Source organism: Streptomyces sp. NPDC052020, assembly GCF_040680575.1.
Classification (GTDB): domain Bacteria; phylum Actinomycetota; class Actinomycetes; order Streptomycetales; family Streptomycetaceae; genus Streptomyces.
In genome coordinates this window covers 164,412-219,220 of the sequence record NZ_JBFAWY010000006.1, presented here as the reverse complement: position 1 = coordinate 219,220, position 54,809 = coordinate 164,412, and the positions used below count along the sequence as shown (strand labels likewise).

Here is a 54,809-nt window from a genome sequence, read left to right as displayed (position 1 = left end):
CTGTTCGCCTTCTGGCTGGTGAACTACCCGATCCACTGGAACGTCGAGGGCGGGGTGCCGCTCCAGTACCAGGTCTCGATCCCGCTGGCGGTCTCGCTGGTGCTGTACGTCGTGATCGGCTTCGTCAAGCCGGAGGACACCCCGGAGCGGCTCGCGATCATCGAGCGGGTGAACACGGACGGGGGCGACTCCACCGGCGCCGCGGCGGCGGTCCCGGCCCCGGCGGGCGGCGCGGACGACGCGCTGGGCACCACGCGGCCGCGGCACTAGCCCGCGCCCGGCGCCCCACGGACGACCGCCGGGGGCGGTGGACGGCCCTTCGCCGTCCACCGCCCCCGGCCGTTCTTCCCGGGCCGCCGCGTGGCCCCGGGTGGGGCCGGCGGCGGGCGTCAGGCCCGCGGGGCGCCGGGGGCCGCGGCCTCCAGGTCGGCGATGCTGCCCGCCATGATGGTCCGCACGTGCTCGGTTATGTGCTCGGCGGGCCAGTCCCACCAGGCCACCGCCAGCAGCCGGTCGATCTCGTCCGCGCTGTACCGGGTGCGGATCAGGCGGGCCGGGTTGCCGCCGACGATGCCGTAGTCGGGCACGTCGGAGGTGACCACGGACCCGGAGCCGATGATCGCGCCGTGGCCGATCCGCACACCGGGCATCACCGTCGCGCCGTGGCCGAGCCAGACGTCGTTGCCGACGACGGTGTCCCCGCGGTTGGGCAGATTCGTGGCCAGGTCCATGTGTTCGGCCCACGAGCCGCCCATGGCGGGGAAGGGGAAGGTCGAGGGGCCGTCCATCCGGTGGTTGGCGCCGTTCATGAGGAAGCGCACCCCGGTGGCCAGCGCGCAGAACTTGCCGATGACCAGCCGCTCGGGCCCGAAGTGGAACAGCACGTTGCGCGTCTCGAAGGCGGTCGGGTCGTCCGGGTCGTCGTAGTAGGAGTACTCCCCGACCTCGATCAGCGGGGACTTCACCAAGGGCTTCGGGAGCACCACCCTCGGCTGCCCGGGCATCGGGTGGAGGACCGTCGGGTCGGCGGGTACGGGCATGGCGTGACTCCTTGGCGGTGGCGGGCCCTTGAGCGACCCGTGTTCGCGGCGGCGCGCCGCCCCCGGACACCCGTTTTTTCCCGCCCCGCCCCTCCCCGCCCGGGCAGCCGGGTTCAGGCGCGGGGATACCGGGCCAGCCACCCCGGGGCCGCCCCCGCCGGGCCGTGCAGGGCCGGGCCCTGGGTCAGCTCCATGGCGAAGTCGTCGGCCAGTTCCAGCAGGGTGGGGCGGCCCTCCAGCTCGGCCACCCAGGCCGGCGGGAGGGCCGTCTCGCCGTGCAGGGCGCCGAGCAGCCCGCCCGTCAGGGCGCCCGCCGCGGCGGAGGGCCCGCCGTGGTTGACGGCGAGGGTCAGCCCGTGCCGGGCGTCCTCGCTCACCGAGGCGCAGTAGACGGCGGTGGCCACCAGCTCCTCCGCCGTGCCGTCGCCGACCAGCCCGGCCACCCGTTCGGGCGTCGGCAGCCCCTGCCGTACCGCGCCCAGCGCCCGCTGGAGGGCCTCGGAGACCGGCTCGTGCCCCGGCCGGGCGGCGACCAGCGCGAGCGCGTGCCGGACCGCCGCCTCCAGGGCGGCCCCGCGCGCCAGCCCCTGCACGGTCACGGCGTACGCGGCGGCCGCGAGGCGGGCGGCGGGGTGCCCGTGGGTCTGGGCCGCGCACTCCACGGCGAGCTGGGCGACGAGCTGCGGGTCCCATCCGATGAGCAGCCCGAACGGGGCGGAGCGCCCGGCCGCCTCCGGCCCCCGCTCCTCGGGGTTCTTCGGCGCCTCGGGCGTGCCCATCACCGTGTCCCCCAGGCCCAGCAGCAGGGCCCGCGTGGGATTCCGCCGGGTGTACAGCCACTCCTCGCGGGCCAGCCAGCCGTCCTCCTCGCGGCGCTCGTCGGGGCCCCAGTCGCGCTGGGTGGCGGCCCAGCGCAGATACGCCCGGTGCACATCGGTCGGCGGATGCCAGGCGCCGGTGTCCCGCCGCACCTGGGCGCGGATCAGTCCGTCCACGGAGAACAGGGTGAGCTGCGTGAGATGGGTGACGGCGCCGCGCCGCCCGTAGGCGGGGGCCAGGTCCGCCAGCCCCTGCGCGCCGTACGCCTCGCGGATCGCGGCGAGGTCCGACCGGTCGACCGGCGCTCCCAGCGCGTCGCCGACGGCCGCCCCGAGCAGCGTGCCGCGCACCCGGCTGCGGAAGTCCTGCTGCTCGGCCCGCCCCCAGACGACCCCGGTTGTCGCGTCCACCCAGACCTCCCGGGGCACCGTGCGTCCCTGTCGACGCGAGCACTGTAATCGAACGGGGAGGTGGTGCAGGCCCGGTCCGCTCACCCTGTCCCGGGGAGTGCGCCGGCCGTCTCGCCGCGGTCCGGACCCGGGTCCGGACCCGGCGCGGCCGTGCCGTCCGGAACCGCCGCGGGTTTGGTGTGGAGGATGTCGCGGCCCTGCTCCGCGGCGCGGGCGGTGCTCTCGGAGACGTAGTCGAGGAAGCGGGCGATGTTCTCCAGGCGGGTGGCGGCCGGGGTGCCGGGGACGAGGATGCCGACGCCCTGCCGCGCGGTCTCGACGACGTGGGCGAGGGAGCGGGCGCTGGCCATCATCGACTGGTACCAGACGTCGTCGTCGACGACGTAGCGCTCGCGGCGGCGTGCGTCGCGTTCCCGGCGGACGAGGCCCTGGCCGTCGAGGAACGCGATCGCCTTGGAGACGGACGCCGGGCTGACCTGGAGGCGCCGGGCGAGTTCGGACGCGGTGAGGCGGCCCGCGTCGGTGAGGGTGAGGCAGGCCATCACCCGGGCCATCATCTTGGGCATGCCCGAGGCCATGAAGACGGTGGTGAGCGTCTCCTCGTACTCGCGTACGGCCTCGGCGTCGCGCCCGTGGGGCTGCGGTGACGCCTCCGGCCCCCGGGGCGCGGCCCGCCCGCGCCGGTGGGCGCGGCGCTCCGCGGCGCGGTGGGCCAGGTCGGCGCGGTAGGCGGTGGGTCCGCCGTTGCGCATCACCTCGCGCGTGATCGTCGAGGTGGGGCGGTCCAGACGCCGCGCGATCTCCGCGTAGGCGAGCCCGTCGGCCAGTCCCAGCGCGATCTGCTGGCGTTCCTGCTGGGTGAGTCTGCCTCCCGGCACCGGGGTCTCCCTTCGCGCTTCCTTGACGCCTCCAGCATAGCGTTCGCTCCCATGTCATTGCAACGAACAGAGGACTGGATGTTGCGTTACGTTCAGGAACGTTGCAACGATTTCTCGCCATCTACCTGCACAGATAGCTAGTAAGTGCAACGAACTCGTTGCCCCGCCTATGAATGCAACGTAGCTTTTCTGTTGTCGGAAACAGCGAGCCGAAGGAGCGCACGATGCAGCAGACCCAGAGCACGACGCGGCGGTTCGACACCCCCGCCCCGGTCTCCGTGGTCCTCGACGTCCCCGCGGGTCACGTCCGGTTCATCGCCGCCGACCGGGCCGACACCACGGTCGAGGTCCTGCCCGCCGACGCCTCCAAGGGCCGCGACGTGAAGGCGGCGGAGCAGACCACGGTCGCCTACGGCGACGGCGTCCTGCGGATCGCGACCCCGGTGAGGAACCAGATGCTCGGCGCTTCCGGCGCGGTCGAGGTGACGGTCCAGCTCCCCGCCGGTTCCCGCGTCGAGGCGAAGGCGTCCTGCGCCGGGTTCCGGGGCGTCGGACGGCTCGGCGACGTCGCCTTCGAGGGCGCGGCGGGCCCGGTCAAGCTCGACGAGGCCGCGAGCGCCCGCCTCACCACCGCCGCCGGGGACGTCTCCATCGGCCGCCTGGGCGGACCCGCGGAGATCAGCACCCAGAAGGGCGACATCCACATCGCCGAGGCCGTGCGCGGCACGGTCGTGCTGCGCACCCGGACGGGCGCGATCTCGGTCGGCGCCGCCCGCGGGGTCTCCGCCGCCCTGGACGCCGGCACCGCCTACGGCCGGATCCACAACGCGCTCAAGAACGCCGACGGGACCCCCGGCCTGACCATCCACGCGACCACCGACCACGGCGACATCACCGCCCGCGGCCTCTGAGGAGCACTCGACATGACCAGCAGCCTGGCCATCGCGGCGAACGGTCTGCGCAAGTCCTACGGCGACAAGGTCGTACTGGACGGCGTCGACCTGGCCGTCCCCGAAGGAACGATCTTCTCCCTGCTCGGCCCGAACGGCGCGGGCAAGACCACCGCCGTCAAGATCCTCTCCACCCTCGTCACCGCCGACGGCGGACAGGCCCGGATCGCGGGCCACGACCTCGCCGCCCAGGCGCGGGCGGTGCGCGCCGCGATCGGGGTGACCGGGCAGTTCTCCGCGGTCGACAACCTGATCACCGGCGAGGAGAACATGCTCCTGATGGCGGACCTGCACCACCTGCCCAGGAGCGAGGGGCGGCGGGTGACCGCCGAACTGCTGGAGCGCTTCGACCTGGTGGCGGCGGCACGCAAGCCCGCCTCGACCTACTCCGGCGGCACGCGGCGGCGGCTGGACATCGCCATGACGCTGGTCGGCGGGCCGCGGGTCATCTTCCTGGACGAGCCGACCACCGGTCTGGACCCGCGCAGCCGGCACACCATGTGGCAGATCATCCGCGAGCTGGTCACCGGCGGCGCCACCGTGTTCCTGACCACCCAGTACCTGGAGGAGGCCGACGAGCTCGCCGACCGCATCGCGGTGCTCCACGACGGCAAGATCGCCGCCGAGGGCAGCGCCGAGGAGCTCAAGCGGCTCGTACCCGGCGGCCACGTCCGGCTGCGCTTCACCGACCCGGGCGCCTACCAGAGCGCCGCCGCCGCGCTGGGCGGGGCCACCGGCGACGACACCTCCCTCACCCTCCGTATACCCAGCGACGGCAGCCAGCGCGAGCTGCGCTCCCTCCTCGAACGGCTGGACTCCGCCGGCATCGAGGCGGACGAGCTGACCGTCCACACCCCCGACCTCGACGACGTGTTCTTCGCCCTGACCGGCGGTGCCCCCGCCACCGACCAGCCCAAGGAGGCTGTCCGATGAGTTCCGTCTCCCTGGCCGTACGCGACTCGGCCACCATGCTGCGCCGCAACCTCCTGCACGCCCGGCGCTACCCCTCCCTCACGCTGAACCTGCTCCTCACCCCCGTCATGCTGCTGCTGTTGTTCGTCTACGTCTTCGGCAACGCCATGAGCGCGGGCATCGACGGCGGCGCCGGGGGCCGCTCCGCCTACATCGCCTATCTGGTGCCTGGCCTGCTGCTGATGACCATCGGTTCCACCACGATCGGCACCGCGGTCTCCGTCTCCAACGACATGAGCGAGGGCGTCATCGCCCGCTTCCGCACCCTGGCCATCCACCGCGGCTCCGTGATCATCGGTCACGTCGTCGGCAGCGTCCTCCAGGCGGTCGCCAGCGTGGTCCTGGTCGGCGCGATCGCCCTGGCCATCGGCTTCCGCTCCACCGACGCCACCGCCCTGGAATGGCTGGCGGCCCTCGGACTGCTCGTGCTCTTCGCCACCGCGCTCACCTGGATCGCCGTCGGCATGGGCCTGGTCAGCCCGAACGCCGAGGCCGCCAGCAACAACGCGATGCCGCTGATCCTGCTGCCGCTCATCTCCAGCGCCTTCACCCCGGTCGACTCCATGCCCGGCTGGTTCCAGCCCATCGCCGAGTACCAGCCCTTCACCCCGGCCATCGAGACCCTGCGCGGCCTGCTCCTGGGTGACGCGATCGGCCACCACGGGTGGCTCGCCCTCGGCTGGTGCCTGGCACTGGCGGTACTCGGCTACTTCTGGTCCGCCTCGACGTTCAACCGTGACCCGCAGTAGCCGCCAGGGCGGCACGGCGGTCACGCGTCCTTGCGGCCCGGCGCCAGTTCGGCCCACACGGTCTTGGCGTGGGCGGGCGCCTCGTCCACGCCCCAGCGCTCCGCGAACGCCGCCACGATCCGCAGGCCCCGGCCCGACTCCGTGTCCGCCGCCACCGCGTCCGGGACGCGCGGAATCCGGTCGCCCCGGGCGTCGGTGACCTCGATCCGGAGCGTGCCGTCGGCCAGCAGCCTCAGCCGGAGCCGGAAGTCCCGGCCCCGGACCCGGCCGTGCAGTACGGCGTTCGACGCCAGCTCCGCCACGACCTGCGCCGCGCCGCGGCAGGGCACGCCCCAGTCGTCTAGCTGGCGTTCGGTCAGCAGCCGCGCGAGTCGGGCGCCACGGCGGGTCGCGGAGAGCTGGATCGCGAAGTTCCGCTTCGCGTCCATCATTTCGGGGGCCGAATTCCGGGTCATGTCACCCAGAGTGGCCGACCGTCCCTACTCTGAACAGCCACGCCCACGGTACGGACAGTCACTGTCCGACTGCCTGTCGTGGTCGTACGGCTCGTACAGCGGGAGGAGACGAGGTGGAGGACGAGGAGGCCGCGGCCGTACTCAGGGCGGTCGGACGGCAGATCAGGATGTGGCGCGAGGCCGCCGGGCTGCGGCGGGCGGAGTTCGGGGCCGCGATCGGGTACGGCGAGGAGATGGTCTCGTCCGTCGAACGCGGACGGAGGATCCCCAAGCCGGAGTTCCTGGACGCCGCGGACGAGGTGACCGGCGCGGGCGGCAAGCTGTCCGCGATGAAGGAGGACCTGGAGAAGGCTCGGTACCCGAAGCAGGTACGGGACTTGGCCACGTTGGAGGACGAGGCCGTCGAGTTGGGGGCGTACGCCACCCACAACATGCAGGGCCTATTGCAGACCGAGGCGTACGCGCGGGCACTGTTCGCCATGCGCAGTCCCGCGTACCCGGAGGACGAGATCAACCGGCAGGTCGCCGCCCGCATGGCTCGGCAGCGTATCTTCGAGCGAACACCCGCGCCGCTGCTCACCTTCGTCCTGGAAGAGGTGACGCTACGGCGGCCCATCGGCGGCAGAATGGTTCTGCGGCAGCAGCTCGAACGTCTGCTGGAAGTCAGCACGTTGCGGCATGTTGCGATCCAGGTGATGCCTACCGACCGGGAGGATCACGCGGGTATGGGCGGGCCGATGCGGCTGCTGAAGCTGCGGGACGGCAAGACGCTGGGGCATTCGGAGGGCCAGCTGCACAGCCGCGTGATCAGCGACCACCGGGAAGTCCAGATCCTGGAGATGCGCTATGGAATGATCCGGGCGCAGGCTCTCACGCCCCGGGAGTCGCTGGCCTTTATCGAGAAAGTGCTGGGAGAAGAAACATGAACTCCGCGCTGGAGTGGATCAAGAGCAGCTACAGCAGCAACGACGGCCCCGACTGCGTCGAGGTAGCCATAGCCCCCACCGCCCCCGCCGTCCACGTCCGCGACTCCAAGAACCGGGACGGCGCCCGCCTCACCTTCACCGACACCACCTGGAACCAGTTCCTCGCCTTCACCGCCGAGAACTGACCCCAGCCAACCACCCGGGAGACACATGACCCCCGAGCTGAAGTGGACCAAGAGCAGCTACAGCAGCAACGACGGCCCCGAGTGCGTCGAAGTAGCCGTCTCCCCCACCACCCCCGCCGTCCACGTCCGTGACTCCAAGGACGTGAACGGCGCCCGTCTCGCCTTCACCGGCGCCTCCTGGGCGCGGTTCCTGGCGTTCGCCGGGGAGCGCTGAGCCGCCCGGGAGGGTACGGGGAGGGGCGGAGCGGAGTGCTACTCGCTCTTCGGGGCGGCCTGCTGGACCACCTCGAAGGACCACAAGGTGGAGCCGCTGGCGGCCGGCTTCGGGCGGTCTCCGCCCTCCCCGCCGCCCTGGTGGGCCGCCTTCATGGGGCCCTCCATCCACGCCTGGAACGACGCCTCGTCCCGCCACCGGGTGTAGACCAGGTACTGGTCGGTGCCCTCGACCGGGCGGAGCAGTTCGAACCACTCGAAGCCGTCGGAGCTCTCCACGGCGTGGGCGCGGGAGGCGAACCGCTTCTCCAGCGTCTCGCGCTGCTCGGCCGGCACGGTCAATACGTTGATCTTTACCACACTAGGCACATGACACCTCTCAGGAAGCACAGGCCGGGCCCTGCGCCGAGCCTTGATCACGTGCGTGCAGTCTCCTATATCCCCAGTCAAAACGACGTGAGGACGGCTCCCAGGCGTCGCGCCAGTTCGGCTCGGCTCGCGTCTCGTACGTCGTGCTCCCGCATGGCAGGGTCCTCGGCACTCATGGCCGTCCGTATGTCCTTTGCCGGCTCGATACACGGGTTGCGCCTGCACCCGGTTCCTTAACGCTGTGCCCACCATGTCCCCGCTGCGCCGCCGGCCGTGGTGACCAGGGCGACGAGCCATCCGGGTATGCGCTGGATGATCACATGCAGCCCGCCGGCGCGGAGTTCGAACGCGGGGCGGCTCGTGGTCTTTGAGCCCGTGTTGCGAGTCGTAGTCATAGTTCGCAGTCCTCTCGCTGGGCCTCAGCCATGCGGCTTGCATGTCCTCTGGCTCCTGTCGCGCGCCGTTGCGTGACCTAGATGGAAGAAAGGACCCAACGCCACGACGTGACGTGGGGGTGGCGTCCGGCCTGTTCGACGCTATGCCGTGATGAGAGACGTCCGGGCCGGTACCAGCCACGACGCATCGTGTTCGGCGAGCACATGACACCGCGACCAGCAAGTTTCGGTGGGGGAAGGCGTGTTCCGAGCCGCTCTCAGAGGTCTTCGACATCCCCTCGGCCTATCGCACTGACCGCGGGAAAAGCGTATCGCTCCCGCCCTCCGGGCCGTCATGAGCCGTATGTGTACAAGAGAGGGGGTGGAAGTTTGACGTTCTGCACATCGTCGCGACGGGATGGACTCACGACAGCTTCCCGTGAGTGAGTCAGGACGCGTCTGACGTGCGAGGTCGTCGGTGCCACGCGTCCGGCAACGCCCGTGTGCGGGTAATAGCGCTGGAGGTAACCCGAACGGGGCACAGGTGCACGCTCGGCAAGGGGGCGTCGAAGGCGGCGACGCGGTGGATGTGTCCGGTGGACGAGGGGCTTTGGTGCCCCACACGAGGACGTCCTGCCCTCCAGCCCGCCCGGTGGCACCCACCGGGCCCGCTTCGCGCCCTTCGCGTCGTTGACCCCCTCCACCCCATCCCCCGCTGGATGCCGCCTGCCCGTCGGCACCGGTTCACACGGCGTTGCCCTGGCCCTTTCCCGGGCGTCGAACGATTTCGGCCATGGACCACACCACTCGTGTCAAGGCGGCCCGCGCCCTGCCCGCCGCCGCGCTGCTCGTCGGCCTGGCGGCACCGGCCGCCGCCGCGTCCCCCGCCCACCAGCCGGGGCACGGTGCCCAGCGCGTCCCGTTCACCGCCGCCGAGGTGACCGCCCGGGACGACGGCTCCTACACGGTCACCTGGAAGGCGCCCGGGGTGCGGCACGTCGCCGTCCGGGCCAACGGCCGTACCGTCGCCTCCGGCGGCGCCTCGGGCACGGTCACCGTGAGGGGGCTGCCCGCCGCCGACCGGCAGTGGTTCGACCTCGTGCCCGCGCGCGGGGGGTCCCTGCGCCTCGCGGACCGGCTGATCCGGCTCGACGGGACCGTCAACTTCCGGGACGCCGGCGGTTACCGCACCCGGGACGGCCGCTGGGTGAAGATGGGCGTCGTCTACCGGTCCGACTCGCTCGACAGGCTCACCGACGCCGACCTGGCCAAGCTGAAGCGGCTGGGCCTCGCCGCGGACTACGACCTGCGGACCACCGCCGAGCGGACCGACGCCCCCGACCGCGTACCCGAGGGCACGCGGTACGTCGCGGCCAACGTGCTCGGCGACGGCTCCCCGGTCTTCTCCCTGCCGAAGACGGCCGCGCAGGCCGAGCAACTGATGATCGACGCCGAGAAGACGATGGTCAGCGCGCCGTCCGCGAAGGCCGCCTACTCCTCCGTCTTCGCCGACCTGGCCGACGGCGACCCGGACGGCACCCTCTACCACTGCACGGCCGGCAAGGACCGCACCGGCTGGGCGAGCGCCGCGCTGCTCACCGCGCTCGGCGTGCCGCGTGAGACGGTGATGGCGGACTACCTGGCCTCCAACGACTACCGCGCCGAGGCGAACGCCGCCGCGCTGGCCGCCCTGCCCGCCGAGCAGGCAGCGGTCTACAAGCCGATGCTCGACGTCCGGGCCGCGTACCTGAACTCCGGGTTCGCCGAGGTCGAGCGGGCCTACGGCTCCTTCGCCGCGTACGAGAAGCGGGCCCTTGGCCTCGGTGCCGGTGAACTGCGCGAGCTGCGGGCGGAGTTGCTGACCGGCTGACCGGGGAAGAGAACCGGCATGGCACCCACCTCACGCACCCTGCCGCTCGCCGCCGGTCTGCTCACCGGCACCGCGGCCCTCTACATCACCCTCGTCGCCCTGGGGAACATCACCGACTTCGGGACCAACCAGCAGTTCGTCCGCCATGTGCTGGCGATGGACACCACGTTCAAGGACGAGGACCTGATGTGGCGGGCGATCACCACGGAGTGGCTACAGGACGCCGCCTACGTCCTGATCATCGTGTGGGAGAGCGCCGCCGCGCTGGTGCTGCTGTACGGGACCTGGCTGTGGTTCCGGCACGACCATCCGCGCGCCCGCCGGTTCAGCACGTACGGGCTGCTCATGCTGATGCTGCTGTTCGGCGCCGGGTTCATCGCGATCGGCGGGGAGTGGTTCGCGATGTGGCAGTCGGACACCTGGAACGGACTGGACGCGGCGACGCGGGTGTTCCTGCTCAGCGGGGTCGTGCTGCTCGTCAACCACCTGCCGTCCGGGCAGGAGCGGGACGGCGCTACCCGACGACCGTGACCTCGGTCCCCTTTGTCGCGAACGCCCACAGCGCCGTCCCGTCCGCCTTGTGCACGCGGATGCCGCCCGTCTTGGTGCCCGAGGGGGGCGGGGGCGGCGAGGAGCCGTCCACGGCGTTGGAGAAGGCGACGCTGACGCCGTCCTTCAGGGCGAAGTACACGATGTGCTCGATCGGCACGCCGTCGGAGCCGGTCGTGGCGTCCCGGCGGGCCCCCACCAGATAGCTGCCGGGGTCGGGATCGACCGTGCCCGGCCACACGGTGAAGCTGCGCCGGGTGGCGTCGCTGGCGTCGACCAGCCACACCCGGTCGTCGCCGAGGGAGTACACGATGCGCCGCCCGGTGCCGGACCTGTCCGGCACGGCGGGCGTCGGGGACTCCTTCGGCGACGGATGCGCGGATGCCGTGGCCCCCGGCCGGGCCACCGGGGCGGCGGCGGGGCGCGGCCCCCGGTCCGCCTGCACGGCCAGCACGGACACCGCCGCGATCGCCCCCACCGTCAGGCCGCTGACCCAGGCCCACGAGGGAAGTCGGGCAGGCACGGGCACGCATCTCCTCAGCTACAGCACCATGGTTCGGATCATCGTACTGTGAGCCTGTCGTAGCACGGGCCCGCGCTCTACCCGGCCGGCGGTCAGTCCAGCACCGGCAGCAGCTCCGGCAGGTGCCCGTCCGACTCCCGCGCCGCCCGCCGCCGTTCCTCCGGGACCTCCCCGTAGAGGGTGGTCCGGGGCTTGGCGGGGCGGCCGGCGGCCTCGGCCACCGCGACCAGGTCCCGGACCGACTTGTACGAGCCGTAGGAGGAGCCCGCCATGCGGGAGATGGTCTCCTCCATGAGGGTGCCGCCGAGGTCGTTGGCGCCGGAGCGGAGCATCTCGGCCGCGCCCTCGGTGCCCAGCTTCACCCAGCTCGTCTGGATGTTGGGGATGTACGGGTGGAGGAGGAGGCGGGCCATCGCGGTCACCGCCCGGTTGTCCCGCAGGGTCGGGCCGGGGCGGGCGATCCCGGCCAGGTACACGGGCGCGTTGGTGTGGATGAAGGGCAGGGTGACGAACTCCGTGAAGCCGCCGGTCCGCTGCTGGATGCCGGCCAGGGTGCGCAGATGGCCGAGCCAGTGGCGGGGCTGGTCGACATGCCCGTACATCATCGTCGACGAGGAGCGGATGCCCAGCTCGTGGGCGGTCTCGATGACCTCGATCCAGGTGGCCGTGGGCAGCTTGCCCTTGGTGAGGACCCAGCGCACCTCGTCGTCGAGGATCTCCGCCGCCGTGCCCGGGATCGAGTCCAGGCCGGCCTCCTTGGCCGCCGTCAGCCACTCGCGGACCGACAGGCCGGTGCGGGTGGCGCCGTTGACGACCTCCATCGGGGAGAAGGCGTGCACGTGCATGCCGGGGACGCGTTCCTTGACCGCGCGGGCGATGTCGAAGTACGCGGTGCCGGGCAGGTCCGGGTGGATGCCGCCCTGCATGCAGACCTCCACCGCGCCGACCTCCCAGGCCTGCTGGGCACGGTCGGCGACCTGGGAGAGGGAGAGGGTGTAGGCGTCGGCGTCGGTGCGGCGCTGGGCGAAGGCGCAGAAGCGGCAGCCGGTGTAGCAGACGTTGGTGAAGTTGATGTTGCGGGTGACGATGTAGGTCACGTCGTCGCCCACCGCCGACCTGCGCACGTCGTCCGCCACCTCGCACAGCGCGTCCAGCGCCGGGCCGTCGGCGTGCAGCAGGGCGAGGGCCTCGTCGTCCGTGAGCTTCGTCGGATCGTCGGCCGCCGTCGCCAGGGCGGCGCGTACGTCGGTGTCGATGCGCTCGGGGGCCATGCCGGGGGCGGCGGCCTCGCGCAGGGCGCCCCAGTCGCCGTACACCTCGTCGAAGTCGTCGCGGCGGTCGGCGGTGCGGCCCTCGGTGTCGATGGTGGCGTGCAGGTCGGTGCGGCCGGTGGCGGTGAACACCTCGTCGGGCTCCTGCCACGGGCGGCCCTCGACGATCGCGTCCTTACGGGCCAGCCCGGTCTCCGGGTCGGCCAGGGCCGTCACGTGCGGGCGCAGCCGCGGGTCCAGCCAGGGCTCTCCGCGCCGCACGAACTCCGGGTAGACGCAGAGGCGTTCGCGCAGTTCGAAACCGGCCGCGCGGGACTTCTCGGCGAGTTCGTCGATCTGCGGCCAGGGGCGCTCGGGGTTGACGTGGTCGATGGTGAGCGGGGAGACGCCGCCCCAGTCGTCGATGCCGGCGCCGATGAGCCGCTCGTACTCGGCGTCGACCAGGTTGGGCGGGGCCTGGAGGCAGGCGGAGGGGCCCATGATGTGGCGGGCGACGGCGACCGTGGCGACCAGTTCGTCCAGCTCGGCGTCCGGCATGCCGCGCATCGCGGTGTCCGGCTTGGCGCGGAAGTTCTGGATGATCAGTTCCTGGATGCCGTGGTAGGCGCGGGAGATCCGCCGGAGGGCGAAGAGGGACTCGGCGCGCTCCTCGTAGGTCTCGCCGATGCCGATGAGGAGCCCGGAGGTGAAGGGGACCGAGGAGCGGCCCGCGTCCTCCAGGACGCGCAGGCGTACGGCGGGTTCCTTGTCCGGGGAGCCGTGGTGGGGGCCGCCGGGCTCGGACCACAGGCGGGTCGCCGTCGTCTCCAGCATCATCCCCATCGACGGGGCGACCGGCTTCAGGCGCTGGAAGTCCGTCCAGGTCATGACGCCCGGGTTGAGGTGGGGCAGCAGGCCCGTCTCCTCCAGGACGCGGATGGAGACGGCGCGGACGTAGGCGATGGTGTCGTCGTAGCCGTGCGCGTCGAGCCACTCGCGCGCCTCGGGCCAGCGGTCCTCCGGCTTGTCGCCGAGGGTGATCAGGGCTTCCTTGCAGCCGAGGGCCGCGCCCTTGCGGGCGATGTCGAGGACCTCGTCGGGGGACATGAACATCCCGTGCCCGGCGCGGCGCAGCTTGCCGGGGACGGTGGCGAAGGTGCAGTAGTGGCACTTGTCCCGGCACAGCCGGGTCAGGGGGATGAAGACGCTCTTGGAGTAGGTGATGACGCCGGGGCGGCCCGCCGCTTCCAGGCCCGCGTCGCGCACACGGGCGGCGGAGGCGGCGAGGTCGTCGAGGTGCTCGCCGCGGGCCTGGAGCAGCACCGCCGCCTCGGAGACGTCGAGGGCGACGCCGTCCCGGGCGCGTTTGAGGGCGCGACGCATGGAGTTCTCGGTGGGGCCGGTTCCGGAGGTCGCGGAAATCGTCATCCTTCGAGCATACGAGCGTGGTGATCAACGGCGGGCGGAGGCGGCCGCTCCCCTTGCCCGGGGCCCGCCCCGTGTCCCCCGGGAGGCTCCCCCCGGACTCCGGCCGCGGGGCTCCCCCCGGCCTCCGGCCGCGCGCGGCCGGTCCTCGCCGGGTCTCCGTCCCGAAAGCCGCCGATCGTCTTCCCTTGGACGGCAGTTCACGGCTCAATACGACAGTTGCACGCGAGACGCCCGCGCCACCCACCCCGCCAGGTCACCACCAACACCCCCGGGAGCAGCAGATGTGCGAGGACCAGCCGTCCGAGGCCGGGATCGGCAGACGCGCCGTGTTCGTGACGGGCGCCGCCGCCGCGCTTACGTTGGGATCCGTGAGCTTCGCTTCGGCCGAGGGCCGGGACCGGGAGCGGGAGACGAGGACGGTGCGCGGCACCCTGCCGCCGGGGTCGCCGGACTTCGTGTACGTGCCCGTGGAAGTCCCCTCCGGGGTCCGGGAGATCCGGGTCTCCTACACCTACGACCGGCCGCCGGTGCCGGCCGGGACCCCGGGCAACGCCCTGGACATCGGCCTGTTCGACGAACGCGGCACCGAGCTCGGCGGCCGGGGCTTCAGGGGCTGGTCGGGCGGGGCACGCACGGAGTTCTTCGTCCGCGCGGACGACGCGACGCCGGGCTACCTCCCCGGGCCGGTGCGCGAGGGCACCTGGCACATCGCGCTGGGGCCGTACACGGTGGCGCCGCAGGGGCTGTCGTACGAGATCGCCGTCACGCTGGTCTACGGCGAGCCGGGCCGCACACCGACGCCGGTGTACCCGCCGGAGCGGGCCCGGGGCCGGGGCCGGGCCTGGTACCGGGGCGACTGCCATCTGCACTCCTGGTACTCCGACGGCCGCCGCACCCCGGCCGAGATCGCGGCGCTCGCGCGGGCGGCGGGGCTGGACTTCATCAACTCCTCCGAGCACAACACGCACGCGGCGCACGCCCACTGGGCGGACGTGGCCGGGGACGACCTGCTGGTGATGCTGGGCGAGGAGGTGACCACCCGCAACGGGCACGTGGTGGCGCTCGGCACCGATCCGGGCACCTTCGTCGACTGGCGCTACCGGGCCCGCGACAACCGCTTCGGCCGGTTCGCGCGGCGCATCCGGCGGGCCGGGGGCCTGGTGGTCCCGGCCCACCCGCACGCCACCTGCGTCGGCTGCAACTGGAAGTTCGGCTTCGGCGAGGCGGACGCGGTGGAGGTGTGGAACGGGCCGTACACGCCCGACGACGAGGTGGCGCTCGCCGACTGGGACGGCATGCTGGTGGCGTCGGTGCGCGAGGGCCGCGCCTGGATCCCGGCGATGGGCAGCAGCGACGCGCACCGGGACCCGGACGTGGTGGGGTCGCCGCAGACCGTCGTCCTCGCCGACGACCTGTCCCGGCGGGCGATCTTGGAGGGCATCCGCGCCGGGCGGTCCTACGTCGCCGAGTCGGCGAAGGTGTCGCTGTCCTTCACGGCCACGGGCGGGCGGGGCGGGCACGCCGGGATCGGCGAGCGGCTGCGGGTGGACCGCGACGACCCGGTCACCGTCCGGCTGGAGGTGACCGGGGCGCCGCGCTGCACGGTCCGTTTCGTCACTGACCAGGGCGTGCTGTTCACCGGCGCCCCGCTGCCGGTGTCCGGCTCCGGCACCGCCGAGTGGCGGACCACCGCCTCGTACGCGTCCTACGTCCGGGCGGAGCTGCGGCACGAGGCGGCGGCGGGCCCGGTGCCGGGGGCGCTGGCGGCGTTCACCAACCCGATCTTCCTCGGCGACCGGTGACGGCGGCTCGGTCAGCCCGGCTCAGTCCTCGACGACCAGCGCGGGCGTGCTGGTCGTGAGGACCTCGCCGCGGAAGAAGGCCGGGCTGCGGCGCCGCATCACCAGCATGATCACCAGGCCGAGCAGCAGCAGCCCGACGCCGATGACGAAGACGGAGCCGACGCCGAAGACGGAGGAGCCGCTGCCGTAGGCGGGGTCCCACATGTCGTACAGCGTCTTGCAGAACACGGCGGTCAGGGCGATCCCGCCGAGTACCGGCAGGACGCCCTTGAAGAGCGCCTCGCGCGGCGAGCGGGTCAGCTCGGCCCGGAAGAACCACGCGCAGGCGAAGGCCGTCAGCGCGTAGTAGAAGCAGATCATGAGGCCGAGCGCGTAGATCGTGTCCACCAGGACGTGCTCGCTGACCAGGGTCATGACCGTGTAGAAGACGGCCGTGGCGACACCGGCGGTGACGGTCGCGCGGCCCGGCGTGCGGAACTTCTCGTGGACGCGGGCGTAGGAGGCCGGCAGCGCCTCGTAGGTGGCCATGGCCAGGACCGTGCGGGCCACCGGGATGAACGTGGTCTGGAGGCTGGCGGCGGCCGAGGCGAGGACGGCGATGAAGAGCAGGATGCCGAGGCCGTCGCCCATCACGGGACCGGCGAGGGCGGCGAAGACGTTGTCGGAGGTCTCGGGGTTGGCCAGGCCCAGGCCCTCGGTGCCCGAGCCGACGGCCATCTGGGCGGCGACGGCGGTGACGAGGTAGGAGCCGACCAGGACGACCATGGAGATCAGGGCGGCGCGGCCGGGGGTCTTCTCGCTGCCGACGGTCTCCTCGTTGGCGGTCAGGCAGGCGTCCCAGCCCCAGTACATGAAGATCGACAGGGAGAGCCCGGCGCTGAAGGTGGCGAACGAGCCGACCTCGAACGGGTTCAGCCAGGACCAGGAGAAGTCCAGGTGGCCCGCGAAGGAGCCGGAGCCGGCCTTGGTGAAGGCGAAGACGACGAAAAGGGCGAGCACCACGAGCTGGAGTGCCACCAGCGCGTACTGCACGCCCTTCGTCGCCGTCATGCCCCGGTAGCTCACCGCCGTGGCGGCGGCGATCAGGGCCAGGCAGGTGAGGATGTGGACGGCCTTGTTGCCGTCCAGGTCCGCGACCGCCTCGCTCCCGGTGAGCTCACCGGCCAGCAGCCAGAAGTAGGAGGTGGCGACCCCGGCGAGGTTGGACAGCACGATCACCGTGGCGATGACCAGGCCCCAGCCGCACATCCAGCCGACGCTCGGCCCGAACGCCTTCACCGTCCAGGTGAAGGAGGTGCCGCAGTCCGGCACCGCCTTGTTCAGCTCGCGGTAGGCGAACGCGACGAGCAGCATCGGCAGAAAGCCGACCAGGAAGATCGCCGGGAGCTGGACGCCGACCTCGCCCGCGGTGGAACCGAGGGTGGAGGTGAGGCAGTACACCGGGGCGACCGTGGAGACGCCGATCACCGCGCTGCCGAGGAGGCCGACGGAGTTCCCGCCGAGCCCTTTGCCCCGTACGCCGTCGGCCTCGTCGCCGACCGGGGGCCGCGTTACCGCCTGTGTCATGGCACAGGACGGTAAAGTGTGCGATTTCCATGGAAGGGGGGAGAAGGCGGGGCGCGAAGACCCCCGACAATCCTGCGATTCGCAAGCCTCGACAGCGAACTGCCATGGATCATACGAGCAAAATTCTCTGGCGGTTCACGCTTGCAAGGCCCTTTGTTCTCCGCGGCGCATGCGGGAACCGCAGCAGCGCCCGGAATGCCCGATTCCATTTTTCCCGTGTGAGCTGCGCCACACAGCGCCGGGAGCCGTTCCGGAGGCAGGTCCCGGCCCGCGATCGTGGGGCCATGCCCGACCTCGACGACCTCCGGTTCCGCGCCGCCACCACCTTCCAGCGCCGGGTCGCCAATCCGCTGCTGCGCCGCCTCCCGCTCCAGACGCTGCCAGTGCCGCGGCAGGCGACGTCTGCCCGTCAAGGAGCGGCGTCCGGTGCGTGCTCTGGGGGTCCCCCGGCCGAAGGCCGGGGGACCGGAAGTCCTCGTACTGGACGCACTCGGGCTTCGGCCGGTGCGGCGAGTGGGAGTCCCCCCTGCTCGAAGAGCTTGGGGGAGCGTGCCGGGCGTCGCGACGGGGCCGAACGTTGCCTGGTGCGGCACTAGAGACCACCGGCCGAGTCTCCGGCCCGCCCCGCCGGACCCCGGTGGGCGGCCGCCGCGCCGGGGACGCCCTCTGGCTGGTGTCGGAGTTCGGCGAGCGCGCCCAGTACATCCGCGACATCCGCGCCGACCCGCGGATACGGGTGCGGCTCGGGGGCCGCTGGCACACGGGCACCGCCCACCCGCTCCCCGGCGACGACCCGGTCGCCCGGTCGCGCGCCCCGCCCCGGTTCAACGGCTCGGCGGTCCGGCTGTTCGGCACCGGCCTGATCACCGTACGCGTGGACCTGGACCCGGACGCGGACCGCTGACGGCCGCGCCCCCCCGGCTCCGCCCGGGCCCCGTGCGGAGAGAATGTGCAGACCTTGTGGTCCTCCCGGCCCGCCCCGCGACCGGGGACTCGCACGGCTGACGGAGTCACCATGAACAAGGCAAACTGACGTCGTTGCTCAGGATGTCTAGGGGGACGGCATGGACGGTGTACCGCGCGTACCGGAGCAGCGACGCCCCGGCTCCCCGAAGGAGCCGCCGGCGGCCCTGCGCTTCGGCGTGCTCGGCCCGGTACGCGCCTGGCGCGGCGGCGAACCCGTCGCCACCGGGTCCCCCCAGCAGCGCGCCCTGCTCGCCGCCCTGCTGCTGCGCGAGGGCCGTACGGCCACCGCGGCGGAGCTGATCGACGCGCTGTGGGGCGAGGACCCGCCGTCGCAGGCGCTGGCGGCGGTCCGGACGTACGCCTCCCGCCTGCGCAAGGTGCTCGGCCCCGGGGTGCTGGTGAGCGAGTCCGGCGGTTACGCCGTGCGCGGGCTGGGCGACGGCGCCCTGGACCTGGCCGCCGCCCAGGAGCTGGCCGCCGAGGCGGAGAAGGCGCGCACCGCCGGCGACCTGCGCCACGCGCGGGAGGCACTGGGCCGGGCCCTGGCCCTGTGGGACGGGGAGCCGCTGGCGGGGGTGCCGGGGCCGTACGCCGAGGCCCAGCGGGTCCGCCTGGAGGAGTGGCGGCTCCAGCTCCTCGAAGCCCGCCTCGACATGGACCTGGAACAGGGCTGCCACGCGGAGGCCGTCTCGGAACTGACCGCTCTGACGGCGGCGCACCCCCTGCGCGAACGGTTCCGGGAACTGCTCATGCTGGCGCTGTACCGCGGCGGTCGCCAGGCGGAGGCCCTCGCCGTGTACGCCGACACCCGGCGGCTGCTCGCCGACGAGCTCGGCGTCGACCCGCGCCCCGGGCTGCGGGAACTCCAGCAGCGCATCCTCCGCGCGGACCCCGGCCTGGCCGAGCCCCCCGCGCCGGCCGCCGAACCGGCCGCCGTGCCGGTGCGCCCGGCGCAGCTTCCGGCGACGGTCCCGGACTTCACCGGGCGCGCGACCTTCGTCCGGGAGCTGAGCGAGGTGCTCGGCTCCGCCGACGGCCGGGTGATGGCGGTGTCCGCGCTGGCCGGCATCGGCGGTGTCGGCAAGACGACGCTCGCCGTGCACGTGGCCCACCGGGCGCGGCCCTCCTTCCCCGACGGGCAGCTCTACGTCGACCTCCAGGGCGCGGGCCCGAGGCCGGCGGAACCGGAGACGGTGCTCGGCTCCTTCCTGCGCGCGCTCGGCACCCCGGACTCGGCGATACCCGACTCCCTGGAGGAACGCGCCGCCCTGTACCGCTCCCTCCTCGACGGCCGCCGCGTCCTGGTCCTGCTGGACAACGCCCGCGACGCGGCCCAGGTCCGCCCCCTGCTGCCCGGCACCGACGGCTGCGCGGCGCTCGTCACCTCCCGGGTGCGCATGGTCGACCTCGCCGGAGCCCATCTCGTCGACCTGGACGTGATGTCCCCCGACGAGGCGCTCTCCCTCTTCACCAAGATCGTCGGCGAGGAACGGGTGGCGAGCGAGCGGGAGGCCGCGCTGGACGTGGTCGCGGCGTGCGGCTTCCTGCCGCTGGCCATCCGCATCGCCGCCTCCCGCCTCGCGGCCCGCCGCACCTGGACGGTCTCCGTCCTGGCCGCCAAGCTCGCCGACGAGCGCCGCCGCCTGGACGAGCTCCAGGCCGGCGACCTCGCGGTCAAGGCGACCTTCGAACTCGGCTACGGCCAGCTGGAACCGGCCCAGGCCCGCGCCTTCCGGCTGCTGGGCCTGGCCGACGGCCCCGACATCTCGCTGGCCGCCGCGGCGGCGATACTGGACCTCCCGGCGGAGGAGACCGAGGACCTGCTGGAGGCCCTGGTCGACACGTCCCTGCTGGAATCGGCGGCCCCGGGCCGCTACCGCCTCCACGATCTGGTCCGGCTCTACGCGCGTGCGTGCGCCGAACGGGACGAGCATCCGCCCAGCGAGCGGGAGGCGGCCCTGTCGCGGCTGCTCGACTTCTACCTGGCGACGGCGGCGGGCGTCTACGCCATCGAACGGCCCGGCGACCGGCTGGTGGAGGACCTGGAGACGACCAGGTACCCCGGGCTGCGCTTCGACGACGGGTCGGCGGCGCTCGACTGGCTCTACACGGAGTCGGCGGCGCTGCTCGCCTGCGTGCGGCAGGCCGCGGGCACGCCCCGGCTGCGGCGCGCCGTCGATCTGCTGTGGGCGGCCCGGGACCTGGCCGAGTCGGGGGCCAACTTCCGCGCCTACGAGGCCACGGCCATGGCCATGTGCCAGGCGACGAGGGCGGCCGGCGACCTGCGCGCGGAGGGCCGGGCGCGCAACACCCTCACCGCGGTCCTGCTGGTGACCGGCCGCATCCAGCGGGCCTGCGAGGAGGCGCGGCTGGCCATGGAGTGCGCCGGTTCCGCCGGGGACGCCACCGCCGCGAGCTGGGCGGCCCAGGACCGCGGGCTGATCGCCCTGCACCAGCACCGCTACGCGGACGGCAAGGTCTTCTTCGACCAGGCCATCGCCGGGTTCCGCGCGGCCCGCAACGGGCTGTGCGAGGCGACGGCCCTGTGCAACCTCTCGCGGGCGTACCTGGGCATGGGCAACACCGCGAAGGCCGTCGAGTTCGCCCAGCACGGCCTCGCCGTCCACGTCCGGGTCGGCAGCACGATGCGGCTGGCCAACGGGCACTACGCCCTGGGCGTGGCGCTGACCGCGGCCGGCCGGCACCCGGAAGCCCTCAGCCAGTTCTCCGAGGCCCTGACCATCTTCGCGGACCACCGGCAGCGGCTGTGGGAAGGGACCACCCACTTCCGGATCGCCGAAGCGCACATCTCCGCGCACCGGCCCACCCAGGCCGCCCAGCACGCCGAGCAGGCCCTCGCGCTGGGATGCATCGGCGGGGACCGCACCCGCGGCAGCGTCCTGACGCTCCTCGGGCGGGCGCTGTCCGCACTGGGGCAGGTGGACCGGGCGAAGGCGTGCTGGCGCGAGGCGCTCGGCCTCTACGAGGAGAACGGCGCGGCGGAGGCCGACACGGTGCGCCGGCTGCTGTCTCCCGCCACCGCGGCCTGAACGGCGCGGGCACGGACGTTCAGCATTCGTTTATCGGGACCCGGCACTCTCATAGCAGTCACACCGTCGCGTCGGGGGGCAGACGGAGTGACCAGGAGCCCGACGGGTTAATGTGCGGCTCCCAACGCCCGTCCGGAAACCCTCGGGGGAGTTTCCGGGCGGGCGTTCCTCACTCGTACCACACAGAGGAGCTAGCCCATGAGCGACCAGAAGACGGACGCGACCGCCACACCGCTGGACAACAACATGCCCACCCCTGCGGCGTCGGACGAGATCGCGGCCCCGCTCGACAACAACATGCCCAGTGGGCCGGCCAAGGTGGACGCCATCACGACGATGGACAACAACATGCCCGCCCCGCCCGCCCTGGACCTGACCCGGGACGGCAGGTAGACCCAGACCTCATCCCAGCGGGGATCGGCCGCGGCGGCGCGGAGGGGGTGCCGCCGCGGCCGTGGCGTGTCCGGGGCCCGTCAGGGCGCGGGAGCGGCGCCGGGGACGACCTCGCAGTGGTCGAGCGCGGCCGCGGAGCCGTGGAAGGGCACCTCGACCGTCCGGGACTCCGCGGCGCCCAGCCTGACGTCCTGGTGGGCGGAGTCGAGGGCGCTGTGGGTCTCGTCGTCCGTGAAGTCCACGCGCACGCGGAAGGTGCCCCCGCGCGTGTTCGGGTTGGTGACCTTCACGACGGCGTGGGGCCTGGCCTCGGTCGCGCAGGTCACCAGTTCCGCCTCGGCGTCACGGAGCTGCGACCGGCCGGAGCCGCCGCTGCCGCTGGTCCCGCTGCCTCCGGTCGCGCCGCCGTAGTCGTAGTCGTGGCCGTCATCGTCGTAGTCCCGGTACGAGCCGCCGCCGCCCGACGAGGAGGACGAACCGTCGTGGTCCTGGCCTGAGCTGCTGCAACCGCCGCCTCCCCCGCCCTCGCCCCCGTGGCCGCCGCCGTGCCCGCGCCCCGTGGAGAAGCCGGTCAGCGCCAGGGCCGCCAGGGCCGACACCGCCGTGAACCTGAGTGCTCGCCCGCGCCTGTTCATGCCGCCACGGTAGCGATCTTCTGTCACTGACATGTCATGGCAGGGCCACGGCCGGGTCAGGCCGTGCGCGCCGTCCCCGTGCCCTTCTCCGCGTCCAGCGCGTACACGCAGCGGTCCTTGCTGCACGCGTACACGATGCCGTCCCGCACCACCGGGGAGCCGGTGATCTCGCCGCCCGTCGCCAGCTTCCAGCGCAGCCGGCCGTCGTCGGCCTTCAGGGTGTAGAGGAGGTGGTCGGTGGAGCCGAAGTGGATCCGGCCCTCGGCGACCGCGGGGGCGCCCACGATGTCGCCGCCCGCCTGGAAGCGCCACTTGGGCGTGCCGGTGACCGCGTCCAGGGTGTACAGGCCCTTGCCGCTGCCGACGTGGACGTGGCCGGCGGTGACCAGCACCGGTTCGACGGACGCCCGGGCCTCGGTGGCGATGCGCCAGCGGTCGCGGCCGTCGGCGGCGTCCAGGGCGTAGACCGTGCCCAGGTAGTCGGCCAGGTAGAGGCCGCCGCCGGTGACGGCCGGCCCGGGGACGAAGGCGGGCGGGGAGAGGAAGACCGCCGGGGCCTCGAAGTGCCACGCCAGGCGCCCGCTGGCCACGTCCAGGGCGAGGACGCGGGTGCCCGCGGAGACGTACACGCGGCCGTCCGGGGCCGCCGTGAGACGGACCGGCACGCCGCCGCAGGAGGCGGCGTCGCCGACCGGGTACGACCAGCGCTCCTCGCCGCCGCGGGCGTCCAGGGCGCGCAGGCGGCCGTTCTGCCACACGTACACCGTGCCGTCGTGGACGGCCGGTCCGGCCTCCGGCGACTCGAAGTCGCTCTGGCAGCCGGTGATCTCCCACAGCTTGCGGCCGGTCGACGCCTCCCACGCCTGCACGCCGCCGCCGCGCGTGCCGGTGACGACCGCGCCCCGGTCCGCCTTCAGGGAGTACACCCAGGCGTCCGTGGACAGGCGCCACAGGTCGGTGCCCGTACGGGCGTCCAGGGCGAAGAGGGTCGGGCCGTCGGAGGCGTGGATACGGCCGTCCGCGACCGCCATCGACCAGGCCACGTCCCGCGTCTTGAAGCGGCGGCGGCCGGTCGCCACGTCCAGGGCGTGCACCTCGAAGGAGGTGACGTAGACCAGGTCGCCGGCGACGGAGGGCGTGCCCCAGACGTCGTTGGACATGCGGAAGCGCCAGGGGCGCCAGCCGGTCGCCGCGGCCGCCTCGGGGGGCGCCGCCGGGGCGGGCGGCGCGGCGGGGACGGCGGGGTCGGCGCCGTTGACGCCGGGGCGGGGCTTGCTCCAGGACGCGGCCAGCGCGGACTCCGGGGCGGGCGCCCTGACGGTGGTGGCGCGCATGTCGGCGACGCGCGGGCCGGGGCCGATCGGCACCGGCGCGCCGGCCAGCCGGACCGGCCCGGTGCCCGGGGACCCGGTGGGCTGCGGCACCGGCGGCGGCGCGGGCGCGGCGGGCCCCGGGATCACCGGGTCGTGGGACGGCGGCGGCGGGACGGAGGGGCGCGGGACCGCTCCCGCGTTGTTGCGAGCGCCGCCCTGGGTGGCCGGGCGGCCGTTGCGGCGGGCCTCGATCAGGCTGACGGCCCGCTCGGGCAGCCACGCCGACGCCGTACCGCTGTCGTCGGTGCCGGAACCGAACAGGTGCGGCGCGAGCTGGGCCTGGAGGTCGGCGGGGGTGGGGCGGGCCGCCGGCTCCATCTGCATACAGGACTCGATCAGCGGGCGCAGCTCGTCGGGGAGCCCGTCCAGGTCGGGCCCCTCGCGCAGCAGCATGAACACCGTCTCCACCGGGTTGGCGCCGTGGAAGGGGGCGTGCCCGGTGGCGGCGAAGACCAGGGTGGAGCCGAGGGAGAACACATCGCTGGCGCCGGTGACGCTGCGGGAGTCCTTCGCCTGCTCGGGCGACATGTAGGCGGGGGTGCCGACGGCGACGTTCGTCATCGTCAGACGGGTGTTCGACACGCCGGAGGCGATACCGAAGTCGATCACCCGGGGGCCGTCCTCGACGACGAGGACGTTGGACGGCTTCAGGTCGCGGTGGACGAGCCCGGCGCCGTGGATCGACTGGAGCGCCTCGGCGACGCCCGCCGCCAGCCAGCGCACCGCCTGCGCCGGGAGCGGGCCGCACTCGTTCACTATCTCCTCGAGGGAGGGCGCGGGCACGTAGGCGGTGGCCAGCCACGGCACGGCCGCGCGGGGATCGGCGTCGACCACGGCCGCCGTGTAGAAGCCGGAGACCGCGCGGGCCGCCTCCACCTCACGGGTGAAGCGGACCCGGAACAGCTGGTCCTCGGCGAGCTCCGTCCGGACCGTCTTGATCGCCACCCGCCGGCCGGACGCCGAACGCGCCAGATAGACCAGCCCCATGCCGCCGGCCCCCAGCCGTCCCAGCACCTCGAACGGCCCGATCCGCCGCGGATCGTGCTGCGTCAGCTGATCCACCACTTGCCTGCCACCTCCCCGTACGAGCCGCGCCACCACATATGTAACGCGGCCGAAGTGCAGCGTCTCACCACCGCACCGCCGTGGCGGCACGCACCCTGATTCTTCCTGTCCGGGCCGCCGGTGGCGAACCCGGTGAGGAAAGGGATGTCCAGCACCCTATAGGGATATATGCCACACGGGGAGGGCGCGTTGCGGCGGCCGCCCGGCACCGCCGCCGGCCGTTCAGCGCTCCAGCAGCGCGAACGACGCCCCCTGATCGTCGCCGACCACGGCCACCCGCCCGTACGACGTCGTGAACGGCGGTACCCGCACCCGGCCCCCGAGCCGGATGACCGCGCCGAGGGCCGCCGCGCAGTCCATCACGCGGAAGTGGACGAGGAAGTGGGGCGGCATCTCGGCGGGGAAGACGGCGGAGACGAGGGCGCGGCCGAAGTCGGGTTCGGCGTCCGGGCCGAAGAGGGCGTCGTGGAAGAGGCCGCCGTAGAAGGCGTTGGCGGCCTCGGTGTCGGTCGTGTACAGCTCGGCCCAGGTGAAGGTGCCCGGCTCGTGCCGCCGTCCGAAGCCGGGGTGCCCGGCGGGCTGCCACAGGCCGAAGACGGCGCCCTGCGGATCGGCGGCCAGGGCGGCGGTGCCCAGGTCGCCGACCGGCAGGGGGGCGCTCACGACCTGCCCGCCGGCCCGCTCGATCCGCCCGGCCAGCGCCTCGGCGTCGGGGGTCGCGAAGTACACCGTCCACACGGTGGGCAGCCGGCCGTCCCGCTTCCGCGCGAGCCCGGCCACGGGTGCCCCGCCCAGCCGGGCCCACACCGGCGATCCGGGCGCCCGGCCGCCGCCGTCCGGGTCCGCGCGGTCCCCGAAGGTCCACCCGAAGAGCTCGCCGTAGAACCGTTTGCCCGCCTCGACGTCGGGGAGCTGCGCGTCCACCCAGCACGGGACGCCCTCCGTGACAGCGCCCTCCGCGGCCCGGGGGGCGCTGTCACGGGATGCCCTGTTTTCGGCCATGCCGCCAAAGTAACCGCGTCGCGCGCACCGCGCAGACCAGGCACAGCAGCCCCTTCATGGGCCCGCACCCCATTTGCAGTCGGCCGAATAGCGCCCACAAGCCCCCTCGGTAAGCTGACGGCATGACAGGACAAGTGCGTACCGTCGACGGCCGCGTGGCCGGCCGGCGTGGGCAGGCGACCCGGCAGAAGCTGCTCGACTGCCTCAGCGACATGCTCAGCTCCTCGCCCTACCGCGATGTCAAAGTCATCGACGTCGCCCGCAAGGCGGGGACGTCGCCGGCGACCTTCTACCAGTACTTCCCCGACGTCGAGGGAGCGGTCCTGGAGATCGCCGAGCAAATGGCCTCCCGGGGCGCCGGGTTGGCGGGCCTGGTGGAGGGCCGCTCCTGGGCCGGCAAGTCGGGCTGGCAGACCGCGCAGGAACTGGTCGACGGGTTCCTGGACTTCTGGCGCAAGAACGACGCGATCCTGCGGGTGGTCGATCTCGGCGCCGCCGAGGGCGACAAGCGCTTCAACAAGCTCCGCATGAAGATCCTCAACTCGGTGAACAGCTCGCTGGCCGGCGCCGTCGCCGAGTTGCAGTCCAAGGGCCGGGTCGACAAGGACGTGAACCCGGCGGCCATCGCGGGCGCGCTGGTCGCGATGCTCGCCGCCGTGGCCTCGCACCAGAAGGGCGTCTCCTCCTGGGGCGTGAAGCAGGCCGAGCTGAAGCCCAACCTGGCGCTGCTGGTCCACCTGGGCGTGACCGGGAGGAAGCCGGCGAAGTAGCGCGGGGCCCGCACCCCGGGCGCCCGCATCCGCACCCCAAGTCCTGTCTGGCAGGCGGCGGTCCACCTCGGTGGACCGCCGCCTGTCGCGTTGCGCGCGCCCTCGCGTCTCCCGCGGGGGGTTCGCGTCACGCGGGGAGCGGGCGGTCCTTCACCACGTGCTTCATCACCAGCGTCGAATTCAGCCGCTGCACCCCCGGCAAGGTGGCCAGGCGCTCGTCGTAGAGCCGCTGGTAGGCGGCGAGGTCGGCGGCGACGACCCGCAGCAGGTAGTCCGGCTCCCCGAACAGCCGCTGGGCCTCCACCACTTCCGCCACCTCACCGACGGCCCGCTCGAACCCGTCGACCGTGTCACGGTCCTCCTGCCGCATCGACACGAAGACCAGCGCCTCGAAGCCCAGGCCGACGGCGGCGGGCTCCACCACCGCCCGGTAGCCGCTGATCGCCCCCGACCGCTCCAGCTCACGCAGCCGCCGGTGGCACGGCGAGACACTCAGCCGCACCCGCGCGGCCAGCTCGGTCACGGTCAGCCGCCCGTCCTGCTGGAGCTCAGCAAGAATCTTCCGGTCCACATCGTCCATGAGGCAGATCTTCCCCCGAAACGGGCCTTCACGAGCAAACTTCGGGAACACTTTCGAGTCATACCGGCCTAATCTCCCCACCATGGACACCGGAACGCTGATCTCCTTCCTCACCCTGGACTTCCTGCTGGTGTGCGTGCCGGGCGCGGACTGGGCGTACGCCATCTCCGCCGGGCTGCGCGAGCGGTCGGTGACCTGGGCCGTGGGCGGCCTGGTCACCGGATACGCCCTGCACACCCTGCTGGCGGCGGCCGGGCTCGCGGTCCTGGTGGCCGGGGAACCGGCCCTGCTGACGGCGCTGACGGTGGCGGGCGCGGCCTATCTGGTGTGGCTGGGGTGGGGCGTGCTGCGCAGGCCCGCGGCCCCGGCGGCGGCACAGGAGTCCGCCGGGCCGGCGAGCCGCGCGCGGGTCTTCCTGCGGGGCGCCACGATCAGCGGCCTGAACCCCAAGGGCCTGCTGCTCTACCTCTCCGTCCTGCCGCAGTTCCTCGTCACCGACGGCGCCCGTCTGGCGGTGCCGGCGCAGACCGCGGTCCTGGGCCTGCTGCACATGGCGTGCTGCGCCGCCGTCTATCTGACGGTCGGGCTCGCGGCCCGTGCCGTCCTGGGGACCCGGCCGGCCGCGGCCCGCGCGGTCACCCGCACCTCGGGCGCCGCGATGCTGGGCATCGGCGCGTTCCTGCTGATGCAGCGGCTGATGACGCTGTAGCGGCGGGGCGGGGAAAGGGGGCGGGAGAGAAGGAAAGGGAGGGAGGGGATGGGAAGGAGGGGATGGGAAGGGGAGGGAAAGAGCGGGGCGGGAGGGGAACACCGCGCGGTGCGGCCGGTGTTGTGGTGACATCGGACAGACGCCGATCCCCCCGGAGGAGACCGCGATGGCCCTGACCCGCGAAGAGCGTGAACAGTTCCTGGCCGAGCCGCACATCGCCGCGCTCGCGGTCGACGCGGGAGCCGGCCGCGCCCCGCTGACCGTGCCGATCTGGTACCAGTACGAGCCCGGCGGCGATGTGTGGATCATGACCGGGCTCGACTCCCGCAAGAACGAGCTGATCCAGGCGGCGGGCCGGTTCTCCCTGATGGTCGACCGGGTGGAGCCCACCATCCGGTACGTGTCGGTCGAGGGACCCGTGGTCCGGACCGTCCCCGCCACCCTGGAGCGGCTGCGGGAGATCTCGTCCCGCTATCTGCCGGCCGGGAAGGTCGACGAGTACGTCGACTTCGCCTGGAAGAACCACGGCGAGCAGGTCGTGGTGCACATGCGGCCCGAGCGGTGGGTCTCGACCGACCTGGGCTCGGTGTGATCCGGCCCCGCGCGTGAGCCGGCCGGGGCCGCGCGAGAATCGGGGCATGGGAACGGATCTGCACGAGCTGCTCAGGTCACTGCGGGTGTGGGACCCCGAGGTCACCGCGCTGCCGCCGTTCGACCCGGCCGCCGCGCCCGCCGCTCCGCTGCCGCTGTTCGAACGGTGGTTCGCCGACGCGGTGGCGGCCGGGGAGCGCGAGCCGCACACCGTGTCGCTGGCGACGGCGGACGCGGACGGCCTGCCGGACGTGCGGATCGTGATGCTGCACGGCGCGGACGGGGAGGGCTGGTCCTTCGCCGGTCACGCCGGCAGCCGCAAGGGCCGCCACCTCGCCGCCCGCCCGTACGCCGCGCTCGCCTTCTACTGGCCCGTGCTCGGCCGTCAGGTGCGCCTGCGCGGCCCGGTCGCCGTCGCGCCGCCCGACCAGGCGCAGGCCGATCTGCACGCCCGCTCGGCCGGCGCCCTGGCCGCCGCCCTCACCGGACGGCAGAGCCGGGAGCTGGGCTCGCTGGAGGAGCTGGCGCGGGCGTCCGAGGCGGCGTGGGACCGGGCCGTGCGGGAACCGGCCACGCCGGTCGCGTCCTGGACGCTCTACCGCCTGCGCCCGGAGGAGGTGGAGTTCTTCCAGGGGGAGCCGCGCCGCCGGCACGTACGTCTCGTCTACCGGCGCGCGGACGAGGGGTGGAGCCGGGGGCTGCGGTGGCCCTGACCGGTCACGGCACCGCCGGTTCGGGGTCCGTGGCCAGGCGGGCGTGCAGATGGGCGTCGCGGAAGGCGTCGTGCCGCTCCGGCTGGGGGAGCGCGCCGCGCAGCGTCCCCTCGTAGCGGAAGCCGCAGCGTTCGGCGATCCGGCAGGAGGCGTCGTGGCCGAGGGCGTGGTCCAGCTCCAGGCGGTGCACCCCCAGCACGCCGAACGCCCAGCGGGCGGCGAGCAGGAGCGACCGGGTGGCCACGCCCCGGCCGCGGGCCTCGGGGAGCACCCAGTAGCCGACGCGGGCGCGCCGGAGGGCCCGGTCGATCTGGTCGACGCCGATGTGGCCGAGCGTCGTGCCGCTGTCCGCCTCCGTGACCCGGAAGGAGACGGAGCGGCCGGCCGCCGCGTCCAGCGCCCGCGCGCGCAGCGCCTCGTGTGCGCCGTGGACGTCCGCGACCGGCCGGAGCGGGGTGTTCCAGCGGCGGAAGTCGGGGTCCCGCACGCCGCGCAGCCACGCCTCGGCCTGGGCGCCGGACTCGGGGTTCCAGGCGCGCAAGCGCAGTCCGTGGCCGTTAAGTTCGGGGCCCGGGCGGGACGACCGGAAGCGTTCACGTGTGAGGGCCATCGGCTCATTTCCGTACGGGGTGGGCCTGACGTCACCCTGCGAGTCCCCTCGGCGTCGCCCCTGAACCGCCCCTGAGTCGCCGCTGAGTCGTCTCTGAGTCGTCTCTGGATCGCCCCTGGGTCGGCCCGGGACCGCCGCTGAATCCCTTTCGGAGCCCACGGATTGCGGGCCGGGCGGACGGAACGTTGTCCACAGGCTGTGGACGAAGCGGGCTGCCGCATTCCCCGGCCGGCGGCGGCGCGGTGCTTGCCCGCCCCGAGCACGGCATCGCGCGCCGCCATCCGGCTTCGGCGCGCTCTCCCCGCTCCCCGCAAGGGCCCTGGGGAGGACCGGCGCCGCGTCGCGATCCACACTCGCCGAGGGTTTCCGTCACCACACCCTCGTCGTCCCCTCGCCGCGAATCGCTGCACACCAGCGTGAGGAAACGGGCACCAACCGTCAACCGCCGCATGTCGGTTCATCCCCGGCATCCGGTGCGCGGGGACGCGCACGGGGGCACGCGCCGGGCGCACCGCCGGGACTCGCACGGGTGGGCGGGAGGCACGGCCTCCGTGCCGTCACACCGCCTCGAAGGCCAGTCCGTCCAGTGGCGAGGCGCCACCGCCGGCCGTCCTGCCGTACGCCGTGCCGCCCGCACGGCCCGGCGCGGGCTCGGGATCCTGGCCGCGGCGGTCGAGTTCGCACCAGATGCGTTTGCCGCCCCCCTCGCGGCTCCAGCCCCAGCGGTCGGCGAGGCCGACGACCAGGGCCAGGCCCCGCCCGCCCGTCGCGTCGTCGTCCGCACACCGCGGCAGGGGCGCCCGGTCGCTGGAGTCCGCCACCTCCAGGCGCACCGTCGCCTCGTCCGTGGGCGCCCCCGGCAGGCACAGCCGCAGCACGGCGGGGCGGCCGGTGTGCACCACGGCGTTGGTGACAAGTTCGGAGACGAGCAGGACCAGCGTCTCGGCGAGTGGCCCGTCGTCCCGTATCCCCGAAACGGCGAGCCGCGAGCGGGCCCACTTCCTGGCCCGCCCCACTTCCGCGGGGTCGGGCCGGATCTCCAGCTGCACTTGAAGCACCTGCACCGCTCACACCATCCGAACCGGCGGACACTTAGGCTCGCGCCGCACGAGGGCCACGATCGTGGCCATCTTCTGCATGGCCAGAACAACGGCCGGGACGACAGGGGTCACGGAACGTGAACCCCTTGTGGGACAGCATGGTTGACGTACAGTCACCTCAACAAGCGCTTCGGGCATATTCCAGCGCGAAGGAGTACCCGTAGGGCATACTGTGCGACGCTCGTCGCGAGCAGTCGAACAGACGGCGGCGTGAGGCCGTCCAGCCCTGCGAACAACGGCACGCGCCGCCCTATCCGGTGCCGCCCCGGGGGCGGCACCGGCACGGTTCGCGCTCGGGGCCACTCGCATCTCACCCAAGGTACCGGAGCCCGGCGCCGACTGCGGGCCGTAACCGGTCTCGCACGAGAGTCCAGTCGATGATGACGCTCCGTAATCGCTGTCGGGCGCGACCGGCTCCCTCCCCACGAGGTCCGCGGGGCCCGCGCCGGACTACTCGGACACGGTGAAGTAGCGGGCGAAGGCCGGGACCACGTCCGCCTCCCCCACCTTCCCGTCCCCGTCCGCGTCGAGGGCGGCGGCGACCGGACGGGCCGTCTCGGGCGGCACGCCCAGTGCCGTCAGCACGCGCGCGGCGTCCTCGACGGTGACCGCGCCGTCGCCGTCGGCGTCGGCGACGTCCAGCGCCGCGCGCAGGAAGGGGCGGGCGATCCCGGCGAACCGCTCGGGGTTGTCGCGCAGGCGCTTGACCGCGCCGCTCACGAACTCCTCGCGGGTGACGCGCTGGTCGCCGTCCCGGTCCGCCATGCCCGCCATGCCCTGCCAGAACGCCTCGGCGCCGCCGTACAGCGCCTGCCCCTTGTCGGACCGGGCCGCCATGCCGAACTCCGCGAGCAGCGCCTTGGCCGCTCCGTTGAAGTCCGCACGGTCGATGTACCCGTTGCCGTCCTGGTCGAAGGTGGCGAACCGGGCGGCGATCCTGCGCTCATACTCGCTGCTGACCATCTCTTTCAGGCCGCCTTACGTCGGAGGGGTGGGTCTCGTCGGAGCGTACGACGACGGGGACCACCCCGGCGCCGGAAGGCGAGGGTTGTACCGGAACCGGGGGAATTCCGGTACACGGGTGCGGCACGGCACGGAGATCTAGTGCCGCGGCACTAGGCGGCCGGGGTGCGCGGTTCGTCGCCGGTCGCCGAGGCGAGGTCGGGGTGGACGTCGAACAGCCGGCGCACGCCCAGCGCGCCGAGGACGCGGTTGACATGGGACCCGTCGGCCGCGCCCCGGGCCGGCAGGATCAGGCGCAGCCGGCCCTGGCAGGAGCGGATGAGGCGCCGGGCGGCGACGAGCACGCCGACTCCGCTGGAGTCGCAGAACAGGACCTCGGAGAGGTCGAGGACGAGACTGTGGCGGCCTTCGGCCACCGCGTCGTGCACCCGCTGGCGCAGCACCGGCGACGTCACCAGGTCCAGTTCGCCCGACACCTGGAGCACGGCCCATCCGCCCTGCTCGACCGCGTTCACATTGAACGTCACCACCATGCCTTTCGCTCGCCGGAACGTCCGGATCGCGCCCGGGCAGCGTCCGGGCCGGGTCCGACCGGGCCTGGATTCGGTCGAAACGGAAGCACTACCTACGCTTCTTGGGCGCGCGCCTGCCCACCGGCCGTTCCCGCAAACACATCGCCGGAAACGAACGCCGATCAACAAAGTCTTGTTTCAGTCTCTTTCGATCTTATTCGATCAATTCTGGTCGTAGGGAGGGGATGGGTGACGGACGGATGCGGGCCGGGTCTGGGGAGGTCTGAGGAGGTCTGGGGGACGCGCGGGGAGCACAAGGAGCCCTCGGGAGGCGCGCATTATCACCTTCCGGGCGCCTGGGGGCGCGCATTGCCGCAAAGGGGCGCACGTCGTCGGAGGTCCGGATTACATTCGAGGAGTCGGTGGCCGCGGGCCGAACGCCGCGGAGCGCGCGGTCCGGCCGCCGGACACGGGCAGGGGCTGAGGGGGCCGCATGACGACGGACACGGACACGCCGCTTCGCTGGGACCGCGAGATACAGCGGCGGCTCGCGCGCGGGGAGGCCGCCGCCCTCGGCGAGCTCTACGACCGGTTCGCCACGCTCGTGCGCGGCCTGGCCCACCGCGTCCTCGGCGACGAGGCCGCGGCGGACGGCATCACGCGCGACGTCTTCGCCCATGTCTGGGAGCACCCGGACGCCTACGACCCCGGGCAGGGCCCCCTGCGGTCCTGGGTCGCCGAGCTGACCCACCGCCTGGCCGTGCGGCGGCTGCGCGCCACAGAGACCGCGGCGCCGGCGCGCGGCCGCCCGGGAAGCGCGGAGGAGCTGGAGCGCAGGGTGCGCCGCGCCTCGGTCGCCGCCCGCGCCGACTACATCGTCCAGGCGATGCCCGTCCCGCTGCGCGCCGCGCTGGAGCTGGCCTACTTCCAGCGCCGCGACTACCGCCGGACGGCCGCCGACCTCGGCGTCACCGAGGACGAGGCCCGCCGCCGCCTGCGCCTGGGCCTCCAGCTGCTCGCCACCGCCCGGGAGGCCGGCGCCCCCGGGACACCGCCCGGGTACGGGGGCGCGGCATGAGCGGGGCGGAACGCTTCGAGGCGTACGAGGACGACGCGCCGCAGCGCCCCGGCGGCCGTGCCGGCGGGTGGCCGGCCGGGGAGGGCGGCACCCGCCCCCTGGTCCGCCTGCCGGGGCGGGGCGGCGGCGAGCCGGCCGGCCCGCCGCCGGAACCGCGGGAACCGCCGGTCCCGACCGCGCCCGCCGCGCTGGAGCACCGGGTGCTGCGGTCGCTGCTCGGGGCCTGGGCGCTGGCCGCGTGCCCGGCGCGGGAGGCGGTCGCGGTCGAGGCGCACCTGCGCGGCTGCGGCGCCTGCGCCGACGAGGCCGGTCGGCTGCGCGACGCGGTGGGGCTGCTCCAGCGCCCGGAGAGCCTCGACCTGGACCCGGCGCTGCGCGCCCGGGTCCTGGGCGGTTGCCTGGAGCGGCGCCCGCCGCGCGTCCCGGTGCCCGCGTGGGCGCAGCCGTACGACGCCGAGACCGCTCGGCTGGACGCCCTGCTCCAGGACTTCGGGGACGCCGAGTGGCACGCTCCCGTCCGGCTGCGCTGGTTCGAGTCCGGCGGCACGGCGACCCGCCGGACGACCGTCGCCGGAGTCATCGCCCATCTGCTGACGGTCGACGGGCTGGTCGCGACCGCCCTCGGCCTGCCCGATCCGCTGGGCGAGATCCGGGCGCCGGCCGCGGCCCCGGCGGCCCGGACGGAGGCGTACTGGCGGACCACGCGCTTCCCGCCCACCCGCTCGGTGCGGGAGCCGTGGCGGGAGCAGGCCCACGGCATCGTCCGGACGGTGTCGTTCACCGGCGGGGGCGCCGACCAGGGCGGGGACCGGACACCGGTCTCATACGGCGACTTCGCGCTGCCCCTGCGCGACGCGATGCTGGACCGGGCCTTCGCGTGCTGGATGCACGCCGAGGACATCGCCGACGCGGTGAACTACCCCTACGACCCGCCCGCCCCGCGTCATCTGAACCGCGTGATCGACCTGGCGGCGCGGCTGCTGCCGGCGGCAGTGGCCGCGCGCCGCCGGGGCGGGCGCGGGCCGGCCGCGCCCGGTCCGCGCCGGCATCTGGTCGCCGCGGGTGAACCAGGCCGCACCCTGCGGCTGGAGATCGAGGGGCCCGGCGGCGGTGAGTGGCTGGTCCCGCTGGACTCCCCCGCCGCGGTGGGCTCCGCCGGCCACGAGGTGGCCCATCTGGCCCTGGAGGGCGTGGAGTTCTGCCGCCTGGCGGCGGGGCGCCTTCCGCCGGCGGACGCCGCCGCCGGCCAGTCCGGGGACCCCCAGGCGATCCGGGACGTCCTGCTCGCGGCGGCGTCCCTGAGCCGGATGTGACCGGAGGGGCCGGAGGTCGCCGGAGGCCGTGGGGCGGAGGCCCTAGGCGAAGACGACCGTGCGCCGGCCGTTGAGCAGGATCCGCCGCTCGGCGTGCCACTTCACGGCCCGCGCCAGCGCCTGGCACTCCACGTCCCGGCCGATGGCGACCAGGCCCTCGGGGGTGACGTCGTGGCCGACCCGCTCGACCTCCTGCTCGATGATCGGCCCCTCGTCGAGGTCGGCCGTCACATAGTGCGCGGTGGCGCCGATCAGCTTCACCCCGCGCGCGTGCGCCTGGTGGTAGGGCTTGGCGCCCTTGAAGCTCGGCAGGAAGGAGTGGTGGATGTTGATGATCCGCCCGGCCAGCTGCTTGCACAGGTCGTCGGAGAGGACCTGCATGTAGCGGGCGAGGACGACCAGCTCGACGCTCTCCTCGCGCACGATCTCCAGCAGCCGCGCCTCGGCCTGGGCCTTGGTGTCCTTCGTCACGGGAATGTGGTGGAAGGGGACGTCATACGACGCCACCAGTTCGGCGAAGTCGGTGTGGTTGGACACCACACCGGCGATCTCCACCGGCAGCGCGCCGATGCGGGCCCGGAAGAGCAGGTCGTTCAGGCAGTGGCCGAACTTGCTGACCATCAGCAGGACGCGCATCTTCTCGTCGGCCCGGTGGATCTGCCAGTCCATCTGGAAGGAGTCGCCGATCGCCGCGAAGCTGGCGCGCAGCTTGTCCACGGTCACCGGCGCCTCGGCCGAGAAGTGGACGCGCATGAAGAACAGTCCCGTGTCGTGGTCGCCGAACTGCTGGCTGTCCTCGATGTTGCAGCCCGTCATGAACAGGTAGCTCGACACGGCGTGCACGATGCCCTGCTTGTCCGGGCAGGAGAGGGTGAGGATGTACTGATCGGCCGGGGCGGTGGCTCGGGTGGACTGCTCGTTCATGCAGCACAGGGTCCCATATCCGGGGCCCCGGCCGGGGGCCGTCCCGCCAACCGGACCCGCTACGCGGTCCGGGTCAGGAGCCGCAGCGCCTCCAGGCTGCGCGGCGCCGCGTCCGGGTCGTCGCCGTCGCCGGTGGCCAGCCGCACATGCGCGTCGCGGGCCGCGCGCACCGCGTCCGGCCAGGCCGGGTGGGCGAGGTAGGTCTGGACCGGGGCGTCCGGCCCGACCTCGTGCATGATCCGCAGCACGCGCAGGACCGCGGTGTCGACGAGCGCCGCCTCCTGCGAGTCGCGGAAGATCGTGCCGATGTACTTGTCGGCGGACCAGTGGTCGAGCCAGGTGTCCTCCACCAGCCGGTACACCGCGTCGGTGACGTCACCGTAGCCGTCCGCCCCGGCCAGCCAGACGTCCCGCTGGAAGGCGGGGTCGGAGAGCATGTGCAGCGCGGAGCGCACATGGCTGCGCCAGCGCCACCACGGCATGTCGTTCAGTGGCATGCCGCCCATGGTGGAGGAGCGGCGGCCGCGACGGGAAGAGTTCTCCGAACCTTGCACGGTCATCGATCGTACGTTCCCCTCCATGCGCGCCCCACCGGCCCCCGCAATTCACCTCCGTGTCACCACGCATTGACCGGAGGTCACTTCCAGGTTAGCCGTGTGGCGGAATCGTGTGCGTCCATGACCGGCAGGCGACGCAAGCGCAGCATCACCCTTCCCCGCCTCCTCACCCGGCCCGCCAGAAGCGGCGTCCTGACCGCGGGCGCCCTGGTGGCCGGTGTCTCGCTCGCCGCCGGCTGCGGGATCGTCCCCGGTGCCACGGGGGGCTCCGGGGACGATCCCATCACCGTCATGACCTGGGCGCCGCAGGACACGAACGCCACCAACAAGCCCGGCATGCCGGCCTTCGCCCGCGCCTACGCCCGCTGGATCAACGCCCAGGGCGGCATCAACGGGCACCCGCTCAACGTCCTGACCTGCAACGAGCACAACGACAGCGTCGCCGCCGCCAAGTGCGCCCGGCGCGCGGTCAAGGAGGGCGCGGTCGCGGTCCTCGGCTCCTACAGCCAGCACGGCGACTCCTTCTTCCCGGTGCTCGAAGGCGCCGGCATCCCCTACATCGGCGGCTACGGCATCACGAACGCCGAGTTCACCAGCCCGCTGTCCTACCCGGTCAACGGCGGCCAGCCCGCCCTGCTGGCCGGGCTCGGCAGCGCGCTCGCCCCGCGCTGCGGCACCGTCACCCTGGTGCGCCCCGACACCATCGCCGGGGACCAGCTGCCCGCACTGCTCGACTCCGGCCTGACGGCCGGCGGGCACGAGGCGGCCGACGACCAGCGGGCGCCGGAGGACGCCACCGAGTACGGCGCCCAGGCGCAGCGCGCGCTGGAGCGGGCGACGGCCGACCCGCCGGAGCGGGGCTGTGTGGTGCCCGTCCTCGGGGACCGCACCGGCACCTTCATGGACTCCTTCCGCCGCGTCCGCGAGGAGTACCCCGAGGTCCGCACCGGCACGGTGCTCGGCAGCGTCGACCAGACGACGGTCAACGCGACCGGCGGGGCGGCCGGCCCGTACGAGGGGTCGTACGTCACCGGGTGGTACCCGGTCGCGAGCGACCCGCGCTGGGACGGGATGCGGCAGGTGATCCGGCAGGAGGCGTTCGGCGACAACCGCGTCGACCCCGAGGACGCCGGGGTGCAGACCACCTGGATCGCGTACACCGTGTTCAAGGGGGTCGTCGAGGCGCTCGGCGACCGCGAGGTGACGGCCCACACCGTGACGCACGCCCTCGACGACGGGCTGAAGGTCGGCACGGGCGGACTCACGCCGGAGCTCCAGTGGCGGTTCCAGGACAAGCTGGCCTCGGTCGGCTTCCCGCGCCTGGTCAACACCGACGTCACCGTCCAGATCGTCCGGGACGGGCGCCTGGTGTCGGCCAGGAAGGGCTTCGTCGACACGACGAAGACGCTGCGGGACGCCGACGTGGCCTGAGCCGGGGCGTCCCGAGGAGAGGGGACCGCCCCCGCGGCGCCCGGCCCGGTCAGAGCCGGACGCCCGGCCCGGTCAGAGCTGGGACCCCTGGCGCGAGGTCAGCTGGTACTGCCGCGCGATCGCGTTCCACAAGCGGGCGGCTTCCTTCTTGTGGGTGTTGGCGGTGTGGCTCGCCTGGTTGCCGGCCTGGGTGTGGCCGGTGACGCGGGCCTGGCCCTTCTTGCAGCCGTCCTTGCCGGCGACCTGGTCGGCCCAGGCGGCGTAGTGGTTGTCGGCCGAGGCCGACGCCTGCCACGCCTTGGTCAGCTCGGCGGTCAGCGCGGCGTGGTCGGGCAGCCGGTCAACGGCCAGCCGCTGGAGCCGGGTGACCAGGCCGGTGCGCTGCCCGGCCGCCTCGCGCAGGCTCCGGGCGGCCTGGGGGAGGTTGTCACAGGACCGCACGTCGGCCACCGCCTCGATGACGGCGGCCCGGCTGCTGCCGCTGTCGGCGAGCAGCTTGTCCAGCTCCACGGCCTGCTGCCGCACCGGGTCGACGGTCGGCGACGCGGACGCCTCGGGGGTCGCCGGGGCGGTCGCGGAGACGGTCTGCCCGCCGGTGTCCTTCTCCTCCTCGCCGCCCCCGCCCGCCAGCAGCGCCCCGGCGCCGACGCCCACGACGGCGAGGCCGACGCCGACGGCCGCCAGCAGCGGCACCCGCGAACCGGACCGGCCGCCGCGCCCGCCCCGGTCGCCGTCGTAGCCGCCCGGGCCCTGCGGGGCGTAGCCGCCCGGGCCCTGCACGGCGCCCGGAGCCGCGCCGTACGCGGGCTGCGGCCCGTCGACGAGCGGCAACTGCTGGGTGGACGCGGCCGGGCCGTCGCCGCCCGGCGTGTCCCGGAAGAGGTTGTCGAACTCGGCGGGCGGCTGCCGGCCCGCGTCCCCGCCGGGCCCGGCGCCGTAGGGCGCGCCGGCGGGCTGCCCGGGAACGGGCGCGATGTACTGCGTGGCCTCGGCGTCCGGTCCGGCGGCGGGCGGCGCGGCACCGGCCGGGGCGCCCGGCCGGGGGCCGTGCGGCACCCGGCCCAGGAACCGGGTCTCCTCCGACGGCGTACCGGCCGGTCTCTCGGGAGGCAGCGCCCCCGCGGAGACGGGCGGTATGTACTGGGTCGCCCCGTCGTCCGCGGACGGCGCGACGGGCGGCAGGTACCGCGTGGCGGCATCGGCGCCCGGGCCCGCCTGGCCGCCCGGGACCGGCGGCAGGTACTGCGTGGCGGCATCGTGCGCGGGGGCCGGGGCGCCGCTCCCCCCGTACGCCGCGGCGGCCTGCCCGTAGGACTGCCCGGCCGGGCCGGGGGCCTGCCCGGGCGGCGGACCGTACGGCTGCCCCGGCGGACCGTACGGCTGCCCCGGCGGGGGACCGTAGGGCTGTCCGGGCGCGGCGTGGGACGGCCCGGGGTATCCGTACGCCGGGCCGGCCGGGCTCTGGGGCTGGCCGGGGGCGCCGTAGGCCGGGCCGCCGGGTCCGTATCCGTACGCCGGGCCGTTCGCGGGGTGGGGCGCCTGGGTGCCGTACGCCGGGGGCTGCGCGCCCTCCGGGGGCAGCGGGCCCGGGCCCGGCTGCCCCCAGGGCTGGGCGGGCGCCGCGCTCTGCGGGTGGACCGGGCCGCCGGGAGCCGGAGCCTGCCGGTCCGGGGCCCACGCGCGGTCCCGGGCCGGCTGGCCGGCTGGGCCGGTCTGCCCCGGCAGCAGGGGGCCGCCGCCGTCGGAGGGCAGCACGACGCCCTCGCGCGCGGGGCCCGCCGAGGGCTGCTCGCCCTGTCCACTCTGCGTCACCGGGGCTCCTACGAATGGGGGACCTTCGACATCGTCGGCTCACGCTACCGGGTCCCCGGAGCCCGGTGCCAAGCAGCACCGGGCGTGATCTTGCCCCCTCCGGCCCGGGTAACGGAACCGGGCCGGAGAACGCTGTTGATGCCGCCTCCCTCACCGCACGCGCACGTTTTCCACGGGTTCACTCGCCGACGCCCCGAATGTTCACCGCCCGGCCGCCGGTGCGCTCACGCGGCCACCTGGAGATCGAGCCGGGCGCCGAACTCCCTCACCACCGGCTCCTCCCGGTACGGCTCCAGGCGCTTCTGGAAGTCCTCCAGGTACTCGGCGCCCCGGTTGGAGCGCAGCGTCTCCAGCAGCTCCACCGCCTTCAGGCCGGTGTGGCAGGCCAGTTCGACCTCCCGCTGCTGCACCTGCGCGGTGGCCAGCAGCACATAGCCGATCGCCCGCCTGCGCGCCCGCGACTCGGGATGGCCGGCCAGGGCCTCCCGCGCGCTGCGCGCCGCCGCGTCCGCCTGCCCGAGGTCCCGGTGGCAGTGCGCCAGCTCGTCGGCGAGATACGCCTCGTCGAAGTGGGCGATCCAGGCCGGGTCGTCACCGTCGGCCGCGTCGGCCGCCTCCAGCGCGCTGACCGCGCGCCCGGCCGCCGCCTGGGCCGCCCGCGCGTCGCCCATCAGCGCGTGCCCGCGCGCCTCGGCCGCGTGGAACATCGACTCCGCGCGCGGCGTCACGCGCCCGCGCGCGCCTTCCTGCGCCGCGCGCGCCAACTGCGCGATCTCGCGCGGGTTCCCGAGCTGGGCGGCCAGGTGGCTCATGGACGCGGCGAGCACATACCCGCCGTACCCGCGGTCGCCCGCCGCCTGGGCCAGGCGCAGCGCCTGGATGTAGTACCGCTGGGCGAGGCCGGGCTGCCCGGTGTCCACCGCCATGTACCCGGCGAGTTCGGTCAACCGGGCCACCGCGGCGAACAGTTCGCGCCCCACCGTCTCCCGGTAGGAGCCCGCCAGCAGCCCGGAGACGACGCTGTTGAGGTAGTGCACGACGACCGGGCGCACATGCCCGCTGCCGTACTGGTGGTCCAGCTCCACCAGGGCGTGGGTCATCGCCCGCACGGCCGCCACGTCGGACGGGCCGACCCGCGGCCCGGCCGCCCGCGCCACCTGGGAGTCGGGCGCGGAGATCAGCCAGTCGCGGCTCGGCTCGACGAGCGCGGAGGCGGCGACGGACGACCCGGACAGGAAGTCCCGGCGGCCGACGTCGCTGCGCCACAGCTCGCAGACCTGCTCGATGGCTCCGACCACCGTCGGCGAGAACTGGAGGCCGACGCCCGAGGCGAGGTTCTTGCCGTTGGCCATGCCGATCTCGTCGATCGTGACCGTGCGGCCCAGTTTGCGGCCGAGCGCCTCGGCGATGATCGCGGGCGCCCGGCCCCGCGGCTGCTGTCCGCGCAGCCAGCGGGCGACGGACGTCTTGTCGTAGCGCAGGTCGAGGCCGTGTTCGGCGCCGACCATGTTGACCCGGCGGGCGAGCCCCGCGTTGGAGCAACCCGCTTCCTGGATGAGCGCCTGCAACCGTTCGTTCGGCTGTCGCGCGACGAGAGGCCTTGCGGCCATGGCGTACCCCCTGAGGCTGCGGTGCCTGCCCGCGCACCGAGTTGTCGTGTCTTCCGCGGCCGAGCCCCCTCGCGTCCCGGCGAAAGGATCCAGCCGTGAAGATCAATGCCCCGCCCACGTGGCGAAAATGCGAAGCTTGCGAGGATTGCCGGAGTAACGGCTGATGCCGCCCCAAACGTGGCTACCCCACCGCGGCCACGGATCCTCTCGCGCGCCCCCGGACGTGCAACCATGCGCCCCGGACGGCGAATCGGTGCTCCTCCCCCGCGCAGGGGAGAAAGGCACAGGCCCGCGAGGTGGCGCGCGCGGACGCGGCGGCCGGAGAGGACCGGCGCCCGTAACCCGGGGTGGACGCGGGAGTTGAGTCCCACGTGGAAGAGACGATCCCGGGAACCCAAGCCGCTCAGATTCCGCAGCAGCGCGGTGTGTCGCTGCTGGAGGCCGCCGTCCGCTACGCCGAGGAACGCCACTGGGAGGTGTTCCCCGGCACCTGGCTGGAAGCCCTCGACGGGACGCAGCGCTGCTCCTGCGGTGACCCGGCGTGCGCCGCCCCCGGCGCGCACCCGGCGCGCACGGACTGGGCGGCCCAGGCGACGGGCAGCGCGACCGTGGCCCGTCGCCTGTGGCAGAAGCAGCCCACGGCGTCGATCCTGCTGCCCACGGGGCGTACGTTCGACGCGCTCGACGTGCCCGAGACCGCCGGCTTCCTCGCGCTCGCCCGCATGGAGCGGATGGACCTGACGCTCGGCCCGGTGACGCTGACCCCGGACCGGCGGATGCAGTTCTTCGTGCTGCCGGGCGCGGCGGTGAAGGTTCCGGATCTGGTGCGCAAGCTGGGCTGGTCGCCCCTCTCCCTGGACCTGAGCGCGCTCGGCGAGGGCGCCTGGGTGGCCGCCCCGCCGACGCGGTGGGGGACCCGGGGGGCCGTGCAGTGGGCCTGCCGCCCGACACCGGCCAACCGGTGGCTGCCGGACGTGGAGGAGCTGATCTCGCCGCTCGCCTACGCGTGCGGCAGGGACCGGTAGCGGGCACCCCGTCGCCCCCTACCGCCCGGCCGCCCGGCGCGGGCGACGCACGGCCGGGGCGCACACCGGCACGGACCGGCGCTCCCCAGGGGCGCGTGGTCCCTCCCCGTAGGGTTCTCCCCAACGGAGGGAGAACGCGGTGAGCGGTAGCGCCGTACGTGTACAGGGGCTCTGGAAGCGGTTCGGACAGCAGATCGCGGTGGCCGGGATCGATCTGGAGCTGCCCGCGGGCAAGTTCATCGGACTGGTCGGACCGAATGGGGCGGGGAAGACCACCACGCTGTCGATGGTGACCGGACTGCTGCGCCCCGACCAGGGTGCCGTCGAGGTCGTCGGCCACGACGTGTGGCGGGACCCGGGGGAGGTGAAGGCACGGATCGGGGTGCTGCCGGAGGGGCTGCGGCTGTTCGAGCGGCTGTCCGGCCGGGAACTCCTCGCCTACACGGGCCGGTTGCGCGGGCTGCCCGGCGCGGAGGTCGACAAGCGGGCCACCCAGCTGCTCGACGTCCTGGACCTGGCCGGGTCCCAGCACAAGCTGGTCGTCGACTACTCGACCGGCATGCGCAAGAAGATCGGGCTCGCGGCGGCGCTGCTGCACAATCCCGAAGTCCTCTTCCTGGACGAGCCGTTCGAAGGCGTCGACCCGGTCTCCGCGCAGACCATCCGGGGCGTCCTGGAGCGCTATACCGCCTCCGGCGCCACCGTGGTCTTCTCCTCCCACGTCATGGAGCTGGTGGAGTCGCTGTGCGACTGGGTGGCCGTGATGGCCGCCGGGCGCATCCGCGCCACCGGCCCGCTCGCCGAGGTGCGCGGTGACGCGGCCTCCCTGCAACAGGCGTTCCTGGAACTCGTCGGGGCGCGGGGCCGCGACGCCGGCTCCGACCTCGACTGGCTGGGCGGCGGGACCCGATGAGCGCCGCGGAGACCTCGCTGACGCCCGTCGTCGTCCGGCTGAAGCTGTCGCTGCTGCGCAACGGGCTGCGCCAGTCCAGCGGGCGGCGGGCGGCCTACCTCGCCTCCGTCGTCGTCACGCTGCTGTTCGCCGCCCTCCAGCTGATCGGGCTGATCGCGCTGCGCGGGCACGCGCACGTCGAGTCGCTGATCGTGCTGCTGGTGGCGGTCCTCGCCCTGGGCTGGGCGGTGATGCCGCTGTTCTTCCCCAGCGGTGACGAGACCCTCGACCCGACCCGGCTGGTGATGCTGCCGCTGCGGCCCCGCCCCCTGGTGCGGGCGCTGCTCACCGCCTCCCTGGTCGGTATCGGGCCGCTGTTCACGCTCTGTATGTTCGCCGGTTCGGTGATCGCGATCGCGCGCGGCGGGGCGGCCTTCGCCGTCGGTGCCGTCGGCGCCGTCCTGGCCCTGCTGGTCTGCGTGGCCCTCGCGCGGGCCGTCGCCGCCGCCAACGTACGGCTGCTGACCAGCCGCAAGGGGCGGGACCTGGCGGTGCTGAGCGGTCTGGTCGTCGCGGTCGGGGCGCAGGTGGTCAACTTCGGCGCGCAGCGGATCGGCGCCTCCGGCCTGGGGGAGCTGGATCCGCTGGGCGGGGTCCTGCGGTGGGTGCCGCCCGCGTCGGCGATCGGCGCGGCCGACTCGGTGAGCGACGGGGCCTACGGCGCGGCCGCCGCCCAGCTGGCGCTGAGCGCCGCGGCCCTGGCGGCGCTGCTGTGGGTGTGGGCGCGGCATCTGACCCGGCTGATGACCTCGCCCGACGGGTCCACCCTCCAGACCGGGGAGCGGCCCGCCCGCGAGCGCGGTTCCTCGGGGCTCGCCCGGCTGCTGCCCACCGGCCGCACCGGCACGGTCATGGAGCGCAGCCTGCGGTATGTGTGGCGCGACCCGAAGACCAAGGCGGCGTGGGTGACCTCGCTGGCCATCGGAGTGATCGTGCCGGTCTTCAACGCCTGGCAGGGCACCGGCTCGGTCTACTTCGCCTGCTTCGCCGCCGGGATGCTCGGCGTCCAGATGTACAACCAGTTCGGGCAGGACACCTCCGCGTTCTGGATGGTCGCGATGACGATCTCCTCGCCCCGCGACGCCTACGTCGAGCTGCGCGCCCGCGCCTTCGCCCTGCTCCTGGTCACCCTGCCGTACGCCACCGTCGTGACCGTGGTGACGACGGCGATGCTCGGCGACTGGCGGGCCCTGCCCGAGGCGCTCGGCCTGTCCTTCGCGCTGCTCGGCGCGATGCTGGCGACCGGCGCGTGGTCCTCCGCCCGCTTCCCGTACTCCATCCCGCAGGAGGGGTACAAGAACGTCGCCCCCGGGCAGACCGGGCTCGCCTGGATCTCGATCTTCGGCGGGATGGTCGCCGCCGCCCTGCTGTGCGCGCCCGTCATCGCGCTGACGATCTGGCTGAACGTCAGCGCGGGCGCCGAGTCGTGGGGCTGGCTGCTGCTGCCGGTGGGCGCGGTGTACGGGGCCGTGCTCACGGCGGCGGGCCTCCGGCTGGCCGCGCCGCGGACGGCCGGGCGGCTGCCGGAGATCCTCGCGGCGGTCAGCAAGGGATGAGGGAGCGCCGGGCTCCCGGCGGGCGCCGGTGTCAGCCGTCGTGGAGGCCGTCCAGGAACGGTTCGATCGCCGCGCGCCAGCCCTCCGGCTGGTCGTAGTGGACGAGGTGGCCGGCGTCGGCCACCTCGGCGTACCGCCCGCGCGGCAGGACCCGCACCATCTCCTGCGCCTCGGCGCGGCCCAGCCGGCCGTCGAGGCCGCGGACGACCAGGGTCGGGCACCGCACCTGGGCGAGCTCCTCCCAGTGGGCGTCGTAGACCCAGGTCTCACGGGAGCGGAGCATCTGCTCCGGGTCGAACACGGGCCGCCAGCCGTCCGGGGACTCGGCCATCACCTCGGCGTAGAACTCGCCGCGGGCCGGATTGGGCCGCTCCGCCCAGGGGTCGTCCTCGCCGAACCACTTGCGTACGTCGGCGAGCGTGGCGAAGGGGACCGGCCAGGCGCGGAACCACTCGGCCCACTCGCGCTGCGAGGCGGCGCCGAGCGCGGAGGCCCGCATGTCGCAGATGATCAGGCCGCGCACGAGGTCGGGGCGTTTGGCGGCGAGCTGCCAGGCGGTCAGCGCGCCCATGGCGTGGCCGATGACGACGGCCGGGGCGAGGCCGAGCTGTTCCAGGGCGGCCTCGGCGTCCTCGACATAGGCGTCCCGGGTGTACGCCCCCTCCGGGGGCTTGTCGCTGCGGCCGTGGCCGCGCTGGTCGAGGGCGATGGCGCGGTGGCGCCCGGACAGCCAGCGGGCCGTGGCCGCCCAGTGCGAGGCGCGGCCCATCAGGCCGTGGAGTAACAGCACCCCCGGTAAACCGTCCTCCCCCTGGCCTCCCGTGCCGCCCCCGGCCGGGTCGGTCTTGGGCGGGTCTGCGAACTCCCAGGCCGCGAGGCGTACACCGCCCGCCCCGGTCACGTCGATGCGCCGCGCCATAGTCCTGGCACCCCCAAGCTCCGCTCGGTCCGCCCGCTGCCGCCGGGCCGGACGGTCCTGTGCACCGTGTCTGCCTGCCGTGCCGCCGCCGTGCCGCCTATGCCTGCCAGGCCCGCCACGGGCCGCCACCGCGCGGCCCGTGGCCGGTGGCCGCGGCGGGCGCAGCTTATCGAATTGATATTCGAAAAACCTGTCCCGGTGGACAACACCCCTCATTCGAGTGACATCCCTCGGGGATTGACCGGCGCCACCGGGGGGAGATCTTCATCGGGAGGCGGACCGCTCGGGGAAAACGGTCCGCGGGGAATGACCCTGAGAGCTCGGGGCTCCGGGTCAGCACAGGGGAGGACAGGCCCCGGCGCCACACGGCGCCGGGGCCTCCACCGTTTCGACGGCCCACCCTTCCCCCCTCCCCGGCCGGCCGGCGAGCGCGCCGCCGGGCCGGAACGCGAAGCCCTCACGTCGTATGCCTCACGCGACAGCCTCGCACGCGCGGCGCCCCGGCGCCGCCCTCCAGGGCATGCGATCCCGGATTCGACGAGATCCGAACGGTGCCGCAACTCCCCCTGACGTCACGGCGGTCGACAACCGCGAGCGATGGCTCAGGGCTTGGCGACGAACACGTGGGAGGCGACGTCCGCCTCCAGCTCGGCGGCCTCGCCGCCGCTGCCCACCAGGACGCCGCCGGCCGACTCCGTCACGCTCACCACCGAGCCGGGCTGCACGCCCGCCCGGCGCAGCGTGTACATCAGCTGGGCGTCCGTCTGGATCGGCTCGCCGATGCGGCGCACGACCACCGTCTTGCCCTCCAGGCCCGGGTCGAGGTCGGCGAGCGACACCATGCCCTCGTCCAGGAACGGGTCGGCGCCGTCCTTCTCGCCCAGCTCCTCCAGGCCCGGGATCGGGTTGCCGTACGGCGACTCGGTCGGGTGCCGCAGCAGCTCCAGCACACGGCGCTCCACGGCCTCGCTCATCACGTGCTCCCAGCGGCAGGCCTCGGCGTGCACCTGCTCCCACTCCAGGCCGATCACGTCGACGAGCAGACACTCCGCGAGCCGGTGCTTGCGCATCACCCGCGTGGCGAGGCGGCGGCCCTCCTCGGTCAGCTCCAGATGCCGGTCGCTGGCCACGGACACCAGGCCGTCGCGCTCCATCCGCGCCACTGTCTGACTCACCGTGGGGCCGCTCTGGTCGAGCCGCTCGGCGATCCGGGCACGCATGGGGACCACACCTTCCTCCTCCAGCTCGAGGATGGTGCGGAGATACATCTCCGTGGTGTCGATCAGTCCGGACATACGTGCCCCTTGATGAGATCTGCCGAAGGCTCGATCGGTCTCCGGCATACGTGCGCTGGCCCTGCCATCAATTCTGACGCATACCACCGACAACCGTGCCCCGGCGGCGGAACGGCGAGGTCGGACGGGGTGCGCGGAGGTACGGCGCGAGTGCCGCCGTCCACCGGAAGCGGGCTCTCCCGGCCCCCGCCCCGGCCGTATTGACAGCGCACTGGTCCAGACCGCACCGTGATCCGCGACACAGCCACACCGAAGGGGCCCCGCATGAGCGACCGCAAGCTGGCCGGCCAGTTCCTCGACGCGGCGATCGGCCTGCTGGAACGCGTCCGCGACGAGGAAGCCGAGTCGATCACTGCCGCCGGGGCGCTCCTGGCCGACACGGTCGCCGCCGGGGGCCGCCTGTTCGCCTTCGGCGCCGGTCACTCCTCCCTCGCCGCGCAGGACGTCGTCTACCGCGCCGGCGGCCTGGCCCTGATGAACCTGCTCGCCGCCCCCGGCACCGTCGGTGTCGACGTGATGCCCGCCACCCTCGGCTCCGCCCTCGAACGCGTCGACGGCCTCGCGAGCGCCGTGCTGGACTCCTCCCCGGTCCGCGCGGGCGACGCCCTGGTGATCGTCTCCCTGTCGGGCCGCAACGCGCTCCCCGTGGAGATGGCCATGAACGCCCGCGCCCTGGGCCTGCGGGTCATCGGCGTCACCTCGGTCGCCTACGCCGCCGAGACCACGTCGCGGCACACCTCGGGCACCTTCCTGAAGGACCACTGCGACATCGTCGTCGACTCCAAGATCGCGGTCGGGGACGCGGAACTCACCCTCGACACCGTCCCCGCCCCCTTCGCCCCCGCCTCCACGGTCGTCACCACGGCCGTCCTCCAGGCCGTGCTGGCCACGACCGCCGGCGCCCTGGCCGACCGCGGCATCGAGCCTCCGCTGCTGCGCTCCGGCAACGTGGACGGCGGCCACGAGTGGAACGGGCGGGTACTGGAGCGGTACCGGGACCGGATCTTCTACCGGCACTGAAGGAGACAACCGAGGACACGCCGCCGGGGGACGGCGGTGCGGCTCGCCTCCCGCCTTCTCTTTCTCCTCCTACTCCCTCTCCTCCTCCTTTTCCACCGGCTCGCCCGCCAGGTCCAGCACCGCCGCGATCCGGACCGCCACGTCCTCCGCGTACGCCGAGTCGGACCGCTCGAACGGGCCGCGCCCGGCGCCCCGCAGAAACGTGACGACGCCCAGCGTCCGCCCCCGGCTGCGCAGTACCGCGCACAGGGCGTGCGCCGCGTCCGGCGGCCACTGCCGGGCCACCGCCCACGCGCGCGCCCGCTCGGCCGGACCGCCGCCGGCGCCGGCCCGCACCGTCCCGGCCCGCTCCACGCACTGCACCGCCGGATGCCCCTCGCCGTACCGCAGGGGAACCCCCGCCACACCGGGCTGCCGGCTCGGGCCCGGCGCACCGGACGGCGTGGCGGCGACCCGGACCAGGCGCACCGGCTCCGCCACCTCCGTGTCGGTCGGCGCGGCGCCCGCCACCCGGTCGATCAGCGCGTGGTCGGCGAACCCGGCGAGCGCGAAGTCGAGATGAACCGTCGCCGCCTCCCGCGGGTCCTCGCACTCGGCCGCCGCCCGGGCCGCCCGGTGCAGCTGGTTGGTGCGGAACCGCAGCAGGGCCGCCTCCTGCTCGCTCTGCTTGGCCTCGGTGACGTCCTGGAACAGCCAGGCCACCCCGAGCGGCACCGGCTCCTCCGCGAGCGGGGACGCCAGCCGCAGGAAGCCGCTGCGCCAGCACCGCCGCCGCTCCCCCTCCGGGGTGCGCACGCCCACCCAGATCTCGGCGGGCGCGGGCGGCGGGCCCTCGGCCAGGACGTGCGTCAGCGTGCTCTCCACGTCCTCCACCCCGTGGGAGAGCAGTTCCCCGAGCGGCCGCCCCAGCACGGACGCGCGCCGGGTGCCCAGCGCCCGCGCGGCGTGGCCGTTGACGACGGCGGGCCTGAGATCGGCGTCGACGAGCACGACACCCCAGCTCGCGTCCTCCAGCAGCGCCTCGCTCAGCGCGATGGACCTCTCCAGGTCGATCTGCGTGTGCACCTCGCTGAAGGCGCAGTACACGCCCGCGGGCTCGCCGCCGGGGCCGCGCACGGCCGCGGACTGCGTCCGCACCAGCACCCGTCCGCCGTCCTTGGTCAGCAGCGCGAACTCGTGCACCTGCCGCCCCGGGGAGCGCATCGCGGACATCAGCCGCTCCTGGACCTCCCCGGCGTCCTCGCTGCGCACGGCCCATCCGGCGAACCCCCGCCGCCCCACGGCCTCGGCCGCGGTCCAGCCCAGGATGCGCTCCGCCTCCCGGTTCCAGTGCGTGACGACGCCGTCCGCGTCGAGGGCGCACAGGGCCGCGTCCATCCCGTCCAGCAGCGCGGCGAGCAGGTCCGCGCCGTCGCGGTGCGGCTGCTCCGGCTCGTCCGGCCCCAGTTCGTCGGTGATCCCCCTACTCCGCGAAGCACTCACCCGGACCCCCCTGCGACTGCGTCCGCCGTTCGGTACGTCGGTTCGCTCACTGGTGTTCATTCAACTCGAACGTGACCCAGCCCACATCTAGTTCCCGCAAGATTGCGTGAATCGCCGGCCGGCGGCGACGGCACGCGCCCCACCGGTCCCGGACGCCACGCCCGCGGGTCGCCGGCGGTCGCGAAAAAAGGGTTGAACGGCGGCCGACCCGGTTCCTAGGGTGTGGAGTACACGAGAAGGGAGGTGGTTCGGCAGATGTATGAGAACCGGACGCGTGAGGTGGCTGCGGGCTAGCGGCCCGGCACCACACCGAGTGCGGTGCCGGACCAGCACGTGACAGACGCGTGCAGCCGGCCCAATCCCAGGCAGTCACCCGACCCGCGAGTCGCCGGTACGTCCGGCCGGCTCCTCCCCCGGGAGGAACCAGACTCGCGGGTCGTCTGCGTTCCGCGGGCTTCGCTAGCGGACGCCGGCGCCGATCGCGGTGGTCTCCTCGTACCCCTCGATCTCGCGGGGGTCGCGGGGGCCGGGGCCGATGTAGCGGGCGGAGGGGCGGACCAGGCGGCCGGTGCGCTTCTGCTCGAGGATGTGGGCCGACCAGCCGGCCGTGCGGGCGCAGGTGAACATGGACGTGAACATGTGGGCGGGCACCTCGGCGAAGTCCAGGACGATGGCCGCCCAGAACTCGACGTTGGTGGCCAGCACCCGGTCCGGGCGGCGGTTGTGGAGCTCTTCCAGGGCCGCCTTCTCCAGGGCCTCGGCGACCTCGAAGCGGGGGGCGCCCAGTTCCCGGGCGGTGCGGCGCAGGACGCGGGCGCGGGGGTCCTCGGCGCGGTAGACGCGGTGGCCGAAGCCCATGAGGCGTTCGCCCTTGTCGAGGGTCTGCCTGACGTACGCCGCGGCGTCCCCGGTGCGCTCGATCTCCTCGATCATGTGCAGGACGCGGGAGGGGGCGCCGCCGTGCAGGGGGCCCGACATGGCGCCGACGGCTCCGGAGAGGGCCGCGGCGACGTCCGCGCCGGTGGAGGCGATGACGCGGGCGGTGAAGGTGGAGGCGTTCATGCCGTGCTCGGCGGCGGAGGTCCAGTAGGCGTCGACGGCGGCGACGTGCTTGGGGTCGGGCTCGCCCCGCCAGCGGATCATGAAGCGCTCGACGACGGACCGCGCCTTGTCGATCTCGCGCTGCGGGACCATGGGCAGGCCCTGGCCGCGCGCGGACTGGGCGACGTAGGACAGGGCCATGACGGCGGCGCGGGCGAGGTCGTCGCGGGCCTGCTCGGCGTCGATGTCGAGGAGGGGCTTGAGACCCCACACGGGTGCGAGCATGGCCAGCGCGGACTGGACGTCGACGCGGATGTCGCCGGAGTGCACGGGGATGGGGAAGGGCTCGGCGGGCGGCAGGCCGGGGTTGAAGGCACCGTCGACGAGCAGGCCCCAGACGTTGCCGAACGAGACGTGGCCGACGAGGTCCTCGATGTCGACGCCGCGGTAGCGGAGGGCGCCGCCCTCCTTGTCGGGTTCGGCGATCTCCGTCTCGAACGCGACGACTCCCTCGAGCCCGGGTACGAAGTCGGACATCAGGCGGCTCCTCGTGATGTGGCGGTCGGCTGGCGGATGTGGCGGCCGTCCCCGGGTTCCACGGCCTGGCGTGGCTCGCGGTCCCGGACGGTCCTCCTGTGATGCCCCGCGCGGCCGGCGGTCACCCGCCGGCCCGGTACCAGCACGATATCTCCGAGTGCCACCGTTGGGGAGGGTTCGCGGCACTCAGTGCCACGCAGTGATGTAGGCCACCGGGCCTACGGCGGGCCGGGGGGCATGCGGCAAGATGACCGCGTGACCGACCGAGACGCCGTTCCCTTCGATCTCGCCTCGATGCGCAAGCAGTACCGGGCCGAGGGGCTTGCCGAGACCGACCTGGCCGCCAGTCCCGTCGAGCAGTTCGCGCGCTGGTTCCGGCAGGCCGCGACGGAGGGCGGGATGTTCGAGCCGAACGCCATGGTCGTCTCCACGGCCGACGCCGAGGGGCGGCCCAGCTCCCGCACGGTGCTGCTGAAGCACTTCGACGAGCGGGGCTTCGTCTTCTACACCAACTACGGTTCCCGCAAGGCCCGCGACCTGGCCGAGAACCCGCAGGTCTCGCTGCTGTTCCCGTGGCACCCGATGGCCCGGCAGGTCATCGTCACGGGCGTGGCGCGGCGTACCGGGCGGGACGAGACGGCCGCCTACTTCCGCACCCGGCCGCACGGCTCCCAGCTCGGCGCCTGGGCCAGCTCCCAGTCGTCGGTGGTCGCCGGGCGGGAGGCGCTGGACGCCGCGTACGCGGAGCTGGCCGCCCGGTACCCGGAGGGCGAGCAGGTGCCGGTGCCGCCGCACTGGGGCGGGTTCCGGGTGGTGCCGCGGTCGGTGGAGTTCTGGCAGGGGCGGGAGAACCGGCTGCACGACCGGCTGCGGTACGTGGCCGGGGAGGACGGGGGCTGGCGGGTGGAGCGGCTCGGCCCGTGACGCCGGCGGCCTGACGGCGGCCCGGTGGCGGCCGGCCGCGGGCCGTGCCTCAGCCGTCCAGGGCGTCGTCCAGCAGCCGCGCCCACTGCGCCACCACCCGTTCGCGGCGTGCCCCGTCGTCGGTGAGGAGGTTGGCGAGGCCGAGGCCGCGGGCCATGTCCAGCAGGCCCTGGACGGTTTCGCGGACGCCGGGGCGCGACTCGTCGGCGCCGAGGAGGTCCACGGCGATGCGGTGGGTCTCGCGGCCGACGCGGGCCTCCAGTTCGGTGACGCGGGGGCGCAACTGGTCCTCGTCGCAGGCGGCCACCCACAGGTGGAGGGCGGCGCGGAAGAGGGGGCCGGTGTAGAGGTCGACGAGGGCGGCGACGACGGCCCGCCGGTCGCCCGCCGCGGCGCCCCGCGGGAACAGGGCGCGCAGGGCGAGGGAGCGTTCCTCGGCGACGTACTCCACGGCCGCGGTGAACAGGTCCTCGCGGGTCGGGAAGTGGTGCTGGGCGGCGCCCCGGGAGACGCCCGCGCGTTCGGCGACGACCAGGACCGTGGAGCCGGCCCAGCCGTGTTCGGCGAGGCAGGCCACGGCGGCCTCCAGGAGCCGCTGCCGGGTGGCCCGGCTGCGGTCCTGCTTGGGGACGCGTTCCGTGCGGTCGACCGCGCTCACACCACCCATTCCGGATCCCGTCGTTCGAGGAAGGCCGTCATCCCCTCGCGGGCGTCCGCCGAGGAGAACAGCCGCGCCGAGAGCGCGGTCAGATCGGCGGCGTCCCGGTCGAAGGACTCCAGCACCCTAGCCGTGAGCAGCCGCTTGGTCGCGGCCAGGGCCCGGGGGGAGGCGCGGCGCACTCCGTCGAGTACGGGTTCCAGTACGGCGTCCACGTCGTCGCCGCAGGCGGTGAGCAGGCCCATGCGGGTGGCCTCGGCGGCGTCGAAGCGCTCCCCGGTGAGGCAGTGGCGGGCCAGCGCGCGGGGGTCGGTGCGGGGCAGCAGGGGCAGGGAGACGAGGGCGGGGGCGACGCCGATGCGGACCTCGGTGAAGGCGAAGGTGGCGGCGGTGGAGGCGGCGGCGATGTCGCAGGCGGCGACCAGGCCGAGGCCGCCCGCGCGGGTGTGGCCGGTGACGCGGGCGATGACGGGCCGGGGCAGTTCGACGATCCGCCGCAGCAGCGCGGCCAGCGCCCGCGGCTCGGGCGGGTCGCGCAGGTCGGCGCCGGCGCTGAAGGCGGTGCCGGTGTGGGTGAGGACGACCGCGCGGACGGCGTCGTCCCCGGCGCAGTCGGCCAGGGCGCCGGCCAGGTCGGCGACGAGCGCCGCCGACAGGGCGTTGCGGTGGTGCGGGGCGTCGAGGGTGAGGGTGACGACGCCCCGCGCGCGGGTGCGGCCGATCGCCGTCACGGGCGCGGTCCCGGTGCGGGCACGGTTCCTCCTGGGGGCACGAGGGGGTGGGGTACGGGGCGGGGCACGGGGTCTCAGTACGACTTGGGCAGGCCGAGGGTCTGGTGGGAGACGTAGTTGAGGATCATCTCCCGGCTCACCGGGGCGATCCGGGCCACGCGTGCGGCCGTGATCAGCGAGGCGAGGCCGAACTCGCGGGTGAGGCCGTTGCCGCCGAGGGTGTGCACGGCCTGGTCGACGGCCTTCACGCAGGCTTCGGCGGCGGCGTACTTGGCCATGTTGGCAGCCTCGCCCGCGCCCGCGTCGTCGCCGGTGTCGTACAGCTGCCCCGCCTTCCGCGTCATCAGCCGGGCCAGTTCCAGGTCGATGTGGGCCTGTGCGAGGGGGTGGGCGAGGGCCTGGTGGGCGCCGATGGGGGTGTTCCACACGGTGCGTTCGCGCGCGTAGGCGACGGCGCGGGCGAGGGCGTACCGTCCCATGCCGATGGCGAACGCCGCGGTCATGATCCGCTCGGGGTTGAGGCCGGCGAAGAGCTGGAGGAGCCCGGCGTCCTCGTCGCCGACGAGCGCGTCGGCGGGCAGCCGGACGTCGTCCAAGGTCAGCTCGAACTGCTTCTCCGCGGTGTGCAGTTCCATGTCGATCCGGCGGCGCCCGAAGCCGGGGGTGTCGCGGGGGACGATGAACAGGCAGGGCTTGAGCCTGCCGGTGCGGGCGTCCTCGGTGCGGCCGACGATCAGGGTGGCGTCGGCGATGTCGACGCCGGAGATGAAGACCTTGCGGCCGGTGAGGATCCAGTCGCCGCCGTCGCGGCGGGCGGTGGTGGTGATGCGGTGGCTGTTGGAGCCGGCGTCGGGCTCGGTGATGCCGAAGGCCATGAGGCGGGTGCCGTCGGCCAGGCCCGGGAGCCAGGCGCGTTTTTGGGCCTCGGTGCCGAAGCGGGCGATCACGTTGCCGCAGATCGCCGGGGAGACGACCATCATGAGCGGGGGGCAGCCGGCGGTGCCCAGCTCTTCGAGGACGAGGGAGAGTTCGGTGATGCCGCCGCCTCCGCCGCCGTATTCCTCCGGCAGGTTGACGCCGAGGTAGCCGAGCCTGCCGGCCTCCGACCAGAGGGCGGCGCGGTCGTGGTCGCGGCCGTGGCGCCGGCCGAGGGCGGCGACCGCGGAGCGCAGGGCCTTGTGCTCGTCGGTCTCGATGAGGGTGGTCATGGGGCTCCTTCGGGTGCGGGTTTCGTCGGGGCCGGTCGCGCTCGCGCGGCGCGGGCGCGTCTTCGGTGGAGCCGCGTCTTCAGCGGAGCCGCGTCTGCAGTGCGGCCCCATGCCGCTATGCGTCCCGCACCACCGCCAGCAGAGAACCCACCGTCACCTGCTGTCCGGGGGCGGCGCGCAGATCCGTCAGCGTGCCCGTGGCCGGGGCGGTGATCTCGTGTTCCATCTTCATCGCCTCCAGCCAGAGCAGGGGCTGGCCGGCCCGCACGGGCGTCCCCTCCGTCAGGCCCTCCGCCACGCGGACGACCGTGCCGGGCATGGGGGCCAGGAGGGAGCCGGGGGCGTGCCGGGGGGCGGGGTCGGGGAAGCGGGGCAG

Annotated in this window: 54 protein-coding genes (2 of these 54 cut by a window edge); 25 read left to right on the top strand and 29 right to left on the bottom strand. The window is 74.0% G+C overall.

Translation table 11 applies throughout. From position 1 onward, the window contains the following. Window positions 1–270 carry the final stretch of a sodium:solute symporter family protein gene (locus AB0L74_RS08485; RefSeq protein ID WP_365647317.1) on the top strand. 1,311 nt of this gene lie to the left of the window's left edge, so only the last 270 of its 1,581 coding nucleotides appear in the window; its start codon lies off the left edge, out of view; the stop codon is at window positions 268–270. A gap of 119 nt (window positions 271–389) precedes the next feature. Here AB0L74_RS08485 and AB0L74_RS08480 read toward each other — a convergent pair whose 3' ends face one another. The 3 genes from AB0L74_RS08480 to AB0L74_RS08470 all read right to left on the bottom strand — a co-directional run bounded on the left by AB0L74_RS08480 (window position 390) and on the right by AB0L74_RS08470 (window position 3,147). Then, window positions 390–1,040 (bottom strand): CatB-related O-acetyltransferase, encoded by a 651-nt coding sequence (locus AB0L74_RS08480; RefSeq protein WP_365647314.1) that lies wholly within the window; start codon window positions 1,038–1,040, stop codon window positions 390–392. 113 nt (window positions 1,041–1,153) lie between these two features. After that, window positions 1,154–2,269 carry an ADP-ribosylglycohydrolase family protein gene (locus AB0L74_RS08475; protein ID WP_365647312.1) on the bottom strand — a complete coding sequence of 372 codons (1,116 nt, stop codon included), beginning with the start codon at window positions 2,267–2,269 and terminating at the stop codon, window positions 1,154–1,156. Window positions 2,270–2,349: 80 nt separating this feature from the next. After that, on the bottom strand, window positions 2,350–3,147 hold the full coding sequence (locus AB0L74_RS08470) for a helix-turn-helix domain-containing protein (protein ID WP_365647309.1): 798 nt from the start codon (window positions 3,145–3,147) through the stop codon (window positions 2,350–2,352). Window positions 3,148–3,371: 224 nt separating this feature from the next. Here AB0L74_RS08470 and AB0L74_RS08465 point away from each other — a divergent pair, with 224 nt between their 5' ends. From AB0L74_RS08465 to AB0L74_RS08455, 3 genes are read left to right on the top strand one after another with little or no spacing between them, the layout of a single operon-like run. Next, window positions 3,372–4,058 carry a DUF4097 family beta strand repeat-containing protein gene (locus AB0L74_RS08465; RefSeq protein ID WP_365647307.1) on the top strand — a complete coding sequence of 229 codons (687 nt, stop codon included), beginning with the start codon at window positions 3,372–3,374 and terminating at the stop codon, window positions 4,056–4,058. Window positions 4,059–4,070: 12 nt separating this feature from the next. Beyond that, window positions 4,071–5,030 (top strand): ATP-binding cassette domain-containing protein, encoded by a 960-nt coding sequence (locus AB0L74_RS08460; RefSeq protein ID WP_365647304.1) that lies wholly within the window; start codon window positions 4,071–4,073, stop codon window positions 5,028–5,030. Next, window positions 5,027–5,818 (top strand): ABC transporter permease, encoded by a 792-nt coding sequence (locus AB0L74_RS08455; RefSeq protein WP_365647301.1) that lies wholly within the window; start codon window positions 5,027–5,029, stop codon window positions 5,816–5,818. Before AB0L74_RS08460 ends, AB0L74_RS08455 begins: the two co-directional genes overlap by 4 nt. Window positions 5,819–5,838: 20 nt before the next feature. On the opposite strand, the gene AB0L74_RS08450 is transcribed toward AB0L74_RS08455, so the two are convergent. Next, window positions 5,839–6,273 carry an ATP-binding protein gene (locus tag AB0L74_RS08450; RefSeq protein WP_365647298.1) on the bottom strand — a complete coding sequence of 145 codons (435 nt, stop codon included), beginning with the start codon at window positions 6,271–6,273 and terminating at the stop codon, window positions 5,839–5,841. 113 nt (window positions 6,274–6,386) lie between these two features. On the opposite strand from AB0L74_RS08450, the gene AB0L74_RS08445 reads away from it, so the two are divergent. From AB0L74_RS08445 to AB0L74_RS08435, 3 genes are read left to right on the top strand one after another with little or no spacing between them, the layout of a single operon-like run. Then, window positions 6,387–7,199: a helix-turn-helix transcriptional regulator gene (locus AB0L74_RS08445; RefSeq protein ID WP_365647295.1), complete on the top strand. Its 813-nt coding sequence runs from the start codon at window positions 6,387–6,389 to the stop codon at window positions 7,197–7,199. Further along, the gene (locus tag AB0L74_RS08440) at window positions 7,196–7,384 is read left to right on the top strand and encodes a DUF397 domain-containing protein (RefSeq protein WP_365647293.1); all 189 of its coding nucleotides are present in this window, start codon (window positions 7,196–7,198) and stop codon (window positions 7,382–7,384) included. Before AB0L74_RS08445 ends, AB0L74_RS08440 begins: the two co-directional genes overlap by 4 nt. Window positions 7,385–7,409: 25 nt before the next feature. After that, window positions 7,410–7,598 carry a DUF397 domain-containing protein gene (locus AB0L74_RS08435; protein WP_365647290.1) on the top strand — a complete coding sequence of 63 codons (189 nt, stop codon included), beginning with the start codon at window positions 7,410–7,412 and terminating at the stop codon, window positions 7,596–7,598. A 38-nt stretch (window positions 7,599–7,636) separates the two neighbouring features. Here the strand turns inward: AB0L74_RS08435 and AB0L74_RS08430 are convergent, their stop codons facing one another. Further along, window positions 7,637–7,966 carry an antibiotic biosynthesis monooxygenase gene (locus AB0L74_RS08430; RefSeq protein WP_044382210.1) on the bottom strand — a complete coding sequence of 110 codons (330 nt, stop codon included), beginning with the start codon at window positions 7,964–7,966 and terminating at the stop codon, window positions 7,637–7,639. Between the two features lie 233 nt (window positions 7,967–8,199). Beyond that, window positions 8,200–8,361 (bottom strand): hypothetical protein, encoded by a 162-nt coding sequence (locus AB0L74_RS08425; RefSeq protein WP_365647285.1) that lies wholly within the window; start codon window positions 8,359–8,361, stop codon window positions 8,200–8,202. 772 nt (window positions 8,362–9,133) lie between these two features. Between AB0L74_RS08425 and AB0L74_RS08420 the strand changes: the two genes are divergently transcribed. Further along, window positions 9,134–10,210 (top strand): tyrosine-protein phosphatase, encoded by a 1,077-nt coding sequence (locus AB0L74_RS08420; protein WP_365647282.1) that lies wholly within the window; start codon window positions 9,134–9,136, stop codon window positions 10,208–10,210. An 18-nt stretch (window positions 10,211–10,228) separates the two neighbouring features. After that, complete coding sequence (locus tag AB0L74_RS08415) at window positions 10,229–10,741, top strand: DUF2165 domain-containing protein (RefSeq protein ID WP_365647279.1); 513 nt, start codon at window positions 10,229–10,231, stop codon at window positions 10,739–10,741. Here the strand turns inward: AB0L74_RS08415 and AB0L74_RS08410 are convergent. Together AB0L74_RS08410 and AB0L74_RS08405 are read right to left on the bottom strand one after the other, a co-directional pair. Further along, the gene (locus AB0L74_RS08410) at window positions 10,725–11,282 is read right to left on the bottom strand and encodes a hypothetical protein (RefSeq protein ID WP_365647276.1); all 558 of its coding nucleotides are present in this window, start codon (window positions 11,280–11,282) and stop codon (window positions 10,725–10,727) included. The two genes, AB0L74_RS08415 and AB0L74_RS08410, sit on opposite strands and share 17 nt — an antisense overlap. Window positions 11,283–11,374: 92 nt before the next feature. Beyond that, window positions 11,375–13,960, bottom strand: a complete 2,586-nt coding sequence (locus AB0L74_RS08405) for a bifunctional FO biosynthesis protein CofGH (protein WP_365647273.1) — start codon at window positions 13,958–13,960, stop codon at window positions 11,375–11,377. A gap of 281 nt (window positions 13,961–14,241) precedes the next feature. Here AB0L74_RS08405 and AB0L74_RS08400 point away from each other — a divergent pair, with 281 nt between their 5' ends. After that, window positions 14,242–15,762 (top strand): CehA/McbA family metallohydrolase, encoded by a 1,521-nt coding sequence (locus AB0L74_RS08400; RefSeq protein WP_365647270.1) that lies wholly within the window; start codon window positions 14,242–14,244, stop codon window positions 15,760–15,762. Window positions 15,763–15,783: 21 nt separating this feature from the next. On the opposite strand, the gene AB0L74_RS08395 is transcribed toward AB0L74_RS08400, so the two are convergent. Then, complete coding sequence (locus AB0L74_RS08395) at window positions 15,784–17,328, bottom strand: APC family permease (RefSeq protein ID WP_365647267.1); 1,545 nt, start codon at window positions 17,326–17,328, stop codon at window positions 15,784–15,786. Between AB0L74_RS08395 and AB0L74_RS08390 the strand changes: the two genes are divergently transcribed. The 3 genes from AB0L74_RS08390 to AB0L74_RS08380 all read left to right on the top strand — a co-directional run bounded on the left by AB0L74_RS08390 (window position 17,327) and on the right by AB0L74_RS08380 (window position 21,737). Then, on the top strand, window positions 17,327–18,232 hold the full coding sequence (locus tag AB0L74_RS08390; protein ID WP_365647264.1) for a nitroreductase/quinone reductase family protein: 906 nt from the start codon (window positions 17,327–17,329) through the stop codon (window positions 18,230–18,232). The genes AB0L74_RS08395 and AB0L74_RS08390 overlap by 2 nt on opposite strands. Window positions 18,233–18,392: 160 nt before the next feature. Further along, on the top strand, window positions 18,393–21,344 hold the full coding sequence (locus AB0L74_RS08385) for a BTAD domain-containing putative transcriptional regulator (RefSeq protein ID WP_365647261.1): 2,952 nt from the start codon (window positions 18,393–18,395) through the stop codon (window positions 21,342–21,344). A 198-nt stretch (window positions 21,345–21,542) separates the two neighbouring features. After that, entirely contained in the window at window positions 21,543–21,737 is a 195-nt protein-coding gene (locus tag AB0L74_RS08380) for a hypothetical protein (protein WP_365647259.1), read from the top strand. A gap of 80 nt (window positions 21,738–21,817) precedes the next feature. On the opposite strand, the gene AB0L74_RS08375 is transcribed toward AB0L74_RS08380, so the two are convergent. The 3 genes from AB0L74_RS08375 to AB0L74_RS08365 form a co-directional block, all read right to left on the bottom strand. Beyond that, the gene (locus AB0L74_RS08375) at window positions 21,818–22,372 is read right to left on the bottom strand and encodes a hypothetical protein (RefSeq protein WP_365647256.1); all 555 of its coding nucleotides are present in this window, start codon (window positions 22,370–22,372) and stop codon (window positions 21,818–21,820) included. 56 nt (window positions 22,373–22,428) lie between these two features. Further along, a complete protein-coding gene (locus AB0L74_RS08370; RefSeq protein ID WP_365647253.1) occupies window positions 22,429–24,810 on the bottom strand; it encodes a serine/threonine-protein kinase in 2,382 nt (793 codons plus the stop codon). A 222-nt stretch (window positions 24,811–25,032) separates the two neighbouring features. Beyond that, entirely contained in the window at window positions 25,033–25,812 is a 780-nt protein-coding gene (locus AB0L74_RS08365; RefSeq protein WP_365647250.1) for a VOC family protein, read from the bottom strand. A 134-nt stretch (window positions 25,813–25,946) separates the two neighbouring features. Between AB0L74_RS08365 and AB0L74_RS08360 the strand changes: the two genes are divergently transcribed. Then, window positions 25,947–26,582 (top strand): TetR family transcriptional regulator, encoded by a 636-nt coding sequence (locus tag AB0L74_RS08360; protein ID WP_365647513.1) that lies wholly within the window; start codon window positions 25,947–25,949, stop codon window positions 26,580–26,582. Between the two features lie 127 nt (window positions 26,583–26,709). On the opposite strand, the gene AB0L74_RS08355 is transcribed toward AB0L74_RS08360, so the two are convergent. Beyond that, window positions 26,710–27,162, bottom strand: coding sequence for an Lrp/AsnC family transcriptional regulator (locus AB0L74_RS08355; protein WP_365647246.1), 453 nt, complete (start codon window positions 27,160–27,162; stop codon window positions 26,710–26,712). An 82-nt stretch (window positions 27,163–27,244) separates the two neighbouring features. On the opposite strand from AB0L74_RS08355, the gene AB0L74_RS08350 reads away from it, so the two are divergent. The 3 genes from AB0L74_RS08350 (at window position 27,245) to AB0L74_RS08340 (ending at window position 29,175) form a co-directional block, all read left to right on the top strand. Then, window positions 27,245–27,871: a LysE family translocator gene (locus tag AB0L74_RS08350; protein ID WP_365647243.1), complete on the top strand. Its 627-nt coding sequence runs from the start codon at window positions 27,245–27,247 to the stop codon at window positions 27,869–27,871. Window positions 27,872–28,037: 166 nt separating this feature from the next. Next, window positions 28,038–28,463 carry a pyridoxamine 5'-phosphate oxidase family protein gene (locus AB0L74_RS08345; protein WP_365647241.1) on the top strand — a complete coding sequence of 142 codons (426 nt, stop codon included), beginning with the start codon at window positions 28,038–28,040 and terminating at the stop codon, window positions 28,461–28,463. 46 nt (window positions 28,464–28,509) lie between these two features. Then, window positions 28,510–29,175: a pyridoxal 5'-phosphate synthase gene (locus AB0L74_RS08340; RefSeq protein ID WP_365647239.1), complete on the top strand. Its 666-nt coding sequence runs from the start codon at window positions 28,510–28,512 to the stop codon at window positions 29,173–29,175. Between the two features lie 4 nt (window positions 29,176–29,179). On the opposite strand, the gene AB0L74_RS08335 is transcribed toward AB0L74_RS08340, so the two are convergent. The 4 genes from AB0L74_RS08335 to AB0L74_RS08320 all read right to left on the bottom strand — a co-directional run bounded on the left by AB0L74_RS08335 (window position 29,180) and on the right by AB0L74_RS08320 (window position 32,381). After that, entirely contained in the window at window positions 29,180–29,785 is a 606-nt protein-coding gene (locus AB0L74_RS08335; protein WP_365647236.1) for a GNAT family N-acetyltransferase, read from the bottom strand. A 557-nt stretch (window positions 29,786–30,342) separates the two neighbouring features. Continuing rightward, the gene (locus AB0L74_RS08330) at window positions 30,343–30,834 is read right to left on the bottom strand and encodes an ATP-binding protein (RefSeq protein ID WP_365647511.1); all 492 of its coding nucleotides are present in this window, start codon (window positions 30,832–30,834) and stop codon (window positions 30,343–30,345) included. A gap of 501 nt (window positions 30,835–31,335) precedes the next feature. Further along, the gene (locus AB0L74_RS08325) at window positions 31,336–31,848 is read right to left on the bottom strand and encodes an EF-hand domain-containing protein (RefSeq protein ID WP_365647233.1); all 513 of its coding nucleotides are present in this window, start codon (window positions 31,846–31,848) and stop codon (window positions 31,336–31,338) included. A gap of 152 nt (window positions 31,849–32,000) precedes the next feature. Next, entirely contained in the window at window positions 32,001–32,381 is a 381-nt protein-coding gene (locus tag AB0L74_RS08320; protein ID WP_365647231.1) for an STAS domain-containing protein, read from the bottom strand. 472 nt (window positions 32,382–32,853) lie between these two features. Between AB0L74_RS08320 and AB0L74_RS08315 the strand changes: the two genes are divergently transcribed. Continuing rightward, entirely contained in the window at window positions 32,854–33,438 is a 585-nt protein-coding gene (locus AB0L74_RS08315; RefSeq protein WP_365647228.1) for a sigma-70 family RNA polymerase sigma factor, read from the top strand. After that, window positions 33,435–34,751 (top strand): zf-HC2 domain-containing protein, encoded by a 1,317-nt coding sequence (locus tag AB0L74_RS08310; RefSeq protein WP_365647225.1) that lies wholly within the window; start codon window positions 33,435–33,437, stop codon window positions 34,749–34,751. The genes AB0L74_RS08315 and AB0L74_RS08310 overlap by 4 nt, the downstream gene beginning before the upstream one ends. Window positions 34,752–34,793: 42 nt before the next feature. Here AB0L74_RS08310 and purU read toward each other — a convergent pair whose 3' ends face one another. Together purU and AB0L74_RS08300 are read right to left on the bottom strand one after the other, a co-directional pair. Beyond that, complete coding sequence (purU, locus tag AB0L74_RS08305) at window positions 34,794–35,675, bottom strand: formyltetrahydrofolate deformylase (RefSeq protein WP_365647222.1); 882 nt, start codon at window positions 35,673–35,675, stop codon at window positions 34,794–34,796. A gap of 59 nt (window positions 35,676–35,734) precedes the next feature. Continuing rightward, window positions 35,735–36,235, bottom strand: a complete 501-nt coding sequence (locus AB0L74_RS08300; protein ID WP_365647219.1) for a hypothetical protein — start codon at window positions 36,233–36,235, stop codon at window positions 35,735–35,737. Between the two features lie 117 nt (window positions 36,236–36,352). Here AB0L74_RS08300 and AB0L74_RS08295 point away from each other — a divergent pair, with 117 nt between their 5' ends. Further along, a complete protein-coding gene (locus AB0L74_RS08295) occupies window positions 36,353–37,663 on the top strand; it encodes an ABC transporter substrate-binding protein (protein WP_365647216.1) in 1,311 nt (436 codons plus the stop codon). Between the two features lie 72 nt (window positions 37,664–37,735). Here the strand turns inward: AB0L74_RS08295 and AB0L74_RS08290 are convergent, their stop codons facing one another. Together AB0L74_RS08290 and AB0L74_RS08285 are read right to left on the bottom strand one after the other, a co-directional pair. After that, a complete protein-coding gene (locus AB0L74_RS08290) occupies window positions 37,736–39,475 on the bottom strand; it encodes a hypothetical protein (RefSeq protein ID WP_365647213.1) in 1,740 nt (579 codons plus the stop codon). 224 nt (window positions 39,476–39,699) lie between these two features. After that, window positions 39,700–41,085, bottom strand: coding sequence for a transcriptional regulator (locus AB0L74_RS08285; RefSeq protein WP_365647210.1), 1,386 nt, complete (start codon window positions 41,083–41,085; stop codon window positions 39,700–39,702). Between the two features lie 371 nt (window positions 41,086–41,456). Here AB0L74_RS08285 and AB0L74_RS08280 point away from each other — a divergent pair, with 371 nt between their 5' ends. From AB0L74_RS08280 to AB0L74_RS08270, 3 genes are all read left to right on the top strand, one after another. Then, on the top strand, window positions 41,457–42,110 hold the full coding sequence (locus tag AB0L74_RS08280) for a bifunctional DNA primase/polymerase (protein WP_365647207.1): 654 nt from the start codon (window positions 41,457–41,459) through the stop codon (window positions 42,108–42,110). A 139-nt stretch (window positions 42,111–42,249) separates the two neighbouring features. Beyond that, window positions 42,250–43,023, top strand: coding sequence for an ABC transporter ATP-binding protein (locus tag AB0L74_RS08275; RefSeq protein WP_365647204.1), 774 nt, complete (start codon window positions 42,250–42,252; stop codon window positions 43,021–43,023). Further along, on the top strand, window positions 43,020–44,618 hold the full coding sequence (locus AB0L74_RS08270) for a transporter (RefSeq protein WP_365647201.1): 1,599 nt from the start codon (window positions 43,020–43,022) through the stop codon (window positions 44,616–44,618). The genes AB0L74_RS08275 and AB0L74_RS08270 overlap by 4 nt, the downstream gene beginning before the upstream one ends. A gap of 31 nt (window positions 44,619–44,649) precedes the next feature. Here the strand turns inward: AB0L74_RS08270 and AB0L74_RS08265 are convergent, their stop codons facing one another. Continuing rightward, window positions 44,650–45,537 (bottom strand): alpha/beta hydrolase, encoded by an 888-nt coding sequence (locus AB0L74_RS08265; protein WP_365647198.1) that lies wholly within the window; start codon window positions 45,535–45,537, stop codon window positions 44,650–44,652. 602 nt (window positions 45,538–46,139) lie between these two features. Continuing rightward, complete coding sequence (locus AB0L74_RS08260; RefSeq protein ID WP_365647195.1) at window positions 46,140–46,832, bottom strand: metal-dependent transcriptional regulator; 693 nt, start codon at window positions 46,830–46,832, stop codon at window positions 46,140–46,142. Window positions 46,833–47,096: 264 nt separating this feature from the next. Here AB0L74_RS08260 and AB0L74_RS08255 point away from each other — a divergent pair, with 264 nt between their 5' ends. Further along, a complete protein-coding gene (locus AB0L74_RS08255) occupies window positions 47,097–47,852 on the top strand; it encodes an SIS domain-containing protein (RefSeq protein WP_365647192.1) in 756 nt (251 codons plus the stop codon). Window positions 47,853–47,921: 69 nt separating this feature from the next. On the opposite strand, the gene AB0L74_RS08250 is transcribed toward AB0L74_RS08255, so the two are convergent. Continuing rightward, window positions 47,922–49,334 (bottom strand): PAS domain-containing protein, encoded by a 1,413-nt coding sequence (locus AB0L74_RS08250; RefSeq protein ID WP_365647189.1) that lies wholly within the window; start codon window positions 49,332–49,334, stop codon window positions 47,922–47,924. 459 nt (window positions 49,335–49,793) lie between these two features. After that, entirely contained in the window at window positions 49,794–50,912 is a 1,119-nt protein-coding gene (locus tag AB0L74_RS08245; protein ID WP_365647186.1) for a citrate synthase 2, read from the bottom strand. A gap of 237 nt (window positions 50,913–51,149) precedes the next feature. Between AB0L74_RS08245 and pdxH the strand changes: the two genes are divergently transcribed. Continuing rightward, window positions 51,150–51,836, top strand: coding sequence for a pyridoxamine 5'-phosphate oxidase (gene pdxH, locus AB0L74_RS08240; RefSeq protein ID WP_365647183.1), 687 nt, complete (start codon window positions 51,150–51,152; stop codon window positions 51,834–51,836). Window positions 51,837–51,885: 49 nt separating this feature from the next. On the opposite strand, the gene AB0L74_RS08235 is transcribed toward pdxH, so the two are convergent. From AB0L74_RS08235 to AB0L74_RS08220, 4 genes are all read right to left on the bottom strand, one after another. Beyond that, window positions 51,886–52,503: a TetR/AcrR family transcriptional regulator gene (locus AB0L74_RS08235; protein ID WP_365647180.1), complete on the bottom strand. Its 618-nt coding sequence runs from the start codon at window positions 52,501–52,503 to the stop codon at window positions 51,886–51,888. Next, window positions 52,491–53,225, bottom strand: a complete 735-nt coding sequence (locus AB0L74_RS08230; RefSeq protein WP_365647177.1) for an enoyl-CoA hydratase family protein — start codon at window positions 53,223–53,225, stop codon at window positions 52,491–52,493. Before AB0L74_RS08230 ends, AB0L74_RS08235 begins: the two co-directional genes overlap by 13 nt. A 74-nt stretch (window positions 53,226–53,299) precedes the next feature. Continuing rightward, complete coding sequence (locus AB0L74_RS08225; RefSeq protein ID WP_365647174.1) at window positions 53,300–54,433, bottom strand: acyl-CoA dehydrogenase family protein; 1,134 nt, start codon at window positions 54,431–54,433, stop codon at window positions 53,300–53,302. 115 nt (window positions 54,434–54,548) lie between these two features. After that, on the bottom strand, window positions 54,549–54,809 hold the final stretch of the coding sequence (locus AB0L74_RS08220; protein ID WP_365647171.1) for a biotin carboxylase N-terminal domain-containing protein. Its footprint extends 1,590 nt past the window's final position; only the last 261 of its 1,851 coding nucleotides appear in the window; the start codon falls outside the window, past its right edge; its stop codon occupies window positions 54,549–54,551.

Excerpts from the sequence above, each read along its gene's own strand:
- AB0L74_RS08270 (WP_365647201.1), top strand. The coding sequence starts at position 43,020 with ATGAGCGCCGCGGAGACCTCGCTGACGCCCGTCGTCGTCCGGCTGAAG.
- AB0L74_RS08345 (WP_365647241.1), top strand. The coding sequence starts at position 28,038 with ATGGCCCTGACCCGCGAAGAGCGTGAACAGTTCCTGGCCGAGCCGCAC.
- AB0L74_RS08380 (WP_365647259.1), top strand. The coding sequence starts at position 21,543 with ATGAGCGACCAGAAGACGGACGCGACCGCCACACCGCTGGACAACAAC.
- AB0L74_RS08480 (WP_365647314.1), bottom strand. The coding sequence starts at position 1,040 with ATGCCCGTACCCGCCGACCCGACGGTCCTCCACCCGATGCCCGGGCAG.
- AB0L74_RS08265 (WP_365647198.1), bottom strand. The coding sequence starts at position 45,537 with ATGGCGCGGCGCATCGACGTGACCGGGGCGGGCGGTGTACGCCTCGCG.
- AB0L74_RS08355 (WP_365647246.1), bottom strand. The coding sequence starts at position 27,162 with ATGGACGATGTGGACCGGAAGATTCTTGCTGAGCTCCAGCAGGACGGG.
- AB0L74_RS08405 (WP_365647273.1), bottom strand. The coding sequence starts at position 13,960 with ATGACGATTTCCGCGACCTCCGGAACCGGCCCCACCGAGAACTCCATG.
- AB0L74_RS08440 (WP_365647293.1), top strand. The coding sequence starts at position 7,196 with ATGAACTCCGCGCTGGAGTGGATCAAGAGCAGCTACAGCAGCAACGAC.
- AB0L74_RS08385 (WP_365647261.1), top strand. The coding sequence starts at position 18,393 with ATGGACGGTGTACCGCGCGTACCGGAGCAGCGACGCCCCGGCTCCCCG.
- AB0L74_RS08395 (WP_365647267.1), bottom strand. The coding sequence starts at position 17,328 with ATGACACAGGCGGTAACGCGGCCCCCGGTCGGCGACGAGGCCGACGGC.
- AB0L74_RS08435 (WP_365647290.1), top strand. The coding sequence starts at position 7,410 with ATGACCCCCGAGCTGAAGTGGACCAAGAGCAGCTACAGCAGCAACGAC.
- AB0L74_RS08455 (WP_365647301.1), top strand. The coding sequence starts at position 5,027 with ATGAGTTCCGTCTCCCTGGCCGTACGCGACTCGGCCACCATGCTGCGC.
- AB0L74_RS08390 (WP_365647264.1), top strand. The coding sequence starts at position 17,327 with ATGGCACAGGACGGTAAAGTGTGCGATTTCCATGGAAGGGGGGAGAAG.
- AB0L74_RS08310 (WP_365647225.1), top strand. The coding sequence starts at position 33,435 with ATGAGCGGGGCGGAACGCTTCGAGGCGTACGAGGACGACGCGCCGCAG.
- AB0L74_RS08400 (WP_365647270.1), top strand. The coding sequence starts at position 14,242 with ATGTGCGAGGACCAGCCGTCCGAGGCCGGGATCGGCAGACGCGCCGTG.
- AB0L74_RS08300 (WP_365647219.1), bottom strand. The coding sequence starts at position 36,235 with ATGACCGTGCAAGGTTCGGAGAACTCTTCCCGTCGCGGCCGCCGCTCC.
- AB0L74_RS08415 (WP_365647279.1), top strand. The coding sequence starts at position 10,229 with ATGGCACCCACCTCACGCACCCTGCCGCTCGCCGCCGGTCTGCTCACC.
- AB0L74_RS08320 (WP_365647231.1), bottom strand. The coding sequence starts at position 32,381 with ATGGTGGTGACGTTCAATGTGAACGCGGTCGAGCAGGGCGGATGGGCC.
- AB0L74_RS08245 (WP_365647186.1), bottom strand. The coding sequence starts at position 50,912 with ATGTCCGACTTCGTACCCGGGCTCGAGGGAGTCGTCGCGTTCGAGACG.
- AB0L74_RS08365 (WP_365647250.1), bottom strand. The coding sequence starts at position 25,812 with ATGGCCGAAAACAGGGCATCCCGTGACAGCGCCCCCCGGGCCGCGGAG.
- AB0L74_RS08350 (WP_365647243.1), top strand. The coding sequence starts at position 27,245 with ATGGACACCGGAACGCTGATCTCCTTCCTCACCCTGGACTTCCTGCTG.
- AB0L74_RS08335 (WP_365647236.1), bottom strand. The coding sequence starts at position 29,785 with ATGGCCCTCACACGTGAACGCTTCCGGTCGTCCCGCCCGGGCCCCGAA.
- AB0L74_RS08465 (WP_365647307.1), top strand. The coding sequence starts at position 3,372 with ATGCAGCAGACCCAGAGCACGACGCGGCGGTTCGACACCCCCGCCCCG.
- AB0L74_RS08340 (WP_365647239.1), top strand. The coding sequence starts at position 28,510 with ATGGGAACGGATCTGCACGAGCTGCTCAGGTCACTGCGGGTGTGGGAC.
- AB0L74_RS08295 (WP_365647216.1), top strand. The coding sequence starts at position 36,353 with ATGACCGGCAGGCGACGCAAGCGCAGCATCACCCTTCCCCGCCTCCTC.
- AB0L74_RS08285 (WP_365647210.1), bottom strand. The coding sequence starts at position 41,085 with ATGGCCGCAAGGCCTCTCGTCGCGCGACAGCCGAACGAACGGTTGCAG.
- AB0L74_RS08375 (WP_365647256.1), bottom strand. The coding sequence starts at position 22,372 with ATGAACAGGCGCGGGCGAGCACTCAGGTTCACGGCGGTGTCGGCCCTG.
- purU (WP_365647222.1), bottom strand. The coding sequence starts at position 35,675 with ATGAACGAGCAGTCCACCCGAGCCACCGCCCCGGCCGATCAGTACATC.
- AB0L74_RS08235 (WP_365647180.1), bottom strand. The coding sequence starts at position 52,503 with ATGGGTGGTGTGAGCGCGGTCGACCGCACGGAACGCGTCCCCAAGCAG.
- AB0L74_RS08460 (WP_365647304.1), top strand. The coding sequence starts at position 4,071 with ATGACCAGCAGCCTGGCCATCGCGGCGAACGGTCTGCGCAAGTCCTAC.
- AB0L74_RS08325 (WP_365647233.1), bottom strand. The coding sequence starts at position 31,848 with ATGGTCAGCAGCGAGTATGAGCGCAGGATCGCCGCCCGGTTCGCCACC.
- pdxH (WP_365647183.1), top strand. The coding sequence starts at position 51,150 with ATGCGGCAAGATGACCGCGTGACCGACCGAGACGCCGTTCCCTTCGAT.
- AB0L74_RS08420 (WP_365647282.1), top strand. The coding sequence starts at position 9,134 with ATGGACCACACCACTCGTGTCAAGGCGGCCCGCGCCCTGCCCGCCGCC.
- AB0L74_RS08255 (WP_365647192.1), top strand. The coding sequence starts at position 47,097 with ATGAGCGACCGCAAGCTGGCCGGCCAGTTCCTCGACGCGGCGATCGGC.
- AB0L74_RS08315 (WP_365647228.1), top strand. The coding sequence starts at position 32,854 with ATGACGACGGACACGGACACGCCGCTTCGCTGGGACCGCGAGATACAG.
- AB0L74_RS08225 (WP_365647174.1), bottom strand. The coding sequence starts at position 54,433 with ATGACCACCCTCATCGAGACCGACGAGCACAAGGCCCTGCGCTCCGCG.
- AB0L74_RS08260 (WP_365647195.1), bottom strand. The coding sequence starts at position 46,832 with ATGTCCGGACTGATCGACACCACGGAGATGTATCTCCGCACCATCCTC.
- AB0L74_RS08425 (WP_365647285.1), bottom strand. The coding sequence starts at position 8,361 with ATGACTACGACTCGCAACACGGGCTCAAAGACCACGAGCCGCCCCGCG.
- AB0L74_RS08450 (WP_365647298.1), bottom strand. The coding sequence starts at position 6,273 with ATGACCCGGAATTCGGCCCCCGAAATGATGGACGCGAAGCGGAACTTC.